At 67.7% G+C, this 57,671-nt stretch carries 43 protein-coding genes (1 of these 43 running past the window's edge); 27 read left to right on the top strand and 16 right to left on the bottom strand.

Annotation, left to right across the window (positions count from 1 at the left end; genetic code table 11):
- The 3 genes from serS to bfr form a co-directional block, all read left to right on the top strand.
- Positions 1–292 carry the final stretch of a serine--tRNA ligase gene (gene serS, locus ACFVJ3_RS24095; protein ID WP_378454435.1) on the top strand. Its footprint begins 965 nt before the window's first position, so only the last 292 of its 1,257 coding nucleotides appear in the window; the start codon falls outside the window, past its left edge; its stop codon occupies positions 290–292.
- Between the two features lie 90 nt (positions 293–382).
- The gene (locus tag ACFVJ3_RS24090; RefSeq protein ID WP_378454434.1) at positions 383–562 is read left to right on the top strand and encodes a bacterioferritin-associated ferredoxin; all 180 of its coding nucleotides are present in this window, start codon (positions 383–385) and stop codon (positions 560–562) included.
- Between the two features lie 91 nt (positions 563–653).
- A complete protein-coding gene (bfr, locus tag ACFVJ3_RS24085) occupies positions 654–1,139 on the top strand; it encodes a bacterioferritin (protein WP_072938629.1) in 486 nt (161 codons plus the stop codon).
- A gap of 79 nt (positions 1,140–1,218) precedes the next feature.
- On the opposite strand, the gene ACFVJ3_RS24080 is transcribed toward bfr, so the two are convergent.
- Positions 1,219–2,799, bottom strand: a complete 1,581-nt coding sequence (locus tag ACFVJ3_RS24080; RefSeq protein ID WP_378454433.1) for a Rieske 2Fe-2S domain-containing protein — start codon at positions 2,797–2,799, stop codon at positions 1,219–1,221.
- 99 nt (positions 2,800–2,898) lie between these two features.
- Positions 2,899–3,726: a hypothetical protein gene (locus ACFVJ3_RS24075; protein ID WP_378454432.1), complete on the bottom strand. Its 828-nt coding sequence runs from the start codon at positions 3,724–3,726 to the stop codon at positions 2,899–2,901.
- An 89-nt stretch (positions 3,727–3,815) separates the two neighbouring features.
- Between ACFVJ3_RS24075 and ACFVJ3_RS24070 the strand changes: the two genes are divergently transcribed.
- The 3 genes from ACFVJ3_RS24070 to ACFVJ3_RS24060 are packed head-to-tail and all read left to right on the top strand — an operon-like array spanning position 3,816 to position 6,180.
- Entirely contained in the window at positions 3,816–4,571 is a 756-nt protein-coding gene (locus tag ACFVJ3_RS24070) for a lysophospholipid acyltransferase family protein (protein ID WP_378454431.1), read from the top strand.
- 11 nt (positions 4,572–4,582) lie between these two features.
- Positions 4,583–5,314: a lysophospholipid acyltransferase family protein gene (locus ACFVJ3_RS24065; protein WP_378454521.1), complete on the top strand. Its 732-nt coding sequence runs from the start codon at positions 4,583–4,585 to the stop codon at positions 5,312–5,314.
- 44 nt (positions 5,315–5,358) lie between these two features.
- Positions 5,359–6,180 carry an HAD family hydrolase gene (locus tag ACFVJ3_RS24060; RefSeq protein ID WP_378454430.1) on the top strand — a complete coding sequence of 274 codons (822 nt, stop codon included), beginning with the start codon at positions 5,359–5,361 and terminating at the stop codon, positions 6,178–6,180.
- A gap of 31 nt (positions 6,181–6,211) precedes the next feature.
- Here ACFVJ3_RS24060 and ACFVJ3_RS24055 read toward each other — a convergent pair whose 3' ends face one another.
- On the bottom strand, positions 6,212–8,326 hold the full coding sequence (locus tag ACFVJ3_RS24055) for an N-acetylmuramoyl-L-alanine amidase (protein ID WP_378454429.1): 2,115 nt from the start codon (positions 8,324–8,326) through the stop codon (positions 6,212–6,214).
- A gap of 236 nt (positions 8,327–8,562) precedes the next feature.
- Here ACFVJ3_RS24055 and ACFVJ3_RS24050 point away from each other — a divergent pair, with 236 nt between their 5' ends.
- Positions 8,563–10,137, top strand: a complete 1,575-nt coding sequence (locus ACFVJ3_RS24050; protein ID WP_378454428.1) for a SpoIID/LytB domain-containing protein — start codon at positions 8,563–8,565, stop codon at positions 10,135–10,137.
- Here ACFVJ3_RS24050 and ACFVJ3_RS24045 read toward each other — a convergent pair.
- Positions 10,134–11,258 (bottom strand): glycosyltransferase, encoded by a 1,125-nt coding sequence (locus ACFVJ3_RS24045; RefSeq protein WP_378454427.1) that lies wholly within the window; start codon positions 11,256–11,258, stop codon positions 10,134–10,136. The genes ACFVJ3_RS24050 and ACFVJ3_RS24045 overlap by 4 nt on opposite strands.
- Positions 11,259–11,405: 147 nt before the next feature.
- Here ACFVJ3_RS24045 and glf point away from each other — a divergent pair, with 147 nt between their 5' ends.
- The 14 genes from glf (at position 11,406) to ACFVJ3_RS23975 (ending at position 34,191) form a co-directional block, all read left to right on the top strand.
- Positions 11,406–12,623 (top strand): UDP-galactopyranose mutase, encoded by a 1,218-nt coding sequence (glf, locus tag ACFVJ3_RS24040; RefSeq protein WP_378454426.1) that lies wholly within the window; start codon positions 11,406–11,408, stop codon positions 12,621–12,623.
- On the top strand, positions 12,620–14,536 hold the full coding sequence (locus ACFVJ3_RS24035) for a glycosyltransferase (RefSeq protein ID WP_378454425.1): 1,917 nt from the start codon (positions 12,620–12,622) through the stop codon (positions 14,534–14,536). Before glf ends, ACFVJ3_RS24035 begins: the two co-directional genes overlap by 4 nt.
- The gene (locus tag ACFVJ3_RS24030; protein WP_378454424.1) at positions 14,517–15,035 is read left to right on the top strand and encodes a phosphatase PAP2 family protein; all 519 of its coding nucleotides are present in this window, start codon (positions 14,517–14,519) and stop codon (positions 15,033–15,035) included. The genes ACFVJ3_RS24035 and ACFVJ3_RS24030 overlap by 20 nt, the downstream gene beginning before the upstream one ends.
- Positions 15,032–15,937, top strand: coding sequence for a decaprenyl-phosphate phosphoribosyltransferase (locus tag ACFVJ3_RS24025; protein WP_378454423.1), 906 nt, complete (start codon positions 15,032–15,034; stop codon positions 15,935–15,937). The genes ACFVJ3_RS24030 and ACFVJ3_RS24025 overlap by 4 nt, the downstream gene beginning before the upstream one ends.
- A 1-nt stretch (position 15,938) precedes the next feature.
- The gene (gene zomB / locus ACFVJ3_RS24020; protein ID WP_378454520.1) at positions 15,939–17,858 is read left to right on the top strand and encodes a flagellar motor control protein ZomB; all 1,920 of its coding nucleotides are present in this window, start codon (positions 15,939–15,941) and stop codon (positions 17,856–17,858) included.
- 339 nt (positions 17,859–18,197) lie between these two features.
- Entirely contained in the window at positions 18,198–19,208 is a 1,011-nt protein-coding gene (locus ACFVJ3_RS24015) for an alpha/beta hydrolase (RefSeq protein WP_378454422.1), read from the top strand.
- A gap of 286 nt (positions 19,209–19,494) precedes the next feature.
- On the top strand, positions 19,495–20,490 hold the full coding sequence (locus tag ACFVJ3_RS24010) for an alpha/beta hydrolase (protein WP_378454421.1): 996 nt from the start codon (positions 19,495–19,497) through the stop codon (positions 20,488–20,490).
- A gap of 131 nt (positions 20,491–20,621) precedes the next feature.
- A complete protein-coding gene (locus tag ACFVJ3_RS24005) occupies positions 20,622–22,526 on the top strand; it encodes an alpha/beta hydrolase-fold protein (protein ID WP_378454420.1) in 1,905 nt (634 codons plus the stop codon).
- Between the two features lie 126 nt (positions 22,527–22,652).
- A complete protein-coding gene (locus ACFVJ3_RS24000) occupies positions 22,653–23,228 on the top strand; it encodes a DUF732 domain-containing protein (protein WP_378454419.1) in 576 nt (191 codons plus the stop codon).
- A gap of 6 nt (positions 23,229–23,234) precedes the next feature.
- Positions 23,235–24,215, top strand: a complete 981-nt coding sequence (locus ACFVJ3_RS23995; protein ID WP_378454418.1) for a cutinase family protein — start codon at positions 23,235–23,237, stop codon at positions 24,213–24,215.
- Between the two features lie 193 nt (positions 24,216–24,408).
- Positions 24,409–25,398: an LLM class F420-dependent oxidoreductase gene (locus ACFVJ3_RS23990; RefSeq protein ID WP_378454417.1), complete on the top strand. Its 990-nt coding sequence runs from the start codon at positions 24,409–24,411 to the stop codon at positions 25,396–25,398.
- Between the two features lie 186 nt (positions 25,399–25,584).
- Positions 25,585–27,480: a long-chain-fatty-acid--AMP ligase FadD32 gene (gene fadD32 / locus ACFVJ3_RS23985; RefSeq protein ID WP_378454416.1), complete on the top strand. Its 1,896-nt coding sequence runs from the start codon at positions 25,585–25,587 to the stop codon at positions 27,478–27,480.
- A 103-nt stretch (positions 27,481–27,583) separates the two neighbouring features.
- Positions 27,584–32,650, top strand: a complete 5,067-nt coding sequence (gene pks13 / locus ACFVJ3_RS23980) for a polyketide synthase Pks13 (protein WP_378454519.1) — start codon at positions 27,584–27,586, stop codon at positions 32,648–32,650.
- Complete coding sequence (locus tag ACFVJ3_RS23975; RefSeq protein ID WP_005248832.1) at positions 32,647–34,191, top strand: acyl-CoA carboxylase subunit beta; 1,545 nt, start codon at positions 32,647–32,649, stop codon at positions 34,189–34,191. The genes pks13 and ACFVJ3_RS23975 overlap by 4 nt, the downstream gene beginning before the upstream one ends.
- 71 nt (positions 34,192–34,262) lie before the next feature.
- Here ACFVJ3_RS23975 and ACFVJ3_RS23970 read toward each other — a convergent pair whose 3' ends face one another.
- The 4 genes from ACFVJ3_RS23970 to ACFVJ3_RS23955 form a co-directional block, all read right to left on the bottom strand.
- Entirely contained in the window at positions 34,263–35,237 is a 975-nt protein-coding gene (locus tag ACFVJ3_RS23970; protein ID WP_378454415.1) for a hypothetical protein, read from the bottom strand.
- A gap of 117 nt (positions 35,238–35,354) precedes the next feature.
- Positions 35,355–38,678, bottom strand: coding sequence for an arabinosyltransferase domain-containing protein (locus ACFVJ3_RS23965; protein WP_378454414.1), 3,324 nt, complete (start codon positions 38,676–38,678; stop codon positions 35,355–35,357).
- A gap of 66 nt (positions 38,679–38,744) precedes the next feature.
- Positions 38,745–41,981: an arabinosyltransferase domain-containing protein gene (locus ACFVJ3_RS23960; RefSeq protein WP_378454413.1), complete on the bottom strand. Its 3,237-nt coding sequence runs from the start codon at positions 41,979–41,981 to the stop codon at positions 38,745–38,747.
- 59 nt (positions 41,982–42,040) lie between these two features.
- Positions 42,041–42,301: a helix-turn-helix domain-containing protein gene (locus ACFVJ3_RS23955; RefSeq protein ID WP_378454412.1), complete on the bottom strand. Its 261-nt coding sequence runs from the start codon at positions 42,299–42,301 to the stop codon at positions 42,041–42,043.
- A gap of 54 nt (positions 42,302–42,355) precedes the next feature.
- On the opposite strand from ACFVJ3_RS23955, the gene map reads away from it, so the two are divergent.
- Positions 42,356–43,120 carry a type I methionyl aminopeptidase gene (gene map / locus ACFVJ3_RS23950; protein WP_378454411.1) on the top strand — a complete coding sequence of 255 codons (765 nt, stop codon included), beginning with the start codon at positions 42,356–42,358 and terminating at the stop codon, positions 43,118–43,120.
- A 7-nt stretch (positions 43,121–43,127) separates the two neighbouring features.
- On the opposite strand, the gene ACFVJ3_RS23945 is transcribed toward map, so the two are convergent.
- Positions 43,128–44,918: a glycosyl transferase gene (locus ACFVJ3_RS23945; protein WP_378454410.1), complete on the bottom strand. Its 1,791-nt coding sequence runs from the start codon at positions 44,916–44,918 to the stop codon at positions 43,128–43,130.
- Between the two features lie 214 nt (positions 44,919–45,132).
- On the opposite strand from ACFVJ3_RS23945, the gene ACFVJ3_RS23940 reads away from it, so the two are divergent.
- The gene (locus tag ACFVJ3_RS23940) at positions 45,133–45,834 is read left to right on the top strand and encodes an MspA family porin (RefSeq protein WP_378454409.1); all 702 of its coding nucleotides are present in this window, start codon (positions 45,133–45,135) and stop codon (positions 45,832–45,834) included.
- Here ACFVJ3_RS23940 and ACFVJ3_RS23935 read toward each other — a convergent pair.
- From ACFVJ3_RS23935 to ACFVJ3_RS23920, 4 genes are all read right to left on the bottom strand, one after another.
- The gene (locus tag ACFVJ3_RS23935; RefSeq protein WP_378454408.1) at positions 45,831–46,106 is read right to left on the bottom strand and encodes a hypothetical protein; all 276 of its coding nucleotides are present in this window, start codon (positions 46,104–46,106) and stop codon (positions 45,831–45,833) included. The genes ACFVJ3_RS23940 and ACFVJ3_RS23935 overlap by 4 nt on opposite strands.
- Positions 46,107–46,217: 111 nt before the next feature.
- Positions 46,218–48,110 (bottom strand): galactan 5-O-arabinofuranosyltransferase, encoded by a 1,893-nt coding sequence (locus ACFVJ3_RS23930; RefSeq protein ID WP_378454407.1) that lies wholly within the window; start codon positions 48,108–48,110, stop codon positions 46,218–46,220.
- A gap of 11 nt (positions 48,111–48,121) precedes the next feature.
- Positions 48,122–48,883, bottom strand: a complete 762-nt coding sequence (locus ACFVJ3_RS23925) for a decaprenylphospho-beta-D-erythro-pentofuranosid-2-ulose 2-reductase (RefSeq protein ID WP_378454406.1) — start codon at positions 48,881–48,883, stop codon at positions 48,122–48,124.
- Positions 48,883–50,316 (bottom strand): FAD-binding oxidoreductase, encoded by a 1,434-nt coding sequence (locus tag ACFVJ3_RS23920; protein ID WP_005248821.1) that lies wholly within the window; start codon positions 50,314–50,316, stop codon positions 48,883–48,885. The genes ACFVJ3_RS23925 and ACFVJ3_RS23920 overlap by 1 nt, the downstream gene beginning before the upstream one ends.
- A 98-nt stretch (positions 50,317–50,414) precedes the next feature.
- Between ACFVJ3_RS23920 and ACFVJ3_RS23915 the strand changes: the two genes are divergently transcribed.
- The 3 genes from ACFVJ3_RS23915 (at position 50,415) to ACFVJ3_RS23905 (ending at position 53,126) form a co-directional block, all read left to right on the top strand.
- A complete protein-coding gene (locus ACFVJ3_RS23915) occupies positions 50,415–50,891 on the top strand; it encodes a GtrA family protein (protein ID WP_112301596.1) in 477 nt (158 codons plus the stop codon).
- A gap of 123 nt (positions 50,892–51,014) precedes the next feature.
- A complete protein-coding gene (locus tag ACFVJ3_RS23910) occupies positions 51,015–51,917 on the top strand; it encodes a PIN domain-containing protein (RefSeq protein WP_378454405.1) in 903 nt (300 codons plus the stop codon).
- Between the two features lie 171 nt (positions 51,918–52,088).
- A complete protein-coding gene (locus tag ACFVJ3_RS23905) occupies positions 52,089–53,126 on the top strand; it encodes an alpha/beta hydrolase (protein WP_378454404.1) in 1,038 nt (345 codons plus the stop codon).
- On the opposite strand, the gene ACFVJ3_RS23900 is transcribed toward ACFVJ3_RS23905, so the two are convergent.
- From ACFVJ3_RS23900 to ACFVJ3_RS23890, 3 genes are read right to left on the bottom strand one after another with little or no spacing between them, the layout of a single operon-like run.
- Positions 53,127–54,203, bottom strand: coding sequence for a S1C family serine protease (locus tag ACFVJ3_RS23900; RefSeq protein WP_378454403.1), 1,077 nt, complete (start codon positions 54,201–54,203; stop codon positions 53,127–53,129). It abuts the gene before it with no gap.
- Between the two features lie 28 nt (positions 54,204–54,231).
- A complete protein-coding gene (locus tag ACFVJ3_RS23895) occupies positions 54,232–54,639 on the bottom strand; it encodes a PPOX class F420-dependent oxidoreductase (RefSeq protein ID WP_378454402.1) in 408 nt (135 codons plus the stop codon).
- A gap of 60 nt (positions 54,640–54,699) precedes the next feature.
- A complete protein-coding gene (locus ACFVJ3_RS23890) occupies positions 54,700–55,719 on the bottom strand; it encodes a LacI family DNA-binding transcriptional regulator (protein WP_378454401.1) in 1,020 nt (339 codons plus the stop codon).
- Positions 55,720–56,071: 352 nt separating this feature from the next.
- Here ACFVJ3_RS23890 and ACFVJ3_RS23885 point away from each other — a divergent pair, with 352 nt between their 5' ends.
- A complete protein-coding gene (locus tag ACFVJ3_RS23885) occupies positions 56,072–57,583 on the top strand; it encodes a sugar ABC transporter ATP-binding protein (RefSeq protein WP_378454400.1) in 1,512 nt (503 codons plus the stop codon).
- The last annotated feature ends 88 nt before the right edge of the window (positions 57,584–57,671 follow it).

The raw sequence follows: 57,671 nt of genomic DNA, 5'->3' as shown, positions 1-57,671 counted from the left end.
CCTGGGGTCGTCGGCGGCCCGCAAGTTCGACTGTGAGGCCTGGGTGCCCACGCAGCAGGCGTACCGCGAGCTCACCTCGACGTCCAACTGCACGACGTTCCAGGCGCGTCGTCTCGGTGTCCGCTACCGCGACGAGAACGGGAAGCCGCAGACGGCCGCGACTCTCAACGGCACCCTCGCCACCACCCGGTGGATCGTCGCCATCCTGGAGAACCATCAGCAGTCCGACGGCACCGTGCGGGTGCCCGAGGCGCTCGTGCCGTTCGTAGGTACGGATGTTCTGAAACCGTAATGCGCCGCACCGAGATTTTGGGAAGGCTACCCTTGCGCGAACGCTGGAATGATGTAACCCTTACCTAATCGAGTTGGTAAGGAGCTCCACATGTTCGTGTGCATCTGCAAGGCAGTCACGGAAGACGAAGTGCATGAGCACTGCGCCGCCGGAGCTGACAGTGCGGATGCGATCGGTGAGCGTTGCGGCGCCGGGTGGGGATGTGGAACCTGCGTCGATCGGTTGAAGGAGATTCTGGAGCGATCAGCCGTCAGCAGCGCGGCCGCGTGACGAAACTGCAGCACAACTGAATCCCGCGATCCACTACATCGCAGATACTGCCAGTGGTACGTTCGCCTCAACCGGGGCGAACGGAGAAGTCATGCGTGGCGACGACGAGATCATTGCTCTTCTCAACGAACAGCTGACCAGTGAGCTGACCGCGATCAATCAGTACTTCCTGCACTCCAAGATGCAGGCGAATTGGGGCTTCACCAAACTGGCGGACAAGACGCGGGCGGAATCCATCGAAGAGATGACGCACGCCGAGATCCTGACCGACCGGATCCTGTTCCTCGAGGCGCTGCCGAACTATCAGAAGCTGCTGCCGCTGCGTATCGGTCAGGACCTGCGTGAGCAGTTCCATTCCGACCTCTCCATCGAGGTCGAGGTGGTCGAGCGCCTGCGTCCGGGAATCCAGATGTGCCGGGAAAAGGGCGATGCCACGTCGGCGAAGCTCCTCGAGGGGATCCTCAAGGAAGAAGAGGATCACATCGACTACCTGGAGACGCAGATCGAACTGATGGACAAGATGGGCGACCAGCTCTACATGGCCCAGCTCGTCGATCAGCCGCCGACCGTCGGCTAGGCCGAAAACCGGATCACTGCCGGGTGAACGTATCCTTCGACGCCGCAGATGCGCCGACGGGTACATTCGCCCGCCGCGGTCAGAGCTTCGTGGACCGCAGCTCGTGTCCCTTGGACGTCTTGCAGCGCCCCGATTCGAGGTCCCACTGCCAGCCGTGCAGGTTGCAGGTGAGGTTGGTGCCGTCGACGACGCCGAACTTCGACAGGTCGGCCTTCAGGTGCGGGCAGCGTCGCTGGATCTCGTACCCGCCGAGTTCGATCGACGCGGAGTCGTCGTGGGCCTCGGCGAACCAGCCGTCGGCGTACGCGATCCGCTCGTCGGTCAGGCACTTGAAGAACGTGTAGAGGAATTCGTTGTACCCGCCGACGCGCCACGCCTCGAAGCGGGTGGACAGGAAGATGGTGTTCACCCAGTCGGGCTCGTCGTCGCGCAGCACCGTGCGCACCAGCTCGGGGGCGATGCGGAAGCCGTAGCGGTACTTGCCGTCCTTCTCGCCGCGCGGACGAACGGTGCGCTGCGGGAAGTCGAGGACGACGGTCTCGTCGCCCATCACCAGCCCGACCGGGTAGCCGATACCGTCGCAGATCAGGTCGGACTGCTTCATGATCGGCTCGAACTTCGCCTTCAGCGCCTCCAGCAGCGGCTCACCCTCGGCGGGGGCCCACGTCGCCTTCTCGGCAGCGAGGACCGGCGCCATGCGCTTCGCCATGTCCTCGATGTACGCGGCCTTGCCGGAGAAGATCTTGTCGACCTCGGCGTCCGGGATCGGGTGCGTCAGCGTCAGCTCGCCACCCTTCAGGTCAGCGGTCGACCCCGGGATCATCAGGATGCCGCCGTCGTTGCCGTGGATCCGCATCTGCTCGAGGAACGTGATCTGGTCGGGGAAGATGTTGCCCTCGTCACCCCGATCGTCGTTCAGGTAGCGCAGCGCGTCGTCGAGGAACACCGGCGGTCCGGCGGACGGCACCACCCAGGTGGCCGCGACCTGCTCGATGTAGCTGCGGCAGCGGTCCATGCCGCGCTGACGCTTCTGCTTGCCGAAGTTGGCCTTCGTCTTGGTGGGGATGTCGTAGACCATCGGGTACCAGATGGCGCCCGAGTACTGCAGCAGGTGGATGTCGATCTTGCCGAACTCGTCGTGCAGGACGTCCATGTCGACGGGGCGTGCGTCGTTCATGTTGAAACACGTGGTCTCACCGTCGGACACCACGAGACCCGAGTCGCCGATCGGACCGTCGGCGGGGGCGCGCAGGGCGATGATCATGATGTCCAGGTCACCCGGCGCGAGCGGAGCCTGCGGAGCGACGTCGATTCCAGCGCCGTTGATCCTGTGCTTGACGGAATCCTCGGTCTCGAAGAACTTGTGGAAGCCCAGCGCCTCGAGCTCCCGCTTGAGGTCCGGCACCGGGTAGTCGGGGAGCAGCACCGTCGCGTCCTTGTTGACGTGCTTGCTCAGGTTCTCCGGGTCGAAGTGGTCCTTGTGCAGGTGCGACACGTACAGGTAGTCGCAGTTGCCCAGGGCGTCCCAGTCGAGCTGGGTGTTGTCCGGGAACGGGAACCAGGACCCGAAGTACGCGGGGTTCACCCAGGGGTCGCACAGGATCGAGCCTGCCTCGGTCTGGATGTGGAATCCGGCGTGTCCGACGCTGGTGACCTGCACTGGTATGCCTCCTGGGAGCTGAGCGACTGTTCCAGAGTAGGCGTTCCCCCCAGGTGAGTGACAATGCGCGCTCCAGCACACATCGCCACTCACGTGCTGTCAGGTCACTTCGCCCAGGCAGTAGCCGTCGGGGCCGATGGACAGCGTGACCTGCCTGGTGCTCGTCGCACCGGACACGTCGGTGACGGGAACGGCCACTTCCAGGTAGTCGCCGCGGACCGGTGTGGCGGTCATCGCGTCGGCGGCGAACGCCGTGGTCCCGGCCAGGACGTCGGGGTCGAGCTGGAGCGGCGGCCGGCCGCCGTTGCCGGTGCCGGACGGGTCCCACGGGCTGAAGCCGGGGCAGATCAGCGGGTAGGCGGTCTCGGTGTCCGCCCTGTTCACCGGCGCGCCCGATTCCCGCGACAGGAATCGGGTGACGGCGTACTCGGCGTCGGTGGGCGTGTAGAAGTCGACGGTCCCGGCGGGGTGGACGTGCGGGCAGGCGTAGCCGGACGCGATCTCGCTGCGTTTGGCGGACACCGTGGTGCCGCCGCCGGTCCACGACACGGCGAACTGTCCGTCGACGCCGGGTTGCGCGAGCGCCTCGAGGATCGCGGACGTGTCGGCGTACTGGTCGGCGGCCTGGGCGGGCGGCAGCGTCCAGCATTTCGCGGGGACGGTGTCGGGCCGGGTGACCAGGTCGGCGGCCCAGGCACGGACGGCGTCGACCGCTGCGGGGTTGCCGGGCACCTCACCGACGATCACCTGCGGCACCGGGGCAGGCGGTGCGGTGGTCGTGGGCTCTGCCGCGGTCGTGGGCGCGGAAACGGTGTCGGCCGGGGGCTCCTCCGTCGGGATGCCGGACTGCGAATCGCACGCCACCCCCGCGCCGAGGATCACCGCGACGACCGGCGCGATGAGCGCCCTCCTGCCCCTGCCACCCATCTCCAGCGCGCCCTTTCTCTCGACTCCCCACCGAATGTCCGTCCCCGACGGCGGGCCAGATCGCGGATACCCGGCTACGCTAGCCGATTGTGGAACCCGTCTACCGAACCGTCATCGGCATTGCCCGCACCGTATTCGCCCTCGAGGGGCTGAAGTTCACGGTCAAGGGCGATCAGCACATTCCGTCGACGGGTGGGGCGGTGATCGCGATCAATCACACCGGCTACATGGACTTCACCTACGCCGGACTTCCGGCCCGCAGGGTGAAGCGGTACGTCCGCTTCATGGCGAAGAAGGAAGTGTTCGACAACAAGATCTCAGGCCCGATCATGCGCGCGCTCAAGCACATTCCGGTCGACCGGGCCGCCGGTTCGGATTCGTACAAGGCGGCCGTCGACTTCCTGCGCCGCGGCGAACTGGTGGGCGTCTACCCGGAGGCCACCATCAGCCGGAGCTTCGAGATCAAGGAATTCAAGTCGGGTGCCGCGCGCATGGCGATCGAGGCGAATGTGCCGATCGTCCCGGTGGTCATCTGGGGTGCGCAGCGGGTGTGGACCAAGGGGTTCCCGAAGCGGCTGGGCCGCACGAACACTCCCATCTCGATCGCCGTCGGCGAGCCGATCCAGCCGTTCGAACCCGCATCCGAGCTGACCGAGAAGCTGCACGCCACGATGACGACGATGCTCGCCGACCTCCAGCAGGGCTACGACCACCCGGCCGGCGAGTACTGGGTGCCCGCGCGCCTCGGTGGCAGTGCGCCGACGCTCGACGAAGCGAACAAAATGGACGCTGCCGACGCCGAGGCGAAGGCGCAGTCCCGTCGGGCCCGGGAGACCGGTAGCTAGAGAAGGTGGCGGTGGAGCCTGTCTACACGGCTGTCGAGTCGACGGCCAAGGCGTTGTCCCTGTTCCAGGGGTTGAGGGTGACGCGAGTAGGCCTCGACAACATCCCCACCGAGGGTGGTGCGGTGCTCGCGGTCAATCACACCGGATACCTGGACTTCGTGCAGTTGGCACTGGCGGTCGGTGCGGTGGACCGCAAACTGCGGCTCATGGCCAAGGTTGAACTCGCGAACAACAGGGTGATGGCGTTCCTGATGCGCGGGTGCGGGGTCATCCCGGTCGACCGGACCGCCGGCGCCGGTGCCTACCTCGCCGCGGTGGAGCGGCTGCGCGAGGGCGAACTGGTGGGCGTCTACCCGGAGGCGACCATCAGCCGGAGCTTCGAGATCAAGGAACTGAAGTCGGGTGCGGCGCGCATGGCGATCGACGCCCGGGTGCCGATCGTGCCCGTCATCGTGTGGGGCGCTCAGCGAATCGCCACCAAGGGGCAGCCGAGACAACCTGGGCGGCATCGTTTCCCGGTGACCGTCGAGGTCGGCAGGCCGATCGAGCCGCGGGAACCGGCGGAGGCCCTCACCGACACCCTGCACACGGAGATGGACGCGATCCTGCGCCGGGTGCAGGACGGATTCGACCATCCGGCGGGCGCCTACTGGGTGCCCCGGCGACTCGGCGGCAGTGCGCCGACGATCGAGGAGGCCACCGAGATGGACCGCCGCGAAGCCGAGGAACGCCGGGCCCGGTAACGGCCGCCGGTCGGCGTCGCGGACCCGGCAGGCAGAATGGCTGGGTGAGCCCAGACCGACCGAGCCTTGTAGCGTCCGATGTCGACGGCACCCTGATCGGGGAGGACGAGCGCATCAGCGCCCGCACCCGCGACGCCGTCGCGTCGGTGGTCGCGTCGGGAACTCCCTTCGTGCTGGCCACCGGCCGGCCCCCGCGCTGGATCCATCCCGTGGTCGAGGGCCTCGGTTACGCGCCGCTCGCCGTCTGCGCGAACGGCGCCGTCATCTACGACAGCGACAGCGACCGCGTGCTCAGCGCCGCGACCCTCGACGTGGAGACTCTCACCTGGCTGTCGGAGATCGCGCTCCGCGTGCTGCCCGGCGCCGGGCTCGCGGCGGAGCGCGTCGGGGTCAGCGCGCACGACGCCGCGACACCGCAGTTCGTGAGCTCGCCCGGGTACCAGCACGCCTGGCTCAACCCCGACAACACCGAGATGTCCGAGAACGAGGTCGTCGCGGCCCCCGCGGTGAAGCTGCTGATCCGGGTGCCAGAAATGTCCAGTCAGGCGATGGTCGACGCGCTGGCGCCGCACATCGGTCGCCGGGCCGACGTCACGTTCTCCACCGACAACGGGCTGATCGAGCTGTCGGCGTCGGGAATCACGAAGGCGTCGGGTCTCGCGCTGGTAGCGGAACGACTCGGCGTGACGGCGTCGCGGATCGTGGCCTTCGGTGACATGCCCAACGACATTCCGATGCTGAACCTCGCGGGCCGGGGTGTCGCCGTCGAGAACGCGCACCCCGACGCCAAGGCCGCCGCCGACGAGGTAACGGCCACCAACTGGGACGACGGGGTCGCGAAAGTACTCGAGCGCTGGTGGTCCTGAGACCACCAGCGCCCGAGAGGGTGAAACCCGATCAGCCGGCCGGTACCGGTGCCGGCTCGACGGGAGCAGGAGCGGGCTCGGCTGGAGCCGGCGGAACCAACGCCGGGTCCGCGGGCGGTGCGACCGGAGCTGCGGCATCGACCGGGGCACCGTTCGCGTAGGCCTCCGCGTAGGTGTCGTTGTAGGTCTTCAACACCTTGGTGACGATGCCGGTGATCTCGTTGAAGATCAGCGAACCGTTCTCGAAGTCGGTGCGCAGACCGCCCGGGATCGCGTACTCGTCACTGGTCGGCAGGCCCAGTTCGCCGTTGTCGGCTCCGAGGTTCTGCCACGTCTTGAAGATCTGTCCGAGGACCGCCCACACACCGCCGTTGGGCGAGGTGAAGATGGCGCCGTTGGCGAACTGTGCGCCCGAGTTCCCGGCCTTCGCCTGCAGCAGTCCGCTGAGGGCCTGGCCGAGCCGGCCGGTGTCGCCGCCTTCCGCCACCCACTTCTGGGCGACCGGCGACGGGTCGGTGAGCCGCAGCAGTTCGTTGACCAGGGCGGGGAGTCCGGCGCCGAGGCTGGAGCTGGCGTCCGTGCCGGGTCCGCCGGAGGGCGCCGGAGCCTCACCCGAGGGTGCGTCCGAGGCCGGCGACGCGTTGCCGCCACCGAGGCTGGCCGCCGCGATCTGCCGGATCTCGTCCATGTGTGAGTACGCCGCGTCGCCCGGGCAGGACGTGTTGCCGACATCGCGGTGCGCGAAGATCACCGGAAGATCGACCGCCTCACCCTCCGCGTAGGGAGTGAATTCGGTGCCCTCGGAGTACATCGTCGTCTCACCGAGCGGGTCGAGTCCGGCCTTGCCGAGCTTCCAGCCCAGGAACTTGCCGACGGCGTCGAGGGTGGCCTGCGGCGGATCCTCGGACGAGAAGTCGCCCATCATCGCGACTCCGGTGGTGTTCTCGTTGAACCCGCCGGCGTGCGCGCCCTGGACCGGACGGTCGAGACCGCCCGCGCGACCCTCGAAGATCTGGCCGTACTTGTCGACCAGGGCGTTGTAACCGATGTCGCACCAGCCGAGCGTCTGCGCGTGATAGGCGTAGATCGCGCGGACGATCTCCGCCGATTCGGCCTTCGAGTAGTCGTTGGCTCCCGCGGTGTGATGCACGGTGGCACCGCCGATGAAGTCGTCGTAGTCGGGATCCTGGCACCGGATGGACTCGTCGGCGCCCCACTGCTGGCGGCTGATGACCTTGGGACCGCCGCTGTCGAGCGGGCTCGCGATGTCGCCGAGCGTCGCGTCGCCGGGGCCGCTGCCCGGTTCGATGAGTACGGCCGTGACGTCGTCGGCGCCCGCGCGTGCGGGCTGCTGCCGCAACGGCGTGTTGACGGCGGCGGGGGTGTAACCGAGCGGTGCGGCCCCGGCGGCGGCGGGAGCCGGCGCGGGAGCAGGGGCTTCGGGTGCCGGGGCGGGAGCGGGAACCGGGCCGGGCGCGGGTGCGCCTGCCGGTGCGGGCGTCGAGGTGGGGGTCAGGATCTGGATCGCCTTGGTCAGCCCGACGTAGACGGGTTCGGTGGCGACCCTGCCGTCCGACGCCGTCTTGTCGGTGCGGCGCGTGTCGATCATGTCGGGGGAGACCCATTGCCCCCACGTTCCGTCGGCCTGCAGCGCACGGACCTTCGACTCCGCGGACGCGAGGGTCTCGGAGGTGAGCGCCACCATGCTGAACGGGGTGTCGCGGGACAGTTCCTTGACGATCGCGCCGGGCTGCTGATCGGCCGGGGGCAGGATCGCGGGGTCGGAGACGTCACCCGGGGCGGGGATCTTCAGTGGGATCTGCAGGCTCGGTATCTGGATTCCGCCGGGGAGCTGCACGTTGCTGGGGATGTGGAGGTACGGCGGGATCTTCAGGTTCCGGAGGTCGCCGATGTTGACGTCGGGCAGGGGCAGCCCGGTCAGTTCCTTCAGCGGAATCACGATGTCGGGGATCTGCGACAGCACTACCTGGGCGATCTCGGTGGACACGGCGGAGTTGGAGGTTTCGTTCGTGGATTTGACGTCGGAGGGTGCGCTACTGATGCCGTAGACCGCAACGGGACTTGCGACAGCCAGAGCGGCGACAGCCCCGAGGACGATCGAGGGCTTCGGTCGACGGTGCGGCAAGGGGGACTCTCCTCAGTTGTAGTTTCCTGCGAGCGACCTCGCGTGTCTGCAACTCGTGATACTTGTGTGACTGAAGAGGCTGTTGTTGCTAACTCCAACCACTCTTGCCACACTAGTCCCACAGGTCCATAACGCTCAACCTTACATTGAGACTTTATCTCGAATTTCCCGGACCCGCTGAGACGAGGTGCACGCCCCGTCTCAGCGCTCGTTGTTCAGCGATGAGGAGTGCACTGATGGCGAAGACCGAATTCGGGGTTCGTGCAGGTAGACCTGCCTGGACCCGCAGGAGGCGGTACATCGCGGGCCCTCCCGCCCCGCGCGGATTCAAGGCAAGAGTCCTGCGCGCGTCGGCGCTCGGCATCGCACCCGTCCTCGTCGTCGGCGCCGTCACCGGCGTCGTCGTGCATCTGCGCTCCTCCGGCCAGGACATCCGGGCAACCGTCGCCTCCGACACGCCGTTCACGCTGTCCGGGCACGGCAACGGCCACGGCCGCGGAATGGGCCAGTGGGGCGCCTACGGATACGCGAAGGATCAGGGATGGGCGGCCGAACGCATCCTCGGCCACTACTACGGCGGCACCACACTCGGCACCCTCGCCGACGCACAGATCAGCGTCCGGCTGCAGGCGCGTGACGATCAGCCGCTCGACGTCTACTCCGACGCCGGCGCCGTCGTCGCGGGCAAGCCCATCGGACCGGGGGAGGCCGTCCACCTCACGCCGACCGCCGACGGCGGCGCCAACGTCGTGGTCACCCGCGGATGTGCAGGCGAGGTCCTGTGGCAGGACGCCACCGACCACCCGTGGGTGGACCCGATCGACCTGACCCCGGACCGTCCCGCGAACGAGCACCTCAAGCTCTGCGCCGGTGACACCCCCTACCGCGGAGCCCTCGGGGTCGCGCTCGACGGCGCCGCCGTGCGCACCGTCAACGTCCTCGACATGGACGACTACCTCCTGGGTGTCGTGCCCGCCGAGGCGAAAGCCGGCTGGGCCGACACCGGTGGGGCCGAGGCGCTTCGGGCGCAGGCCGTCGCGGCCCGCTCCTACGCCGCCGCCGAGAACCGGGAAGAGTACGCGAAGACCTGCGACACCCAGAGCTGCCAGGTGTACGGGGGTTCCGCGAAGGAAGACCCGCGGACCACCGACGCCGTCCGTTCCACCAAGGGCATGATCCTGACGAAGGACAACAAGCCCGTCGCCGCCGAATTCTCTTCGTCGACAGGTGGATACACCGCAGGCGGCGAGTTCCCGGCCGTCGAGGACCAGGGCGACACGGTATCGCCGAACCACGACTGGACCGTAACCCTCACCGCGGGCGACATCGCGTCCGCGTTCAACGTGGGGGAACTCGAATCGTTCGAGGTGGTCACCCGCAACAACTTCGGAGTCGGCGGCGGACGCGTCACGGGTGTGAAGGTGGTCGGATCGTCGGGCACCGCCGAGGCGACGGGCGCCGAGGCGAGGTCGAAGCTGAAGCTCAAGTCCGACTGGTTCACGGTCGGTGACGGACTCGGCGTCCCCGCGCCGCCGGCCGCTCCCGAGCCCGAGTCCACCCTCGCGTCCGCGGGTGAGGACGAGGACACCGTCGGCACCACCGAGGGTTCGCCGATCGCCGAGAAGTACAAGGAACTCGGCGGCGTCAACAGCACGCTGGGAGCGCCGATCGGTCCCGAGCTGATGCTGCCGTCGGAGGCTGGGAAGTTCCGGATGTACACCAACGGAACCATCATCTGGACGAAGAAGCTGGGCGCGCAGGTGATCGACGCCAGTGTGCTGCGCGAGTGGTTACCGACGGGCGGCAGCTAGCCGGAGCAGAGCGGACCGGTCCCCTCGAGCACGGCGAGCATCCCGTCGACGGACTCGCCCCAGCCGAAGTCCTCGGCCCGCCGCCGGGCCGACGCCCGGCGCGTGCGCGAGGGGATCGCGAGAATGCCGCTCACCGCTTCGGCGAACGCGGGACCCCGGTCCCGGGCCAGGGCGCCGCAGCCGGGTGTGATGATCTCGGCGAGCGCCGACGACTGTGACGCGACCACCGGGGTGCCCGCCGCCAGCGACTCGAGCGCCGACAGGCAGAACGTCTCGTGCGGTCCCGGCGCCAGCGACACGTCCGCCGACGCGAACAGCGACGCCAGGCGGCCCTTGTCGCTGATGAACCCGGTGAAGTGCACGGGGAGCCCACGCGCCCGGTACTGCAGCGCCTCGCGCCGCGGCCCGTCCCCGGCGATGACGAGCCGGGCGTCGTGACCCTGCCGCCGCAACAGCCGGACGGCGTCGATGCTCCGTTCCACCTGCTTCTCCATCGACAGCCGGCCGCAGTGCAGAAGGAAACGCTGCGCCGGGTCGGCGAACGAGTCGCGCATCACCTGGTCGTGTTTGCCGGGGTGGAACATCGTGAGATCCACACCGAGCGGAACCCGGTGCAGGTTTGGGGCCCCGATCCGGGTGAACTCCTCGCTCGCGAAGTCCGTCGTGCAGACGACGGCGTCGTAGTTGCGGGCCATCCGTCGGTTCGCGACATCGGCCCAGCCGCGGGCCACGCGGCGCGGAGCGAGCTGGCCGAGCAACCGGTCGAGGCGTTCGTGTGACACGACCACACTGCGCACCCCGCGATCCCGGGCCCAGCCCCCGAAACCGCGCAGTGTGAGCCGGTCGGACACCTCCAGGACGTCGGGCCGCAGACCGCTGACGACGTCGGCCACGCGCCGCGGATTGACCACGCGATAACCCCCGGTCGCGGGGATGACGGGAGCAGACCGGGTGATCCGCAGGACCCCGCTCGGCAACAGCTCCTCGCAGTCGCGCTGACCTGGGACGACGAGGATCACCTCGTGGCCGCGTTCGACGTACCCCTGACCCCAGTTGTGGAGGGCGGTGCGAAGCCCACCCGACCGCGGTCCGTAGAAGTTCGCCAGCTGGACGATGCGCACCCGCTCATCAAGCGCGATCGCCGCGTCGGCGGGAACAACGAGGCCTGCAGAACCAGTGAATACAGGGAGAACTCCTCGTGTGTGCCGAGGGGGTGCTTGCCCCCCTTGGCCGCGCACGGGCGGCGGAGTCGCTTACCCTGGTTCATCGTGACCGCTGCAACCCCAGAGACAACCGCCCCTGGCCGGTACGACCTCATCGTCGTCGGCTCCGGATTTTTCGGACTGACCGTCGCCGAGCGTGCAGCAACACAGCTGGGTAAGCGTGTGCTGGTGCTCGACCGTCGTCATCACCTGGGCGGAAACGCCTATTCGGAGGCCGAGCCCGAGACCGGCATCGAGATCCACAAGTACGGTGCGCACCTGTTCCACACCTCGAACAAGAGGGTGTGGGACTACGTCACCCAGTTCACCGAATTCACCAGCTACCAGCACCGCGTGTTCGCGCTGCACAAGGGGCAGGCGTACCAGTTCCCGATGGGGCTGGGGCTGGTGTCGCAGTTCTTCGGGCGCTACTTCACCCCGGACGAGGCGCGGAAGCTGATCGCCGAACAGTCCAGCGAGATCGACTCGGGGTCTGCGTCCAACTTGGAGGAGAAGGCGATCTCCCTGATCGGGCGGCCGCTGTACGAGGCGTTCGTGCGCGACTACACCGCCAAGCAGTGGCAGACGGACCCCAAGAACCTGCCCGCGGGCAACATCACACGACTGCCGGTGCGGTACACGTTCGACAACCGCTACTTCAACGACACGTACGAGGGCCTGCCCGTCGACGGCTACACCGCGTGGCTCGAGAACATGGCGAAGGACCCGAAGATCGAGGTCCGGCTCGAGACCGACTGGTTCGACGTCCGCGACGACCTGCGCGCCGAGAGCCCCGACGCCCCCGTCGTCTACACCGGCCCCCTCGACCGCTACTTCGACTACTCCGAGGGCGAGCTGGGCTGGCGCACCCTCGACTTCGAGACCGAGGTACTCGAGACCGGTGACTTCCAGGGAACCCCGGTCATGAACTACAACGACGCCGACGTGCCCTTCACCCGGATCCACGAGTTCCGCCACTTCCACCCGGAGCGGGACTACCCGAAGGACAAGACGGTCATCATGCGGGAGTTCTCGCGGTTCGCGGAGAGCAAGGACGAGCCGTACTACCCGATCAACACCCCCGACGACCGCGCGATGCTCGCCGCCTACCGCGACCGCGCGAAGGAGGAGATGGCGTCGAGCAAGGTCCTGTTCGGTGGCCGTCTCGGCACCTACCAGTACCTGGACATGCACATGGCGATCGCCAGCGCGCTGGCGATGTTCGACAACTCCCTGCGTCCGCACTTCGAATCCGGTGCGGCCCTCGTGGGGGATGCCGAATGAGCGCCCGACATCTGCTCGAATCCGAGAAGGTCACCGAAGACGCCCCGTTACTCGGCAAGTCGCTGCTGCAGCGGGTGATCCTGCCGCGCGCCGGCGAGCCGCTCGACGTCCGCACCCTCTACCTGGAGGAGGCGAAGACCAACAGCCGCCGCGCGCATTCGCTGTCGCGCACGTCGCTGTCGGTCGGCGCCGAGGCGGAGGCGTCGTTCTGCACCTACTTCAACGCGTTCCCGGCCAGCTACTGGCGCCGGTGGAGCACCCTGAACTCCGTGGTGCTGCGTCTCGAGCTGTCGGGGCACTGCCGCATCGACGTGTACCGCTCCAAGGCCGACTCGTCGCGCATCCACGTCGAGGGCCGCGAGTTCCAGGACGGCGACGCCGCGCTGGAGTTCGAGATCGAACTCGCCCCGTTCGAGGACGGCGGCTGGATCTGGTTCGACATCACCACCGACACCGAGGTCGTGCTGGAGAGCGCCGGCTGGTACGCGCCGGTCGACGCCCCCGGTGCGGCCACCGTCGCCGTCGGCATCCCCACGTTCAACCGGCCGACCGACTGCGTCAAGGCACTGACGGCGCTGGCGTCCGACGAGCTCGTCATGGACGTGGTCAAGGCCGTCATCATCCCGGACCAGGGCACCCGCAAGGTCAGGGACGAGCCCGGCTTTACGGAGGCCGCCGAAGCGCTCGGCGACCGGCTCGCCATCCACGACCAGGCGAACCTCGGCGGGTCCGGCGGCTACAGCCGGATCATGTACGAGGCGCTGAAGACCACCGACTGCCAGCACATCCTGTTCATGGACGACGACATCGAGATCGAGCCCGACTCGATCCTGCGCGCACTGGCGATGTCGCGGTTCGCGAAGTCGCCGATGCTCGTCGGCGGACAGATGCTGAACCTCCAGGAGCGCAGTCACCTGCACTCGATGGGCGAGGTCGTCGACCGCAGTATTTTCATGTGGACGGCCGCACCGAACGTCGAGTACGACCACGACTTCTCCCGCTACCCGCTGAGCGACCGCGAGAACTCCCGGCTGCTGCACCGCCGGATCGACGTCGACTACAACGGCTGGTGGATGTGCATGATCCCGCGGCAGGCCGCCGAGGAACTCGGTCAGCCGCTGCCGCTGTTCATCAAATGGGACGATGCCGAATACGGTCTGCGTGCCCGGAATGCCGGCTACCCGACCGTCACCATGCCCGGTGCCGCGATCTGGCACATGGCGTGGAGTGACAAGGACGACGCCATCGACTGGCAGGCGTACTTCCACCTGCGGAACCGGCTCGTCGTCGCGTCGCTGCACATGCCGGGCAACGGCCGTGGACTCGTGATCAACACCGTCAAGGCCACGATCAAGCACCTGCTGTGCCTCGAATACTCGACCGTCGCGATCCAGAACCAAGCCATCGCCGACTTCCTGCAGGGCCCCGAGCACATCTTCGAACTGCTCCCGACCGCGCTCGGCAACGTCCACGCGATGCGCAAGGAGTACCCGGACGCCGTCGTGCTGCCGTCGTCGACGAGCCTGCCGATGCCCTCCGGTGAGGAAGTCGGCGCGGTCGGCCTGCCGACGAACCCGCTCGCGAAGATCGTGCGCCTCGGCAAGGGCCTGGTCCACAACGTGAAGCCCGCGCACGAGCAGCACCACGAGCGTCCCCAGCTCAACGTGCCCACAATCGACGCGCGCTGGTTCCTGCTGTCGCAGGTGGACGGCGTCACCGTCACCACCGCGGACGGGCGAGGAGTGGTCTACCGCAAGCGCAACCCCAAGCTGGCGCTCGCGCTGCTGAAGGAAGCGATCCGGCTGCGCCGCGAACTGGCCCAGCGGTTCCCCGAACTCAAGCGCGAGTACCAGGACGCCGTTCCTGCGCTGACCAGTAAGGAGAGGTGGGAACGTGTCTTCGGCATCAAGTGAGATCCAGATCCTGCAGGCCGTCCAGTCGACGATCGCGAGCCGTCCCGGCGTCGTCTCGACCGCACGGGGTATGTCCCACTTCGGTGAGCACGCCCTCGGGTGGGTGGCCGTTGCCGGCATCGGCGCGGCGCTCGACAAGCCTCGCCGCCGGCAGTGGGCGGGAGTCGCGGTGGGTGCCGTCGGCGCCCACGCGGCGTCGATCGTGATCAAACGCATCGTCCGCCGCCCCCGGCCGAACGACCCGTCGATCCAGGTCAACGTGTCGACGCCCAGCAAATTGAGCTTCCCGTCGTCGCACGCGACGTCCACCACAGCGGCTGCCGTGCTGCTCGGCCGTCTCACCGGGCTACCCTTGCCTGCGTTGTTGGTACCGCCGATGCTGCTCTCCCGGCTCGTTCTGGGAGTGCACTACCCGACCGATGTGCTCGCCGGATCTGCCCTGGGGGCCGCCTCTGCGGTCGCGGTGCTGAAGGCCGAGCAGAAGTTTGGAGAGAAATGAGCGAGGAACCGGCCGTCGTCACCGGACCCCCGACATCCCTGGCGGCAGGCATCGTCAAGGCTGTCCGCCCGCGTCAGTGGGTCAAGAACGTCCTGGTACTCGCAGCTCCCATCGCAGCGGGCACTGCGACGGAATCCGACGTCCTGCTTCCCGTCGCACTCGCCTTCGTGGTGTTCTGCATGGCAGCGTCCGGCATCTATCTCGTCAACGACGCGATGGACGTCGAGGCCGACCGCGCGCACCCCACCAAGCGATTCCGCCCCATCGCGGCGGGTGTGCTCCCCGTCAACCTGGCGTTCGGGATGGCGGTCGTGCTGCTCGGCGGGTCGCTCGCCCTGTCGTTCCTCGCCAACTGGCAGCTGGCGGTCGTGATGGCCGTCTACATCGGCATCCAGCTGGCCTACTGCTTCGGTCTCAAACACCAGGCCGTCCTCGACATCTGCATCGTCTCGTCCGGGTTCCTGCTGCGTGCCATCGCCGGTGGTGTCGCCGCAGAGATCGCACTGTCGCAGTGGTTCCTGCTCGTTATGGCATTCGGTTCGCTGTTCATGGCGGCCGGTAAGCGGTACGCCGAACTGCAGCTCGCCGAGCGCACCGGTGCGAAGATCCGCAAGTCCCTCGAGAATTACACCACGACGTACCTGCGTTTCGTCTGGACGCTCAGCGCCACCGCGGTCGTGCTCTGCTACGGACTGTGGGCGTTCCAGCAGGACGACCTGAAGGCCACCAACTGGTACGCCATCTCCATGGTGCCGTTCACCATCGCGATCCTGCGTTATGCCGTGGACGTCGACGGCGGCGAGGCGGGGGAGCCCGAGGAGATCGCGCTGGGCGACCGCGTGCTCCAACTCCTCGCGATTGCCTGGATCGGAGTGGTGGGTGTCGCTGTCTACCTCGTCTGACTTGGTAGGAGGCGCCGAGGACTCGGACGCCGCCGCGGAGCGGACCACCGAACGCCACCGGAAGGCCATCCTCTCGAGGGTGGTCTTCCTCGGGGGTGTGGCCATCTCGGCCCTCCTGATGTTCTGGGGCGCCTGGGAACGGAGATGGATTGCCGACGACGGCCTGATCGTGCTGCGCACGGTCCGCAACCTCCTCGCAGGCAACGGTCCGGTCTTCAACTCGGGCGAGCGTGTCGAGGCCAACACCAGCACCGCGTGGACGTACATCGTCTACGCGTTCAGCTGGCTCTCCCAGGCCCGGCTCGAATACGTCGTCCTGACGATCGCGCTGATCCTGTCCACGGCGGCGATCGTGCTCGCCATGTTCGGCACCGCGCGCCTGTACCGCGGTGGGTCCTTCGCCGGCGGCGGCACGCTGTTCCTGATGCCCGCCGGTGTGCTCGTCTACATCGCGGTGCCCCCGGCCCGCGACTTCGCGACGTCGGGTCTCGAAAGCTGCCTCGTCATCTTCTGGATCGCGCTGCTCTGGCTGCTGCTGGTCCGATGGAGTCAGGCGGCCACGCCGTCCACCACCTCGGTGCTCGTGCTCTCGTTCATCGCGGGCATGGGGCCCCTCGTGCGCCCCGAGCTGGCGATCCTGGGTGTGCTGTCGCTGGCGATGATCTTCCTCGCGCCCGGTCTCACCTGGGTGGTGCGCGTGGCGATGGTGTTCGTCGCCGGCATCGTTCCGGTGGGCTACCAGATCTGGCGCATGGGCTACTACGCCCTCCCGTACCCCAACACCGCGGTGTCGAAGGACGCCGGCGGCGCCAAGTGGTCGCAGGGTTTCGCCTATCTCTGGAATCTGCTCGGCCCGTACCTGCTGTGGCTGCCGCTGGTTTTCCTTTTCGCCGGCGCCGTGATCGCCTGGCGCGGCCGGGACAAGTCCATCGAAGATGGTGTTCGTCACACCGAGGGGAATCGGCTGACGCGCCTGCGCGGATGGCTGCGGACGCAGAATGCCGTCGTCGTCTTCATTCTCGCGAGCGGGCTGATCCTCGGTCTGTACTCGTTGCGCGTCGGCGGCGACTTCATGCACGGCCGCGTTCTTCTCCCCGTTCTGTTCTGTTTCATCGTTCCCGTCGCCGTAATTCCTGTGCGAATTCCGGACCAGGTGGCGTGGGGGCGTAACAGGGAATCGTCGATTTTTCTCGCAATGGCTTTCCTGTGGGTCGGCACCGTCGTGTGGGCATTCTTCGCGTCGAACACGACGGGAATGCCGGAAGGTGTCGTTATCGGACGTTCCGGAATTGTCGACGAACGCGCCTTCTACGTTCTCAACACCGGTCATGCGCACCCGATTCGCGCGGACGATTATCTGGACTACCCGCGGATGCGCGCCATGGTCCAGACCATCTCGGACACCCCCGACGGCGGCCTGCTCATCCCGTCCGCCGACTACACGTACTGGTTCGTCGTTCCTCCGCCCCTTCCGATCCCGGACGGCGGCGCAGGCCACACCGTGTACTTCCTGAACCTCGGCATGACGAGCATGAACGTCGGCCTCGACGTGCGGGTGCTGGACCAGATGGGTCTCGCCTACCCGCTGGCGGCGCACACCGAGCGGTTGGACGACGGCCGTATCGGGCACGACAAGGCCCTCTACCCCGACTGGGTCGTGGTGGACACGGGAATGATCGACAAGCACCCGTGGATGCCCGGATTCCTCGACGAGGAATGGGTGACCGAGGCGCGGGTCGCGCTCACGTGCCCCGAGACTCAGGACCTGCTGACGTCGTACCGGTCGGAACTGACGTGGCCGCGATTCAAACAGAATTTCAAGGATGCGCTGCATTTCGCGAGTTATCGAATCGAGCGAGTGCCCGCATATGAAATTCAGCGATGCAATCTCGAGCCGCCCCTCCCGGAACCGGCCAAATAGGGCGAAACGGGCCGGGCGTGTGTCACTGCGGCGTCCCGGGCAGATCTCGATGTCGGAACATCAGATCTCGTTTGTGTAACGCGGGAGCTGTCGGCGACGATGTACGTCGATGATGAGTCATCGTTGACGGTGGTCTGGAAGTTCCCCGAAAAGCGCTCCGCGAGCGTTTGTCAGGGAACTTTGTGTGACATACAGTCCACCAAGCGCAGTGTGACTTGGAAGAGGTCCGCTGCCGACCCGGCTTCAATGCCCGGGCCGGCAGGTCGCCTGTTCCCCGACGGAATCCGCCGGAGCCGCCCAGTTGGCGGAGTCCGCAGACGAAGAGAGTGAGCAGTATTCATGCGTTTTGCCAGACCGAGGTTGTCTCAGCGCCTCAAGCAGCGTGCGATGGCCATCGGCGCCGTCGCACTGGTACTGCCTGTGGGCGCAGGAATCGCTGGTGGAGCCGTCGCCGCAGCAGCACCGACGCACGCGGGTCCCGCCAAGACCGCGCCGGCTGGTGGCTACGAGGAACTGTGGGTTCCCTCTTCCATGGGACCGATCAAGGTCCAGGTCCAGTGGGCAGCCCGCGGCGGTAGTTCCGCGCTGTACCTGCTCGACGGCCTGCGCGCCCGCAACGACCGCAACGCGTGGAGCTTCGAGACCAACGCGATCGACCAGTACCGCAACGACAACGTGACCCTGGTCATGCCCGTCGGTGGCGAGTCCAGCTTCTACTCGGACTGGTACTCGGCGAGCAACTTCAACGGCCAGCCCGTCACGTACAAGTGGGAGACGTTCCTGACGCAGGAACTGCCCGACTTCCTGGCGAACTACGGCGTCTCGCGCACCAACAACGCCGTCCTCGGCCTGTCGATGGGTGGCAGCGCCGCCCTGACCCTCGCCGCATACCACCGTGACCAGTTCAAGTTCGCCGGTTCGCTGTCCGGCTACCTGAACATTTCGGCTCCCGGCATGCGTGAGGCGATCCGCGTCGCGATGCTCGACGCCGGCCGCTTCAACGTCGACTCGATGTGGGGCCCGCCGTGGAACCCGGCGTGGCTGCGTAACGACCCGTTCGTGTTCGCGCCGCGTCTGAACGGCCTGTCGATGTTCATCTCGGCTGCCAGCGGTCTGCCCGGTGAGTTCGACCACCCGCGCGCTCCGATCGACTACTACAACACCGCCAACGGCATGGGCCTCGAGGCTCTCGCCCTGGCCAACACCCGCGCATTCCAGGTGCGTCTGGCCACCCTCGGTGTCCCGGCCACCTTCGACTTCCCCGCCAACGGCACGCACTCGTGGCCGTACTGGGGTTCGGAGCTGTTCAAGGCGCGCGGCCAGATTCTGGACACACTGGGCGCCTGGTGATCTGACACCACCTTCGTGGCGAAGGCCGCCCCGCCGATCCGGCGGGGCGGCACTCGTGCGCTCCGGAGTGCATGTGCCCGGACCGGGAACGTGAGGGGAAACCCTGGATTGCCTTCCCCCGGGAGTGCACAACGGAACGTTTTGTCAGTAAGGTGATCCCGTCGAGACGCCACCCGCGCAGCGAGCGCTGCGCGGGTGGCGTCTGTACGTGAGATTTTCACGAGAGTTATCGAGAGGTTGCCGCGGCCGCGGCGCGAGACGAAACAAGCGGAGGGAAGACGAGTTCATGCGAGTTGGGGGTTCGACGAGAACAAGCGGATGGGCCAGGCGTACCGCCGCCGCAATTGCTCTGGCGGTCGCACTGCCACTGGGCGTGACCATGGTGGGCGGAGGCGCAACCGCATCCGCAGCCTTCGACCCCGCGGCGCAGGACTTCTGGGTCGATTCCGCCATGGGACCGATCAAGAGCCGCATCTGGCGTGCCGCCGACGGCAACACCAACCGGGTCGTCTACCTGCTCGACGGTTTGCGCGCGCAGGACGATCTGAGCGGCTGGGAGGTCAACACCGACGCGGGCCCGTTCCTCGCCTCGCAGAACATCAACGTCGTCCAGCCGGTCGGCGGGCAGTCCAGCTTCTACTCCGACTGGTTGTCGAACTCGAACCTCAACGGCCAGAAGACCCCGTACAAGTGGGAGACGTTCCTCACTCAAGAACTTCGCGACGCACTGGCGAACCGCCTCGGGTTCCAGTCCACCCGTAACGGCGTCATCGGCCTGTCGATGGGTGGCAGCGCCGCCCTGACCCTCGCGGCCTACCACCCCGAGCAGTTCAACTACGCGGGCTCGCTGTCCGGTTACCTGAACATCTCGGCTCCCGGCATGCGTGAGGCCATCCGCATCGCGATGCTCGACGCAGGCCGTTACAACGTCGACGCGATGTGGGGCCCGCCGTGGAACCCGGCGTGGCTGCGCAACGACCCGTTCGTGTTCGCGAACAAGCTTCGTGACAACAACACCCGCCTGTGGGTGTCGGCCGCCAACGGCATTCCCGCTCCCGGCGGAGCCGCACCGACCGGATTCATGGACGTCTTCAACGCGAGCACCGGTGCGAGCCTCGAGGCACTGTCGCTGGCGAACACCCGTGCCTTCCAGGTCAAGATGGCCACCCTCGGCGCGAAGAACGTCACCTACAGCTTCCCGCCCCGCGGCATCCACACGTGGCGTTACTGGCAGCAGCAGATCCACGATCTGGCCGGCGACCTCGGCAACACGATCGGGTAGCTCGGAAGTAACAATTGCACCAGCTGTAACAGCGCGGCACTCCCACTCGTCTGTCGTTTGCGTGTAGAAAGAACCGGAACGCGAGGCCGTGCTCCGTGTTGGTCTCGACGCGCAGAGAGAGAGTGAACGTCATGCGAGTAGGCCTGTTCAGGGCAGAACGTCAGCGTTCGTCTGCCGGAAATGTTCGAAGGCGAACGCTGGCCTCGCTTGCCGCTGTGCTCGTGGTGCCGGTGGCGGTCGGGTTCACCCAGACCGCCACCGTCTCGGCTGCGCCGGTCGCCCATGCGGCGCCCGCCGCCGCGCAGGCTCCGGTGGCCACGCAGGCCCCGGGCGGCGCGACGATCCATCACGTCGACTGGCTCACCGACCGTCGCGTGGCGATCTGGATCAACTCTCCGTCGATGGGCGTGCCGATCCAGGTGCAGATGCTCCTTGCGCGCGACTGGAACTCGAAGCCCACCGAGAAGTTCCCGTCCGTCTACATGCTCGACGGTCTCCGCGCACAGGACAACGAGAACGGCTGGACCCTCGAGACCGACGCCGAGTCGTTCTTCGCCGACAAGAACATCAACGTCGTCCTCCCGGTCGGCGGCCAGTCCAGTTTCTACTCCGACTGGGTGGCCCAGGACAACGGTCAGAACTACCAGTGGGAGACGTTCCTCACGAAGGAACTGCCCCCGATCCTCGAAAGCGACTGGCGCACCACGCAGACGCGCGGCGTCATAGGACTCTCGATGGGCGGCACGTCCGCCATGTTCCTGGCGGCACGCAACCAGGGATTCTTCAAGTTCGCCGCGTCGCTGTCGGGCATGCTCACCACCACCGCGCTCGGTATGCCGCAGGCCGTCGCCTACGCGATGAGCGACGCGGGCGGGTTCGACGCGGACGCGATGTGGGGTCCCCCGACCAGCTCGGCGTGGGAGGAGCACGACCCCTACCTGCTGGCCGACAAGCTCAAGGGCGTCAGCCTCTACATCTCCAGCGGTAGCGGAACCACGGGCCCGTACGACCAGCCGTCCGGAATCCCGGGCGTCAGCACCAATTACGCGGGTATGGGGCTCGAAATCCTCTCGCGACTCACATCCCAGACCTTCGCGACCAAGCTCAACAAACTGGGCATCCCCGCCCAGGTCAACTACCGGCCGTCCGGCACACACTCGTGGCCGTACTGGCAGTTCGAGCTCCACCAGCTGTGGCCGCAGCTCGCCGGCGCCGTCGACGTCGAACCCGACAAGCCGGTGTGCACCACAGGCGGTTCCATCGCCGGGGTCGCCGGTGCGAACCCGTGGATCGGCGACTGCCTGACCCCCGAGTACAGCCTCGCGGGCGGAACGGTCCAGGACTTCCGCAACGGCCGGATCTTCGCCAAATCCGACACCGGCGCACAGCCGGTGGCCGGCGCCATCGGCGGCGTCTACCAGGCGACCGGTGGTCCGGGCGGGCCGCTCGGCTACCCGACGACACCCGAACTGGGCACCCCCGACGGTCGCGGTCGCTTCAACCACTTCGAGCACGGGTCCGTGTACTGGTCGCCGCAGACCGGGGCGCACGCCGTCCGCGGTGCGATCCGCGACGAGTGGGCACGTCAGGGCTGGGAGGGCGGACCGCTCGGATACCCGGTGGCCGAGGAAGTTCCCACGCCCGGCAAGGACGGCGCGGTGCAGGGCTTCGAGATCGGCGCCATGTACTTCAGTCCCGCGAACGGCACACACAGTGTGCAGGGAATGATCATGGGCAAGTACGCCGAACTCGGTTACGAGGGTGGGTGGCTCGGATTCGCGAAGACCAGCGAGATCGCGGTCAAGGACGGCGGCCGGTTCAACCAGTTCGAGGGCGGCAACATCTACTGGAGCCCGCTGTCGGGTGCGTGGGCCGTCGAGAACGGACCGATCTTCGACGCGTGGAAGAGCGCCGGGTACGAGGGCGGCCGGCTCGGGTTCCCGATCAGCGACAAGTTCGCCATCCCCGGCGGCGTCCAGCAGAACTTCAAGACCGGTTACGTCACAGTGGTCGACAACAAGGCCGAGATTCACTGATGGCCGGAAAGCACTAGAAATCTCACGCGCAGCGGGCGGGGCCGGGTCCGGCGGACCAGGCTTCCGCCCGATCTGCGTCTGTACCCTGTCGAGAGACAACGACTTGGAAAGCAAGGACGGAAATAGATGCCGCAGCACTCACGTATCAGCACCACCTTCCGACGGGCGATCGCGGTAGGCGCGCTCGCCGTCGCAGCAAGCGGATTGTTGGTCGGGTGCGGTAGCGACGACTCCACGGCCACGTCGAACCCGTCCACCAGCGCCACGACGTCCGCTGCGGCGTCCAGCTCCGCCGAGAGTTCAGCGTCCGCCGCGCCCAGCGCGAGCGCCTCGGCCTCCGCCTCCGCGCCGGTGACCAGCCCGGGTCAGGCGGCGACGGCGCCGCCGGAGCAGCCCGAGGAAGTTCCGGGCGATTTCCCCGGCCCCAGCGAGGTCCCGGTCAGTACCGAAGGCCAGAAGTTCCTCGACGCGCTGAAGAGCAAGGGCATCGAGCCGGCCGCCGACGGCACCATGGCCGTGAGCACCGCCGACTTCATCTGCCAGGCCAAGGCCGAAGGCAAGAGCGACGCCGAAGCGATGGTGTTCGTCACAGCGATGGTCGGCACCGAGGCGTCCGCTGCCGGTCAGGAACTGACCCAGGAGCAGGCGACGGCCAACGCCCAGACCTACATGGATGTCGCCCACGCGACCTACTGCAAGTAGACGCCGATGTCGTTGACCGGGCGCGGAACGCGGAAGAAGAAGAGCAGCCTCCTGCGCAAGCTGATGGTGCTGATCGTTGTCCTGCTGGTGATTCTCGTCGCAGTGATCGCGCTCTGGTATCTCCTCGCCGGGCGGCTGCCCAAACCGATCCCGACCCCGCCCGGTCCCGAACGCCCCAACGCCCAGCCGGCGAGCTGTCCCGACGTCCAGGTGGTGGTCGTCCCGGGCACGTGGGAGTCCAGCCCGACGGACGACCCGTACAACCCGTCGGCCAATCCGGCGTCGCTGATGCTCAACGTGTCGCGGCCGCTGCAGGAGCAGTTCGAGTCGTCGCGCGCCGACGTGTACACGGTTCCGTACGTCGCGCAGTTCTCCAACCCGGTCGCCTTCCCGCCGGACGGGCAGCAGTCGTACAACAACAGCCGCGGCGCGGGCACGGCCGCCACCAACGACATCCTGATCCGTCGTCACGCAGAGTGCCCCCTGACCAGCTTCCTGCTCACCGGATTCTCCCAGGGCGCGGTCATCGCCGGCGACGTCGCGTCGAGTATCGGTGCAGGTGACGGTCCTGTTCCGGCGGATCTCGTACTGGGTGTCGGGCTCATCGCCGACGGTCGCCGCGACCCGGCCACCGCGACGAATATCGGCCAGCCGGTCACCGGCGTCGGAGCCGAACTGTCGCTGGCCGGTCTGCAGATCCCGGGAATCACCATGACCGGTCCCCGCCCCGGCGGTTTCGGTGGTCTCACCGACCGGGCGGTCGAGATCTGCGCCCCGACGGACGGAATCTGCGACGCCCCGGCGCAGGCGTTGAAACCGAGCAACTGGATCGGAAGCGGTCTGCGTCTGCTCGAGTACAACAACAACCCCGTCCACGCGATGTACAACTCGTACGTCGTCGACGACTCCGGCACGACGGCCACACAGTGGATCGCCGGATGGGCTGCCGAGAAGATAGAGGCCGCCCCGACCCCGGCCCACAGTTGATTTTGTGGCGGATGGGTTCACCGTGGTCGGTGAGCCGTGAAACGTCCCAAACAGATAGGCGAGACGCGTACTGGCCGGTAGTGTGCGTTTCTCGGCACCGGTAGAGTGCTGCACGTTGCGGCATCACCGGTGCCCGACCCCACCGATGTTCACGTCCTGAAACGCGGGCGTTTCACCACAGGAGAAGCTATTCATGAGTTCCGACGCCAGCTCGTTGCGTAAGTTCCGATTCGCGGCAGGCGGAGAGGGCAACGCGGACGAGGGCGGCGCGCGTCGGTTCGTCAAGCTCGCGCAGAAGGCCGAGGAACTCGGGTTCGACAGCTTCATGATCCCCGACCACCTGGGTAACCAGGTGGGACCGATCGCCGCTCTCGGAGCACTCGCGATCGCCACGGACAAGATCCGGCTCGGCACCGCCGTCCTCGCCAACGGCTTCCGGCACCCGGCGATCCTCGCCAAGGACGCCGCCACCATCGACGTGCTGTCGGGTGGCCGCCTCGAACTCGGCATCGGCGCCGGCTGGATGAAGGAAGAGTTCGACAAGGGCGGCATCGCCTACGAGCGCCCGGGCGTCCGGATCGCCAAGCTCGAGGAGACCCTGCAGATCCTCGACGTCTTGCTGCGCGGCCAGGAGTGCAACTTCGACGGCAAGTACTACCAGATCAAGGGCCTGACGGGCAGTCCGCGGCCCCGTCAGGGCCCGCGTCCCCCGATCGCCGTCGGCGGCGGCGGCCCCAAGATGCTGGCGCTCGCGGCCAAGTACGCCGACATCATCTCCGTGGCGACGCCGACCAGTAAGGAAGGCAAGCTCCTGCTCTCGGGTGTCACGCTCGAGAAGACGATGGAGCGCGTCGACCGGATCCGGGAAGCTGCCGGTGACCGGTTCGACGACATCGAACTGAACTGGACGATCACCACCATCGTCATCACCGACGACCGTGAGCAGACCGCCGAGATGGCGCTCGCCGCACTCGATCAGGGCTTCCCGCCCAACATCGAGGTCGACACCAAGCTGTCTGTCGAAGACATCCTGAGCTCGCCGTATCTCGCGATCGGAAGCTTCGAGGAGATCGCCGATCAGATACGTATGGTGCGAGAAAAGACGACAATGTCTTACGTCGGTGTGTTCCCCACACAGATGGATGCGTTCGCGCCGATCATCTCGCAACTGAAGGGCGAGTAGACGCAGCGAACCGAGGGCGGCGATGCCAATCTGTAACATATCGATGGTTTGGAATCGATGAACTTATTCGGGTGAGTGGCGTGTTACGTCATTCCCCGCGAGTTGTACAAGATCCGATTCGGCGAAGGAAGTCTGGGGCGCAGTCATGCCGGTGCATGCCTGTGTGATCGCTTCGGAGGAGATGGAATGAACGCGAAGTTCGATGATTTTATCGACGAGAAGGGCCATATCAGGCTCGAATCGGGAAGCACGCTGGTCGACTACGTCCAACGGCACACCCGGGAGAACTCGGACGAGCTGGCATACCGCTACATCGACTATTCGCGGGACAGAGACGGCGAAGCGCAAGAGCTGACCTGGGAACAGTTCGGCCACCGGCTGCGCGCCGTCGCGGCTCGCCTCCAGCAGGTCACCAAGCCCGGCGACCGTGTCGCAGTCCTGGCGCCGCAGGGTCTCGACTACGTCATCTCCTTCTTCGCCGCCATCCACGCCGGAACGATTTCGGTGCCGCTGTTCGACCCCGACGAGCCCGGCCACACCGACCGTCTGCACGCCGTCCTCGGTGACTGCACGCCTGCCGCCATCCTCACGGCCACCTCCTCCGCCGCGGGTGTTCGACAGTTCTTCCGGTCCCTCCCCGCCGCCCAGCGCCCCCGCATCATCGCCGTCGACGCCATCCCCGACAGCGTCGGCGAGTCCTGGGTGCGCCCCGAGATCGGTCTCGACGACGTCGCGTACCTGCAGTACACGTCCGGCTCCACCCGTGTGCCCGCCGGTGTGGAGATCACGCACCGCGCCGTCGGCACCAACGCGCTGCAGATGGTCGACTCCATCGAGCTCAACGAGAACTCGCGCGGCGTCACGTGGCTGCCGCTGTTCCACGACATGGGTCTGCTGACCGTCATCCTGCCCGCCCTGGGCGGCAAGTACATCACCATCATGAGCCCGCGCGCGTTCGTGCAGCGGCCGTACCGGTGGATCAAGGAACTGGCGGCGGTGTCGGACGGTGCCGGCACGTTCGCGGCCGCACCCAACTTCGCGTTCGAGCACGCGGCCGCTCGCGGTCTGCCGAAGAGCGGTGAGAGCCTCGATCTGAGCAACGTGATCGGTCTCATCAACGGCAGCGAGCCGGTCACCACATCGTCGATGCGCAAGTTCAACGAGGCGTTCGCGCCGTACGGTCTGCCGAAGACGGCGATCAAGCCCTCGTACGGCATGGCCGAGGCCACCCTGTTCGTGTCCTCGACCCGGCACTCGGACGAGGCCCGCGTCATCTACGTCGATCGCGACGAGCTCAACGCCGGTCGCGTCGTGAAGGTGGACCAGGACGCCGAGAACGCCATCCCGCAGGTGTCCTGCGGTTACGTCGCGCGCAGCCAGTGGGCCGCCATCGTCGATCCGGAGTCGCGCATCGAGCAGCCCGACGACCGGGTCGGAGAGATCTGGCTGCACGGTGAGAACATCGGCATCGGCTATTGGGGCCGCACCGACGAGACCGCCGAGACGTTCCACAACAAGCTCACCAACCGGCTCGCCGAGGGCAGCCACGCGGAGGGCACGCCCGAGGACGCCAACTGGATGCGGACCGGCGACTACGGCGTCTACATCGACGGCGAGCTGTTCATCACGGGCCGCGTCAAGGACCTCGTGATCGTCGACGGCCGCAACCACTACCCGCAGGACCTCGAGTACTCGGCGCAGGAGGCGAGCACCGCGCTCCGCCCCGGCTTCGTCGCCGCGTTCGCGGTCCCGGCCAACCAGCTGCCCGCCGTGGTGTTCGAGAACACGCACTCGGGTCTGAACTACGACGCGGGCGACTCCTCCGAGCAGCTCGTGATCGTGGCCGAGCGCGCACCGGGTGCGGGCAAGGCCGACCCCCAGCCCATCGCCGACACGGTGCGGGCGGCGTTGTCGAGCAGGCACGGGGTCACCGTGCGCGACATCCTGCTGGTGCCCGCGGGCTCGATTCCTCGTACGTCGAGCGGCAAGATCGCCCGCCGCGCGTGCAAGGCGAGCTACATCGAAGGCACCCTGCGCGGCGGATACACGCAGACGGCCTTCCCCGATAGCGTTTCCGAATAGTCCACTTCCTGACGGGTAGCTTGGTGAGTTGATGGCTGAAAAAGATGATGACCGGGTCGGGGCGAGCGAAGCGACGGGGAATGCCACCGGCAACACCGGTGACATGACGGTCGCGCAGCTGCGCGAGTGGCTGCGCAACTGGATTGCCGACGCAACCGGGCAACCGGTCGGTCAGATCACCGACGACCGCCCGATGGAAGAGTTCGGTCTGTCGTCTCGCGACGCCGTCGCGCTGAGTGGCGAGATCGAGGAATTGGTCGGCGTCACGCTCACCGCGACGGTCGCCTACCAGCACCCCACCATCGCGTCGCTGGCCACCCGCATCATCGAGGGCGAACCCGAGCAGCTCGACGACTCGGCGGACGCCGCGTACTACGCGTCGGTGCCGACGTCGGACGCGCACGACATCGCGATCGTGGGCCTGGCCTCGCGCTTTCCCGGCGCGGGAAAGACTCCTGCCGAGATGTGGCAGATGCTCGCGGAGGGCCGCGACGGCATCTCCGACCTGCCCGAGGGCCGCTGGGAGGAGTTCACCTCCGACCCGCAGATCAAGGCCGCCGTCGAGAAGGCCAACACGCAGGCCGGCTACCTCGACGACGTGAAGACCTTCGACGCGGAGTTCTTCGCGATGTCCCCGCTGGAGGTCGCGAACGTCGACCCGCAGCAGCGCCTCGCGATGGAACTGACGTGGGAAGCCCTCGAGCATGCCCGCATCCCGGCCAGCGAACTCAAGGGTGAGCAGGTCGGTGTGTTCATCGGCAGCTCGGCCAACGACTACCAGCTGCTCGCGGTCAGCGACCCCGTCCACGCGCACCCGTATGCGCTGACCGGTACGTCGACGTCCATCGTCGCCAACCGGGTGTCCTACTTCTACGACTTCCGCGGACCGTCCATCGCCCTCGACACGGCCTGCTCGTCGTCGCTCGTAGCGGTGCACCAGGCGGTGCGCTCGTTGCGGTCCGGTGAGTCGGATCTAGCGCTCGCCGGCGGCGTCAACATGCTCGTCGCGCCGCCCGCCACGCTGGGCTTCGACCAGCTGGGTGTGATGGCCCCCAACGGCCGCATCAAGGCATTCTCCTCCGACGCCGACGGCATGATCCGCGCCGAGGGCGGCGGCCTCGTCGTCCTCAAGCGTCTCGAGGACGCCGAGCGTGACGGCGACGAGATCCTCGCGGTCATCGCCGGTAGCGCGGTCAACCAGGACGGCCGCTCCAACGGGCTTGCGGCCCCGAACCCCGACGCGCAGGCCGACGTCCTGCGCTACGCCTACCGCGACGCGGGCATCAACCCGGCCGGCGTCGACTACATCGAGGCGCACGGCACCGGCACCATCCTCGGCGATCCCATCGAGGCCGACGCACTCGGACGCGTCGTCGGTCGTGGACGCGCCGACGACAAGCCCGCGCTGCTCGGCTCGGCCAAGACCAACTTCGGTCACCTCGAGGCCGCCGCAGGCGCCGCTGGCCTGATCAAGGTCGTGCTGTCGATGCGGGAAGACACCCTGCCGCCGACGCTGAACTTCGCCGGACCCAATCCGTACATCGCGTTCGACAAGGCGCACCTGCAGGTCATTCCCGAGGGTGCGGCGTGGCCGCGCTACACGGGCACGGCCGTCGCCGGTGTGTCCGGGTTCGGTTTCGGTGGCACCAACGCGCACGTCGTCGTGCGGGAGTACACCGGACCTGCCGTGGACGAAGCGGCCGAGCCTGTCGACACCGTCGTTCCCGCCGAGGAAGCGGTGGTCGAGACCGTAGAGGCTGTCGAGCCGACGGTTGTGCTCCCGGTGTCGGGTGCGTTGCCGTCGCGTCGTCGTCGTGCCGCCGCGGATCTGGCCGACTGGCTGGAGACCGAAGAGGGCAGCACCACTCCGCTCGCCGATGTCGCGCGCTCTCTGGCCCGCCGCAACCACGGCCGCTCGCGTGCCGTCGTCCTGGCGAAGACTCGCTCCGAGGCCGTCACCGGACTGCGCGCCATCGCCGCCGGGAAGCCCGGGCAGGGTGTGTTCTCGGCGGATTCGCCGTCGTCGAAGGGCGCCGTCTGGGTTCTGTCGGGCTTCGGTTCGCAGCACCGCAAGATGGCCAAGCAGCTCTACCTGGAGAACCCGGTCTTCGCCGCGGCCATCGACGAGGTCGACGCGCTGATCGAGGACGAGGCCGGCTACTCCATGAAGGAGAAGTTCCTCGACGACGCGATCGACTACGACGTCGAGACCTCGCAGGTCGGCATCTTCACCATCCAGATCGGGCTGGCGGCCCTGCTGCGTCACCACGGCGCCGAGCCCGAGGCCGTGGTCGGACACTCGATGGGTGAGGCTGCCGCCGCATACATCTCGGGTGGTCTGCCGCTCGAGGACGCGGTGCGGGTGATCTGCGCCCGGTCCCGCCTCATGGGTGAGGCCGAGGCCACGCTCGAGGGCGACGACATCCGTCTGATGGCGCTCGTCGAGTACAGCGCGGCCGAGATCGAGACCGTTCTCACCGACTTCCCGCACCTCGAGGTCTGCGTGTACGCGGCCCCGACGCACACCGTGATCGGTGGCCCCGAGCCCGAGGTCAACGCCATCGTCGCGCGCGCCGAGGGCGAGGAGAAGATGGCCCGCGTCCTCAAGACGAAGGGCGCCAGCCACACCTCCCAGGTCGATCCGCTGCTGGGCGAGCTGGCCGCGGAATTGGCGGGCATCGAGCCGACCAAGCTGAAGCTGGGCGTGTACTCGTCGGTCGACCAGGACACGTACTACCGCGCCGGCCACGAGCCGATTCACCGCGAGGAGTACTGGACCAAGGGTCTGCGCCACAGCGTGTACTTCACCAACGCCGTCCGCCTCGCCGTGGGCAGCGGGCACACCACGTTCGTGGAGTTGGCGCCCAACCCGGTGGCACTGATGTCCGTGGCCGCCACCGCATTCGACGCCGGTCTGCACGACATGCAGCTCATCCAGACGCTCAAGCGCAAGGAGGACGAGCCGCTCGGTGTCCTCGCCGCGCTCGCGCAGCTGTACGTGCACGGGCACGCCGTCGACCTGTCGTCGCTGCTCCCCGAGGGCGACTTCGCGTCCGTTCCGCGCACCGCATGGATCCGCAAGCCGTACTGGGTGGAGACCCGGATCGATTCCAGCGGCAACACCCGTGTCCCGGGTGCGCACGTGTCGCTGCCCGACGGCCGCCACGTGTGGGAGGTCCAGGCCGGCGCGGTCACCGACCTGCCTGCACTGGTCACCGCCGCCGCGTCGCAGGTGCTGTCGGACGTGACGCTCGCCGCATCCGTTCTGCACGCCCACGCGCCGGCGGAGGGAACGCTCACCACGACGCTCAACCCGCATCCGGGTGGCGCGTCGCTGCAGGTACACGCGAAGAGCGGCCCGCGCTTCACGCTGCTGTTCGACGCCGCCGTCGCGTCCGGCGAGGCTCTGCCCGAGCCCGTCGTCGCGGCCCCGGTGCAGTCGACCTCCCCGGTGGAGGAGCTGCCCGAGGTCGTCGAGGACATCGGTGAGAGGTGGGACCCGAACGGTTCGCAGACGCTCGAAGACCGTCTCGCGCTGATCGTCGCCGAGTCCATGGGCTACGCCCCGGAAGACCTGCCCGCCGAGATCCCGCTCATCGAGCTGGGCCTCGATTCGCTGATGGCCGTCCGCATCAAGAACCGCGTCGAGTACGAGTTCGACATCCCGCAGCTGCAGCTGCAAGCCGTCAAGGATGCGAACCTCATGGAGGTCGCCAAGTACCTGCGTTACGCGGTCGAGAACCGCGAAGAGGTGCAGGCGCTGGCAGACAAGCAGAAGGCCGAGAAGGAAGCGGAGGAGGCCGCGGAGGCCGACCGTGACTCCGAGGCCGCGGAGGCCGACCGTGACTCCGAGGCCGCGGAGGCCGACCGTGACTCCGAGGCCGCGGAGGCCGACCGTGACTCCGAGGCGGCAGAGGCCGACCGTGACTCCGAGGGCGCCGTGTCCCCGCTCGACGCCGAGGACACGTCCGTGGAGGCCGAGGCCGAGGCGATCCTCGCGGCCACCCCGGTCCAGGAGACGGTCGCAGCCCCCGAGGCAGCCGCCGTGGACGGCAAGGAAGCGGTCGCCGACGCGACCGGTTCCGATGTTCCGCCGCGCGACGCCGCCGAGCGTCTGACGTTCGCCACGTGGGCCGTCGTCACCGGCGAGTCCGCCAAGGGCATCTTCAATACGCTGCCGATCCTGAACGACGAGACGGCCGAGAAGCTGGCGGTCCGGTTGTCGGAACGCGCGAACGGTGAGATCACGTTCGACGACGTCCTCGACTCCACCACCATCGAGGAACTCGCCAACGTGGTGCGCGGATTCCTCGAGGATTCCGGCAAGATCGACGGGCTGGTCCGCGCGCTGCGGCCCCGCCCGGAAGGATCCGACGCCGTCCCCGTGTTCGTGTTCCACCCGGCCGGTGGTTCGACCGTCGCGTACGAGCCGCTGCTGAAGCGTCTGCCCGCGGGCACGCCGATGTACGGGTTCGAGCGCACCGAGGGGCCGATCGAGGTCCGGGCGGCCGAGTACCTGCCGTTGATTCGCGAGATCCAGGGTGACGGACCGTACGTGCTGTACGGCTGGTCGCTGGGCGGTGTGCTGGCCTACGCGGTGGCGAAGCTGCTGCGCGAGTCGGGCGCGGACGTTCGGATCGTGGGCCTGATCGACACGGTCATGGCCGGTGAGAAGGTCGAGGACACCCCGGACGAGATTCGCAAGCGCTGGCAGCGGTACGCCGCGTTCGCGAAGAAGACGTACAACGTGGACTACCCGCTGCCGTACGACAAGCTCGCTGCGGCGGAGAGCGACGAAGAGCAGATCAAGATCCTCACGGAACTGCTCAAGCTGAGTGGCACCAAGATTCCGGGCGGAATCATCGAGCACCAGCGCACGTCGTGGCTCGACAACCGGGCCATCCAGACCGCCGAGATCGAGCAGTACGACGGCGACGTCGTCCTGTACATGGCCGACCGCTACCACGACGACGTGATGAACCTGGAGCCCGCGTTCAAGACCCGGAAGCCGGACGGCGGCTGGGGCGAGGCGGTGAAGAACCTGGAGATCATCCATGTGGGCGGCGATCACATCCAGATCGTCGACGAGCCGTACATCTCGAAGGTCGGTGCCGACCTCACCAAGAAGCTGGCGGCGATCCAGGCCGCCGGAACCGGAGCACATCAGTGACCACGACAACCGCAGAGAAGCTTGCCGAACTGCGCGAAAAGCTCGAAACGGCAAAGGAACCCGCGGGCGAACAGGCGATCGCCAAGCGCGCGAAGAAGGGCATTCCGAGCGCGCGCGAACGCATCGACATGCTGCTCGACCCGGGAAGTTTCATCGAGGTCGGCGGCCTGATGCGCCAGCCCGGTGATCCCAACGCCCTGTACAGCGACGGCGTCGTCACCGGCCACGGGACCGTCGAGGGACGCCCCGTCGCGGTGTTCTCCCACGATCAGACCGTGTTCGGTGGATCCGTCGGCGAGATGTTCGGCCGCAAGGTCGCCGCGATCATGGAGTTCGCCGCCAAGATCGGCTGCCCCTGCGTCGGCATCAACGACTCCGGTGGAGCCCGGGTGCAGGACGCCGTGACGTCGCTGGCCTGGTACGCGGAGCTCGGCCGTCGGCAGGAGCCGCTGTCGGGGATGTGCCCGCAGATCTCGATGATCCTCGGCAAGTGCGCGGGCGGTGCGGTGTACGCGCCGATCAACACCGACGTCCTGGTGGCTACCGAGGAGTCGTACATGTTCGTCACCGGACCCGACGTGGTCCGGAAGATCACCGGCGAGGACGTCAGCCTCGAGGAACTCGGTGGCGCCCGGAACCAGGCCCAGTACGGCAACCTGCATCACGTGGCGGCCGACGAGAAGGCCGCGTTCGAGTGGGTGCGCAAGTACCTCAGCTTCCTGCCGTCGAGTTGCATGGAGAAGCCGCCGGTGGTCAACCCGGGTCTCGAACCGGAGATCACGGACTCCGACCGCGACCTCGACACGTTCATCCCGGACGCCGACAACGCCGGTTACGACATGCACGACATCCTGCTGCGGATCTTCGACGACGGCGAGTTCCACGAGATCGGCGGGCAGGTTGCGCTGAACATCATCACCGGCTTCGCTCGCGTGGACGGGCGCACCGTCGGGGTGATCGCGAACCAGCCGCTGGTCGCGGCGGGTGCGCTGGACGCTCAGGCCTCGGACAAGGCCGCGCATTTCATCCGCATCTGCGACGCCTTCGACATCCCGCTGGTGTTCGCCGTCGACACGCCCGGGTTTCTTCCCGGTCTCGAGCAGGAACGGATCGGCGTCATCAAGCGCGGTGGCCGGTTCATCTTCGCGTTCGTGACGGCGACCGTCCCGAAGGTGACCGTCGTGATCCGCAAGGCGTACGGCGGCGCGTACGCCGTCATGGGCTCGAAGCAGTTGGGCGCCGACATCAACTTTGCATGGCCGACCGCCCGCATCGCGGTGATGGGCGCGGAGGGTGCTGTCGACCTCATCGGGCGTAGGCAGATCGAGGCCGCGGGCGAGAACGCTCCCGCCGTCCGCCGGCAGCTGATCAACTTCTACAACGAGAACATCGCGACGCCGTACATCGCGGCGGAGCGTGGCTACATCGACGCCGTCATCGAGCCCGCCACCACCCGGCTCGAGATCCGTAAGGCGCTGACGATGCTGCGTGACAAGAAGGTGCAGCGCAACCCGCGCAAGCATGACTTGATGCCTCTCTGATTCGCTGCCACCCGCTCGCCCGATGTCGCACAGTCTGATTGCACCACTGTGACATCGGGCGCGGCAGGGGCTCATGCCGACCGCAGCTTCGGTTCGGTGTGGACGAACACCGGCGGCCGGGGGCGTGACGCCGCCAGCGTCTGCGCCGCACGGAGATCCGCGAGCACCGTCGCCGGGTCGGCCTGTATCTGCTTCGGCAAGTGCGTCACGACGATGATTCCCTCGCGCTGCATCCGCGCCCGCCGCCTCATCGTCGCCTCGTGGAGTTCGGGCGAGAAGTGGTACTTCAGCGAGTCGATCTCCCAGGCGACGGCCACGTCGTCCAGCCAGCCGTCGGGACGGGCGATCCACAGCCCGGCGGCGGACAGCACGTCCACGTTGTGCCGCATCGGCGCAAGACCGCTCGTCGCATACACCTTCTGCGCGTGAACCTCGGCGACGGAATGCGCGTCTTCGCTCAGTTCGCGCAGGACCGCCCGGGGCAGGCGGCTCCCGCGGTCGCTGCCCTGCGCGAGTTCGCGCACCAGTTCGTCGACGGTCACGTCGCCGCGCTGGATGCCGCCGGCGAGGAGCGCCCGACAGCTGTCCGCCTGGGGCGTGCGACGTCCCGCGTCCAGGAGGCTGCGCGCCGGGGGAGCGAGCCGCAGGAGCCCCCGGTGGACGGGTGCGGGCATGCGCCACGTCCGCTCGACCTTCACGTACGACCAGTCCCGGCGATGCCGGGTGGACGGGATGAGCAGCAGCACGTCGTTACGGGACGCCGGCGAGGTGTAGCCGTATGCGGCGAGGGCGGCGTGACCCGACAGCAGCGCGTCCGGACCGCCGTATTCGAGCGCCGCCAGATTGCGCTGCAGCGTCGTCGGCGGCCCGTTGTGCAGCAGGACCACGCCGGGGAGGATCCGCTGCCAGGGACCGCCGTCGGTGCAGCGTGCGGAGATGGTGCCCTTCGCGACCCCCAGCCGCTCCAGGGTGGCCGCCCGGACCACACCGTCGCGGCTGACGGCGGCTATCGCAGAGAGATCTTCGGCCCAGGTTCCTCGTCGCATGGGTCCGAGCATGCCGTGGGCGAATCGGACCGGCGCCCGAAAGCCCACGTCGGAAATTGCCCTGTGGATGGACGGAAGGTTGTGGACAACTCCGCGGGCCGCGCAAGCAAGCTGGGCCTACGGGCTGCTGTACACCCGCAGGGTGCCCGGCTTCCACAGTCCGGACCGGGTGGCGGTCTCGGTGTCGACCGTGGCCGCGGTGGCGTCCGGGTAGTACCGGTTGAAGCGCTCGAGGGAGCCCCAGTCGCGACCCCAGTCGTCCCGCATGTAGGTGGGGATGGCGGTGGCGCTGGCGAGCAGTTCGGTGAAGCCGAGGGGGCCACCGTTCTCCGGGGACTGCCAGGTGTCGGTGGAGCTGACGGCCAGCGGGCGGTCAGGGAGGATGCGGTAGTTCGGCATCTCCGCGACACCGTACTGGTGGTCGAACGGGCGCTGGCACGGGAACTGCAGTCCGACGGCCCAGTCCAGCAGCACCGGCTGCGAGCTGCCGATCGTCGAGTTGAGGGTCTCGAGCTTCGGAACCCGCGGCGGGGTGAAGGCCAGCCACTGGTCGCCGGTGAGGTTGGGGTCGTTGGCGACGATCCGCACGGAGTCGGCGTCGGGGGACAGTTCGCTGATCGGGACGCGCAGGTTGCGCCAGGACGGTGCGGGCCCGATGTCCTTGGGCAGGTAGGTGCCCTGGGCCTGGACGGTGCCGTCGGGCTGACGCTTGCCGTATTCGAGGAGCAGCGACTGACCGTAGGTGAGGGCGCCGGTCGAGTCGACCGACCAGATGCGGCCCGCGGCGGACATGACGATCAGCGGGGTGTCGTCGCTGCGCTCGGGGAGTGCATACCAGCTGGACGACAGCGTCGCCGGTTCCTGCACGCCTTCCTGGTAGCTGCCCATGACGGGTGTGGTGCCGGGGTCGAGTCCGAACGGAAGCTTGGCGGTGCTTCCGTTGACGCCGACGTTTCCGGTGCCACCGCTGGTTCCGGCGCTCGATCCGGTCTCGAAGGTGGGCCCGACGCTCTGGTTGTCGGTGTTGCCCATGCCCTGCTTGACCTCGACGTAGTCGGCGGTCAGGTCGGACGGCACGCCGTTGGGGGAGAAGCCGACGGGATCGGCTCCGCCGAGCGGGTCGGCGGGGTTCGCCAGCGGCTGCGCGGGATCGTTGATGGGTGTGAGGTTTCCGCCGTTGGTGTCGCCTTCGACGAGGACGTCCTCGGCGAGTCCGCACGTCTGCCCGGTGAGGGAGTCGAAGTTCGACCGTGCCAGGGAGTACGCCGGGTACTGGGAGACGGCGCCCTTCAGGAGCGAGAGGACTTCGAACAGCACCATGATGCCGGCGACGACGGTGAGCGGGGCGGCCGCGAATTTCCTGATCCGCCTGCCCTTCTCGGTGTTGGCGCGGGCGGGTGGCGCGGCGAATCCCTCACGCAGGTACTGCCAGGCGGCCAGTGCGACGGCCAGCCCGAACAGGACGAGGAAGAACGTGTTGGACTGGCGGCCGCCGATGGAGACGGCCTTGTCGAACCACGGCACGCCGTAGCTCGAGACGTACCAGTAGCCGTTGATGCCCGCGAACGTCAGGGCCAGCATCAGCAGCAGGCCGGCGAGGAAGATCGTGCGGTTGCGGCGCGACCGCAGCGCGGACGCCGACACGGCGACGGCGGTGAGTGCGGCCAGGGAGCCGGCGATGCCCGCGTACGCCCCGAAGTGGTGGGTCCACTTGGTGGGGTTGAACATCATGAAGAAGATCGTGCCGAACACGACACCGAGCAGACGCCACGACGGGCCGGTGGCGGCACCGGGAATCCGCTTGCGGCGCAGCAGGATGAACAGCGTCGTCAGCAGGCACAGGATCATCGTCAGGAACGCGAAGCGGCGAGCCACCGAACCGTCGACGGTCGGGACGAAGAGGTAGTAGTAGCGCAGGAAGTCCTTGTACCACTCGAGGTTCGGGCCGATCAGGGTGCGGACCCGGGTGGCCTCCATCACCGCGGCGACCGTCTGGTCGGCGAACACGACCACCAGGACGATCGTGCCCGCGGCCACGATCGGAGCCAGCAGCGGCAGCGTCCCCACCTGGCGGTGGCGCTTGACGACGATCCGGACGAGCGGGCGGGCGCCGGCGAGCAGGGCGGCCACACACATCAGTCCCGTCGGGGCGGCCGCGAGAGTGAACGCGCCGATCAGGACGGCGACAGCCGCGGGGAGAAGACGTCCGGTCGCGATGGAACGCTCGATGGAGCACCACGTGAGCAGGGCGCCGAGCGCCACGATGGGCTCGGGCCGCAGGCCGTTGTTGTAGGGCAGCCAGAACGCGAGGAAGACTAGTCCGCCGGTCCACAGTGCGACCTTGTTGCGCCGGACGGACCGGCCGAGGCGGGGAGCGACCTCCCGGCTGATCACCATCCAGCACAGGATGCCGGCGATGAGGGCGGGCAGTCGCATGAACGGGCTGGCCGTCGAGATCTTGGCCATCGCGGCCAGCACGTCGTAGTACCAGCCGAACGGCGCCTCGGGGACACCGAACCAGCGGAAGTAGTTGGCCATGTAGCCGGCGTGGTCGGAGACCCGGGCCATGGTGAGCAGGTAGCCGTCGTCGGACGTATTGGCGCCGATGAAGTGCCACAGCACCAGCGTGCCCACGACGATCGTGTCGAGTCCGGTGAACTTCCACCAGTGCGACGGCAGGAAGTTGCGGTGCCCGCGCCCGTCCGTGCCGTCGAGGCGGCCGAGGGCGACCAGCGCGATGGCCGTGGCGAGGAGGGCCACGATCATGGCGACGAGCTTGATCAGCGTGGGGCTCGACGAGAACCGGGAGTCCACGTTCATCGTGAACGACAGGCCCGCCGGCGCCGCCCCGTCGCGGAGGTCGCTGAACACGCCCACCACCTGCGGGCGGAGGTCGCCGGTGAGGGAACCGGCGATCGGGTCACCGGTCGGAGTGGTCAGACCCACGAACTCGGCGGACGTCGCGTCGATGTTCGACGTGATGCGGATCTCGGTGCAGGCGCCCGACTGCACCTGTGCGCGCGGTGCCGTCGCGATGGTGACGTTGCGGTCGAGCACGTCGACGGACTTGTCCGACACCCGCACGAACATCGCATTCAGTGCCGCACCCTCGCCCTGCGCGGGGGCGGTGGCCAGCAGGATTCCGCCCTGCGGGGGGAGCCCGGCCACCGCGGAACACGGGATCGCCGCCGACAGGTCGACCGGGACCTGCGACATCAGCGGTGCCTCGAGGTCGCCGACGACGCCGTTCTCCGGCCAGTTCACCGCAGCGGTGGTCTGCTGCACCGGCATGAACGGAGTTGCCACTGCCAGCACGAACCCGATGAGGCCGGTGACGACGGCGATCAGGCGAGCGGTCCGGTACTCACTCCGCCGGTCCTGGCGAGCAGGCGGCGAAGTGGATTCGGGATCGGAGACGGAAGTTGTCAGAGCGTCGGGCACGGTTGTCGATGGTATGTCAGGAACCTGAGTAGGCATATTGCCGCCTACCAGAGGGTAGGGGCACTTCTAGTAGTAACGCACCGGTCCGGCCGACCAGGTACCCGACCTGGTCACCTGTTCGGATTCGACCTGCGCGGGCGTCGCCGACTCGTCGAGCGGTGTGTACCGCTCGAGCGAGCCCCAGTCGCGGTCCCAGTCGTTCGACAGGTAGGTGGCCAGGGTGCTCGCCGACAGCAGCTGGTCGGTCCAGCCCAGTGGGCCGCCGCCGAACTTGTCCTGCCAGGCATTCGTGGACTCGGCGCCGATGCGGTCGGGGAGCACACGCCACTGCGGGACCTCGGCGACGCCGTAGCGGTGGTCGAAGGGGCGCTGGCAGGGGAACGCGAGGCCGACGGCCCAGTCGAGGAGCACGGGGTCGCTGGAGCCGACGACGGTCTGCAGAGTCTGCATCGTCGGCACCCGGGGCGGCGTGACCGCCAGCCACTGGCCGGGGTCGGTGTCCGGGTCGTCCGCGACGAGCCGGACCGTATTCGCCTCGGCGGGCAACTGGTCGAGCGGCACGCGCAGGTTGCGCCACGACGGGGACGGCCCGATGTCGATCGGGTCGACGGTGCCGAGCGCGGTGACGGACCCGTCGGGGCCGGTGACCCCGTACTCGACCTTCAGGCTCTGGCCGGGGGTGACGACGCCGTCCGCGTCGACCGACCGGATGCGTCCGGCGGCCGAGATGGTGAGGATCGGTGCGTCGTCGCTGCGGTCGGGCAGCCCGTACCAGCCGGTGGTGAGGGAGGCGGGTTTCTGCTCCCCGCCCTGCTGGTAGCTGCCGAGAACCGGGGTTCGGGCGGGATCGAGGCCGAACGGCAGCGTCACGGTGCTGCCGTTGACTCCGGCGGTGGCCTCGGTGCCGCCGCCGGTGCCGGAGCTGGTGCCCGTCGTCGTCTCGTCGGTCTCGGTGTCGACGGTGTTGGCGCCGCCGGTGGCGATCTTCTCGGAGTCGGCGGTGAGGTCGTCGGCGATGCCGTTGGGGGTGAAGCCCTCCGCGGAGGTCGTGCCGAATGCGCCTGCGCCGTTCGGGTCGGTGACCGGGGTGAGCGGCTGCAGCAGGGCGGCGGTGGGGTCGGTCTCGACGAGGACCTCGTCGGCGAGCGCGCACGAGTTGCCGGTCACCGACTCGATGTTGGCCTTCGCGATGGAGTAGCCGGGGTACTGCGCGACGGCCCCCCTCAGCAGTGACAGCACCTCGAACAGGACGACGGCACCGGCCGCGACGGTCAGCGGCGACGGCGCGAGCATCCGGGCACGCTTGCCGTTGGGCTTCTTGCCGCTCTCGTACGGTTCGCGGACGTGGTACCAGGCGGCGAGGAGCAGCGTGAGCACCGTGAGGCCCAGGAACAGTGTGGAGAAGCCCTTGCCCGCGATCATCGGCGGCTTGTCCCACCACGGGACGCCGTAGCTGGACACGTACCACCAGCCGTTGGAGCTGGTGAACGCAACCGCGAGGATGAACAGGACACCCGCGGCGAACAGGGTGCGGTTCCGTTTGGAGCGGATGCTCGCGGCCCCCACCCCGACCGCGGCGAGCACCGCGACCGAGCCGGCGAGACCCGCGTACACACCGAAGTGGTGCGTCCACTTGGTGGGCGTGAACATCATCAGCAGCAGTGACGCGAACACGATGCCGAGGATGCGGCGGGACGGTCCGATCGCGGTTCCGGGCACCTTCCCCTTGCGCAGGATCAGCATCACGCAGACCACGACGCACAGCAGCATCACGAACACGCCGAATCGGCGGGCCAGCGAGCCGTCGGGCGAGATCCCCATGAGCGAATCCCAGCGCAGCCGCTCGTCGAACCACGCCACGTTGGGGCCGAGGGCGGTGCGGACGCGCGTCGACTCGAGCACCGTCGCCAGTGTCTGATCCGCGAAGACGGCGACCATCACGACTGTTCCCGCGGCGAGGATCGGCAGGATCTGGGACGCGAATCCCACCCGGTGGCCCCGTGTGATCACGATCTGCAGGATCGGCCGCGCACCCGCGATCAGGGCGGCGATACAGATCAGGCCGGACGGTCCGGCCGCGAGGGAGAACGCGGCGATGAGCACGGCGACGGCACCGGGGAGTAGTCGTCCGGTGGCGATGGCGCGCTCGATCGAACACCACGTGAGGAGGGCGCCGAGCGCGATCACCGGTTCGGGGCGCAGCCCGTTGTCGTACGGCAACCAGAACGCCAGGAAGACCAGTCCGCCGGTCCAGAGGGCAGTTCTGTTGCGGCGCACGGCCACCCCGAGGCGGGGAATGACCTCCCGGCTGATCACCATCCAGCAGAGCAGCGCGGCGAGGAGCGTCGGCAGCCGCATCCACATGCTCGCGGTGCTCACCTTCGCCAGCGCCGCGAGGAGTTCGTACGACCACCCGAACGGCGCCTCGGGGACGCCGAACCAGCGGAAGTAGTTGGCCATGTAGCCGGAATGCTCCGACACCCGCGCCATGCCGAGGAGGTAGCCGTCGTCGGACGTGTTGGCGCCGACCACGTGCCACAGCAGCAGCGTCCCGATCACGACGGCGTCGACACCGGTGAACTTCCACCAGTTCGCGGGCAGGAAGCGGCGGGCGCGGCGGCCGTCGATGCCGTCCACGCGGTGCAACGCGTACAGCGACGTCAGCGTCGCGAGGACGCACACGATCATCGCCAGCAGTTTGAGCAGGGTGGGGCTGGACGAGAATCGGGAGTCGGGGTGGACGTGCACGTTCAAACCTGCCGGCGCCGCCCCCTGCAGGTCGGTGAACAGGCCGACCATCTGCGGACGCTGATCGCCCTCGACGGAACCGGCGAGTGGTTCGGCGGTGCCCGTGATCTCGGCCGACGTCCGCCGGTGGTCGGACGTGACGGTGAGGGCGGTGCAGCCCTGGAGATCCGCGGCGTCTGCCGAGATCAGGGAGATGCCGCGAATCGTGACATCGACCGTGCCGCCGGCGCCTCCCTTCACGACGAGGCCGTTCTTCTCGAAGTCGGGCGCCCGATTCGGGAGCGTGGAGACGACGGTGCCGCCGTCGGGTCCGAGTTGCGTGAACACCGTGCAGGGCACGTTCACCTGCATGTCCAGCGGCGTGTACGAGACCAGCGGCGCCTCGACGCTGTTCAGGGTGCCGTCCTGCGGCCAGTCGATCGTCGCGGCGTCCTGCTTCACCGGCAGGAACGGGGTGGCCAGCGCGAGCACGAACCCGATCAGGCCGGTGACGATCGCGATGAGCCGGGAAGTGCGGATGGTCCGAAGGTCAGGCAGCGGGGGTTGGGACGGCACAGAACGATGTTAGGCGATTGTGGCTCCGCCACCCGTGAGTACTTGTTAACGCCCGGCGGTTAATAAGTACTCACGGGACCGAAGGTCACGACCGCGGCGACGTCGTCGAGGGAGAGGTCGAGAACCCGGGCGACCGCGGCGATCGTGAAGAACGCGGGTGTCGCTATGCGTCCGGTCTCGATCTTGCGCAGGGTTTCGACGGAGATGCCCGCGTCGAGTGCGACCGCGACCATGCTCATGTCTCCCCGCGCGGATCGCAGCAGCTCACCCAGCCTCTGCCCGCGTTCGAGTTCCTCTGCTGTCAACGGCACACGCACCATGTGTCATATAGTAATACCGGTATAGAAATTGGATCCAGGCGTGGAGGGTGAGTCGTGGTCGAGTTGAAGACGGCGGCCGAGGTGCAGGCGATGCGCGCGGCGGGCCGGGTGGTGGCCGACGCTCTGGCCGCCGTGCGTGAAGCGGCCACGATCGGGGTGATGCTCCAGGGCCTCGACGCGGTCGCCGCCGCAGTGATCCGCGACGCGGGGGCGGAGCCCCTGTTCCTGAACTATCACCCGAACTGGGCGCCCAGCCCGTTCCCCGGGGTCATCTGCGCGAGCGTGAACGACGCGGTGGTGCACGGAATTCCCGGCGAGTACCGACTTCGCGACGGTGACCTCGTCAGCATCGACTGCGGCGCCAGACTCGCCGGCTGGTGCGGGGACGCCGCCGTGAGTTTCGTCGTGGGAACGGCGGACCCGGCCGACGTGGCACTCGTCGAGGCCACCGAAGCCGCTCTCGCGCACGGCATTGCGGCCGCCCGGCCGGGAAACCGGTTGGGCGACATCGGTGCCGCAATCGGACTGTTCGCCCGCGGCGCGGGGTACGGGATGCTCGCCGACCACGGCGGGCACGGCATCGGCAGGCAGATGCACGAAGATCCGCACGTGCCCAACGAGGGGCGCGTCGGCAAGGGAATGCTGCTGCGTCCGGGGATGGTGATCGCGATCGAACCCATGCTCATCGCCGACGGCACCGACGACTACCGGCACGAGGCCGACGGCTGGACGCTCCGCACGGCGACGGGCGCCCGTGCCGCGCACAGCGAGCACACCGTCGCCATCGGTGAGGACGGGCCGGAAGTGTTGACGCGGTAGGGCTTTCCTATGTCAGCGCTCGCACGTCCCACACCCACACCCCGTCGACCGGCTTCGCGGGCGACCCGACGAGCTCCTGGACCGTCTCGCGCAGAACGCGATCGTTCTGGGTGTGCGGTAGAACCAGGACGTCGGCGTTCCAGAACTTCAGGTCCGTCAGTGCCTGGGCTTTCGTCGACTCGTCGATGGCAGGCACCTGGCCGGACGACTGTGCGGACGCGAGCAGCAGCGCGGTGGGGCGGTCGTCGGGCCCGTACTTACCCCGCTCCTCGCTGCCGGCCGGACCGACGAAATACCCACCGGCGATGGGGAATCCGAGATCCTGCTCGGTCTGCCAGCGCAGCATCCGCGCGTTCTCCGGGGAGGGGAGCGGCACCGTGACGACCGAGCCGTCGGTGACGTACTCCCGCCACGTGCCGTCGGCGAAGAAGCTCGGTGCGGTGTCGCGCTGCACGACGGCGAGCGGGGTGGGCGTCAGCGGAAGCAGTGCCACCGCGAGCCAGCCGACCCACAGCAGGGTGGTGGTCCGCTGACCCTCGCGGGCGGACGCCAGGGCGCGGTCGGTGCCCAGCGCGAGCAGCAGGGCAGCGGCGGGCAGGCAGCCCATCGCGAAGCGCGATTCGAGAACGGATTCGAGGAGCGGCAGGTGTGAGATCAGCGTCCACGGCAAGGGAATTCCGGTGTCCCAGCCGCCGATCGTCAGCGACGTCCCGAGCGACAGGACGCCCATCACGGCCACCGTCGCGGCCGCGGCGCGAGCCAGCGGCATGCGCCACAGCCACAGGGCCGACAGGCTGAGGAGGATCAGCAGGGGCCAGCCGAAATACGCGTTCTCCTCGGTGGCGTTCATGCTGAACTCGGCGGACCCTGGCTCGCCGGCCAGCGAAGACGTCGGAAAGCTGGTGAACGCTTCGGTGTCGTTGCCGACCGGGCCGTGTTCGATCGCCCGGTAGCTGTCGGGTCCGAAGAACTGCCACCACAGGGGCACGGCGGCGATGGCCAGCGCGATGCCGCCCGCGATCGCGAAACCCTTGATGCTGCGCTTGGCCGCAACGAATGCCGCTCGCGGACGCGACGCCGCGAAGGCGGCACCGAAGACCGCGAACGCCAGTGCGTAGATCAGCAGAGGTTCTTCGCCGAGGAATATCTGGTAGGCGATCAGCAGGCCCAGTACGATGCCGTCGCGCACCGAGCGTGCCCCGCTGCCCAGTCTGATCACGGCCAGCGCGATGAAGGGCAGCAGGAACAGGGCGACGAAGTTGGGGTGCCCGTTGGTGTGCGAGATCAGGGCGGGTGCGAAACCGCACAGGCCGCCGCCGACGGCGGCCGCGAGTCGCGACGACACGACATGCCGCGAAAACACCCAGTACCAGGCAATTGCCGTGCCCGACAGGCCAAGTGTGAGCGCGAGGGTGAAGGTGACGTTCGGTCCGAACAACAGCGTGACGGGCGCCAGCGGAATGCTGATGCCGAACATCGCCGTGTTGCCCATGAGGTTGACGCCCAGCGGGTAGTTCTGCAGGTCGCTGGAGAGCGGATTCTCCAGATGCACCATTGAGCGGGCCGCGACCGCGAAGAACCACTCCCACATCGTCTGGTCCTGGCCGCTGCGCACCAGATAGCCGGTCCCGAGGTGTTTCCACTGGCGGGCCAACACGAATGCCGCGAGGCCGACGTAGAAGACGACCACCGCGGCATCCGCCGGGTGCGGCCGGAGACGGGAGCGGAGAGGGCGAGCGGTGGTGCTGGTGCTCTCTGCCTGCCGAGTGGTCTCGACCTGGGTGAGTATCTCAGTCACGCAGCAGCGCCTCCGGTTCTCGGGTCGATGTCAATCGTCCGAGGGTACCGGAGGTCGCTGAGAGCTTCCTGGGTTGCATTCGCGTGATTGTTGCGTGTATCACATCAAGTTGATTTGTGAACTTCTGATCAATACAGGGATATTCTCCTGCCCCACTGGTTACGCTCAGCATGCTTTTTCGTATCGGTTGCAGTGCACTCTGAATGGGGTCGGCATGACGGACATCAGCACATCTCGATTTGGGTACAAACGGTTTACACGGACAGTCGCAGTCGCAGGTATTGCGGTGCTTGCCATGGTCATGGGCAACGGCACGGCCTCGGCCGGCGTGGACAATTCCAGCTCCGTGATCGACGCAAAGGGAAATCGCATCGAAGTCGTGCAGGGCGACACGGTGTATCAGGTCGTACCTCCGCTGGACGGCGTACCCACCAGCGTGGAGTTCTTCCACAACGGTTACGCCGGGGTCGCCATCACCGGACCGAACGCGGAGGAGTTCGAGGGAACTCAGCTCACCGTCGGCTATCAGATCGGTTACCCGGTCGCACTGGCGGGCGCGACGATCGTCCTGAACACGCCCGGACTCGGGTTCGCGATCGGGTCGAGCAACGGAATCAACCTGGGACTCGTCCCGGACTTCACGCTGGACCTGAACGCAGGGACCAACGCGGAACTTGCCGGTGACATCATTCCGTCGCAGGAACTCGACATCGACCTGGAGCCCGGTGGAATCACCACCGTTCCGATCCTCGAGGGTCAGGAGTTCGACGGATCGGCGGCTGTGGTCAGGATGCAGGGAGTTCATGGCTCCATCTCCGGTGCTCTCGGGCCGGTCACCATCCGTCCGTACGCTATGGCGGTCACTTCGAACGGTGACACCGTGATGACTTACGGTGTGCCGCAGAAGCTCAACTAGGCAGCCCGCCCGACAGGGTGCCTGACAGGGGTCGCCGGACTGATGTCCGGCGACCTTTGTCGACTGACATGGACGGCGATGTCGCCTGTGATCCACACGGCGGCACCGAGCAAGGCGATCACGAAAAGCACCCAGTGCCCGACGTAGACACCGACGATCGTTCCGATCGTCACGGCGAGTCCGGCATGCACGACCACATCACCGCCGGCGGTGCCGAGAAGATAGTCTTCGGCACCGCTTCCGGCACGTCGAGGCTCCTCTGCATCCGGCATGACCGCTCCTCGCGACGACCCGACAATTCCCCTCGGGGAACGGAAAATACCCGCTTCCCTGATTGGGTGCGGAATTCCCGCTGTAGGGCGAGATAAACTTGAACAGACCGATCAGTTTCTTGTGACGACCACGAACGGTCCGGTCTCCGACACCGTGAATCGCGGGTCGTCGAACAGTTCCTTCGGGAACGTGACGGTGTAGCGGCGCACGTTGGGATCGTTGGGATACACGTCCTCGGCGAGACGCAGCGTGTACCCGTCGGGGCCCTGGCGGAACACGAACGCGTCGGGGGCGCGCCACGGTGCCGCGTCGAGTGCGGCCACCAGCTGATCGGGCGTCTCGAGCTCGCTCCACTCCGCGATCACCCGTGCGCGTCCGGCGAAGTCCGCCAGGGGATTCGAGTAGTGCGACGTCAGTGCCTGGAACCCGAGGTAGGGGTAGAAACTGAGGAAGCTGGTGTCGGCGGTGAGGACCACGGTGTCGTCGCGGTCGCGGGGGACCTGCGCCTGGACCAGTTCGTCGACTGCGGCGTAATGGGCGGCGGCGCCCGGTGGGCGCTGGTCGGCGCGTTCGCCGTTGCCGTCGGTGTCGGTGTAGGCGACGGCGATGTCGGAGTCGAGGAACTTGGGGATGTTCTGGACGAACGACAGCGCGCCCAGCACGCCGATCACCAGGACCGCCCCCTTGACGCGCGGGTTGTCGCTGGTCGCGAGCACGAGCCATCCTGCGAATTCGACGAATCCGAAGACACCTGCCGCGCCGAGCAGGACGATCAGCACAGGCTCGAGCCGGAACGAGAGAAGGGTGCTGCCGAGCACCGTGAACGCCATCGACAGCAGCGACCACAGGTAGATGGCCACCACCCCGACGCCGAGTGCCTGCGCGCGCCGCGACGTCGACGCGCGGGCGACGAGCCAGATGGTGCCGAGCAGGCACAGTGCCCCGGTGAGGGAGAAGTGGATCATCGGCAGCGGTAGATGCGCGCCTGCCTCGGGCAGATAATGCAGCGCTGTTCCCGACGCCGCGGGCGAACCGCCCACGACCTTCAGCAGATACGGTAGCCAGACGGTCAGTGCGAGAAGCCCGGACACGGCGGCGATCACGATCAGCCGGACCAGCGGATCGATCGCCGCCCGCCACGACTTCTGGGCGCGTATCCGCAGGGTCGCGGCCAGCAGTGCGAGCAGGGTGATCGCGAAGGCGGCGAGTCCGAGATACAGGGTGTAGAACGTGGCTGCGAGGCCGAGGAACAGTCCGGTGCCGATCACGGCGCCCCAGCCGCCGCGTCCGTCGACACGATTGAGCCCGCCCCAGGCGAGGACGAGTGCGGGACCGATCAGCAGGGTGATGACGGCGCCGTACGGTTCGGGTGACCCGTAGGCCAGAACGAGTGCCGTGGTCGCGAGGGAGACGACGATGGCCAGGTCGTGGCGGATCAGGTTGCTCCACAACACCAGTGCCACGACGGCGGCGACGGCGAGTGATCCGATCGCGTACGGCTTGAACGCTTCCCAGCCGTCCATGCCGAGGAGGTTGGCGACGCGCCCGCCCATCCAGAACCAACCGGCCGGGTAGTACGGCGGCAGGTCGGCGTACGTCATGTCGCGCAGCGCCGCCGAGTCGGTCAGCCGCGTGAGGTACTCGGTGCGGAACTCCTGGTCGACGGAGACGCCGTGCAGGTAGAGCTTGGTGGCTGCGAGAGGCAGACCGAGGGTGACGGTCACGAACCCGGACAAGCTCGCCCACGACAGCAGCCGGGCGAACCGCGGAGCCCGGTGCAGTCGCACGAGCAGCACCGACACCGCGATTCCCACGATGGCTACGACCTGGCCGACCGTCGTGACGGCCTGGGTCACGTTGGACGAGTTGAACGCCGGCCACTGCACCCGCGCGAACGCGAGCAGTCCGACCGCCGCCACCACTGCGGCCACGACGGCCCCCAGCAGCATTTCGACAGCTGTCGACAGGGACCGTCGGGCCGGTGCTACGTCTGCTTCCGTCACAAGGGCGAAGCTTAGATGGGCAGCTTCTTGAAGATCGGTCGCGGGATGTGCCGCAGGATCATCATCACGTAGCGGAAGGCGCCGGGCGCCCACACGAGTTCCTTGCCCTTCTCCGCCGACGTGACGGCGAGCTTGGCCACGTCTTCCTTGTTCACGGTGAGCGGGGCTTCCTTCACGTCCGCGGACATGCGGGTGCGGACCTGGCCGGGACGGATGACGAGGACGCGCGGACCGAACTCACGCAGTGCCTCACCGAGTCCGAGGTAGAAACCGTCGAGTCCGGCCTTGGTGGATCCGTACACGAAGTTGGAGCGGCGCACGCGCTCGCCTGCGGCGGACGACATGGCGATGATCTGGCCGAAGCCCTGTGCCTTCATCTTCTCGCCCACGAGCACGCCCACCGACACCGCGGCCGTGTAGTTGACCTCGGCGATCTGGACGGCCTTGCGCTGGTTCTGCCACAGTTCCTCGGCGTCGCCGAGCAGGCCGAACGCGACGATGGCGACGTCGACGTCGCTCTTGGCCCACGCTTCGTCGATGACCTTCGGGTGGCTCTCGGTGTCGACGGCGTCGAAGTCGATGACGTCGACGGCGTTGGCGCCGGCCGCCTTCAGCTGGGCGACGGCGGCATCGCGACCGGGATCACCCGGCAGTGCGGCGAGGATCACCCGCATCGGCGCCTTCTTCAGGTACTCCGCGCAGATGGCGAGGCCGATCTCGGAGGTGCCACCGAGCAGCAGGAGAGTCTGGGGGTTCCCGACAGCGTTGATCACTAGAGTTCCAACCTTCTGGACATATCGGAGGCGAAGACATTGGTGGGGTCGTACTTGCGGCGGGTGGCGATCCACTCGTCGATCCGCGGGTACATGGCGTGGAAGGTCTCGGCGGTGGTGCGCGAGTCCTTGGCCGTGTAGAGGCGGCCGCCGAACTTCAGGACACGCTTGTCGAGTTCGGTGACGAACTCGTTCAGGCCGGGCTTGATGCGGAAGTCTACGCAAATGTTCCAGCCCGGGATCGGGAAGCTCAGCGGGGCCTGGTTGCCCTCGCCGAACAGCTTGAACACGTTGAGGAACGAGTAGTGCCCCGACTTCTGGATGTCGCGGATGATGGCCTTGAACTCCTCGACCGCGGTGGTGGGCACCACGAACTGGTACTGCAGGAATCCGTTCGACCCGTAGGCGCGGTTCCACTCACCGAACATGTCGAGCGGGTGGTAGAACTGCGTCAAGTTCTGAACCTTGTCGCGGTAGGTGCCGGACTTCCGGAACCACAGCTCGCCGATCATCGAGAAGTTGAACTTGTTGGCGAGGCCGTTCGGGAAGACGTCCGGGAACGTCAGCAGCTGCGGGGCGTCGAACGCGAGGGGGTTCTTCTGCAGCTTGGCCGGCAACTGGTCGAGTTTCGCGAGCGAACCGCGGGAGATCGCGGCGCGGCCCAGCTTCGGCGGCGCCGCGATGGCGTCGAACCAGGCGCTCGAGTACTCGTAGTTGGATTCGCTGCCGTCGCTGTGCAGCGCGATGGTCTCGTCGAGCGTCTGGGTGACGTCGCCGTCGGCGATGAAGTACGCGGTCTCGGTGGGTGTCATCTTGATGGTGGCCTTGAGGATGATGCCCGTCAGGCCCATGCCGCCGATCGTCGCCCAGAACAGTGCGCCCTTGGGGTCGTTGCGGCCGCCCTTCGGCGTCAGTGTGCGCACCTTGCCGTCGGCGGTGAGCAGGTCCAGCGACACCACGTGGTTGCCGAAGCTGCCGGCGCTGTGATGGTTCTTGCCGTGGATGTCGGAGCCGATGGCGCCGCCGATGGTGACCTGCCGGGTACCCGGCAGCACCGGAACCCACAGACCGAACGGCAGGGCCGCCTTCATCAGCTGGTCCAGGTTGACGCCGGCGTCGACCTCCACCAGGTGGGTGTCGCGGTCGATGCGGTGGATCTGGTTCAGCGCATTCATGTCGATGACCAGGCCACCGGCGTTCTGCGCCGGGTCGCCGTAGGAGCGGCCGAGGCCACGGGCGATCACCCCACGCTGCAGGTGAGCGGGCTTCGACTCGTTCTGCTCCGCGACCTGGGCGACCGCTCGCGCGATCACCTCCACGTCGGGAGTGGACAGCACCTGCGCGGTGGTGGGCGCGGTGCGTCCCCAGCCGGTGAGGGTGCGGGTCTGTGTGGGGAGCGCCTGGGTGGGCGTCTCTTCTGCTGTCGTGGACATCGAGGTAGAGGGTACCCGGACGCCGGCCCTGCGGGCCCCTGCGTGCATATCGACCGCGGGCGGTCGACAAGTACTCACGGGGCGCTAGCCTCGTCGTCGTGTCAGAAACCCAGCCGAGTCACGAGCACGAACCGCACGTTCCGCTCCCCGTCGAGATCCCCGTCACCGAGAACATCGCGGACGACGCACTGGACCTGAAGACGCAGATCATCCGTTTCGTCCTGACCGGTGGATTGTCGGCGATCGTCGACTTCGGCCTGTACTTCCTGCTGTTCGAGGTGGTCGGGCTCCCCGTGAACGTGGCGAAGTCGATCAGCTTCATCGCGGGCACCACCACCGCGTACCTGATCAACCGCCGGTGGACGTTCAAGGCCGAACCGAGCCGCGCCCGGTTCGTGGCGGTCGTCATCCTCTACGCGGTCACGTTCGCAGTCCAGGTGGGCCTCAACTGGGTGATGTACCACGCATTCCCCGACGAATGGTGGCGTCTGCCGCTCGCGTTCGTCATCGCCCAGGGCACGGCGACGGTCATCAATTTCGTCGTGCAGCGCGCGGTGATCTTCAAGATCCACTAGGACCGCTGCCGGCAACCACACGGCAATGCCCTGACGGGTGCTGCGATGACCCCGATCCGGGTGTTTCGGTAACGACTCAGCAACTTCTCTGGCGCTGCAGGCGTGTTCGGTGAGAATCGATCAATGCTGATTGTTCTCGACACCTCGGCCGTCACACGAGACGCGCGCTTCGAGACGTTCGTCCGCGACGCGCTCGACCAGGGCAGCCGGGTACTCGTTCCCCGCCTCGTCCTCGTCGAGGTCGCACCCCGGTACCAGCGGGAATCCGTCGCGATGATCGACGCCCTCACAGTCCAGGCGCGGATGTACGACCGGCTCGGGCTCCGGGAGGACCTGTCCGTCTTCGTGGACGCCGCCCGGGCGAAGGCCGACGGGTACGTCGACTCGCTCGCCCGGCAGCTGGAGGCGATGGGCTGCGACGTGATCGAGCCGGCGCACGCATCGCACCTCGAGATCGCCGGTCGCGAGTTGCAGCGTCGTCGCCCGTATGTGGACAAGAAGCGGCACGGCTACACCGCCACGGTGAACTGGCTGACGGTCCTGGACATCGCCGATCGCCGCCCGTCCGAGGACGTGGTGTGGGTCAGTGCTAACTCCCGGGCGTTCGGTAGCGGCGAATCCTCGACGTGGCACGACGAGATCTGGGCCGAACTGCAGGAACGTGGTCTCGGGCACCGGGTGCGGTGGGTGGTCGAGCTCGACGACGTGGAACTCCGCGAAACCGATCTGCCCCGCCGCGAGCGGGTCTTCGAGCCGGTTGTCGCGCCGCTGCCCGTGGCCGCGGTGCCGGCTCCGCTCCCGCCCCGGGCGCCCGTAGCAGCTCCCGACCCCGTGGAACCCCCGGCTCCCGCCCCGGCCGCGGCGCTTCCTCCGGTGCACGTGGCACGACCCCGGGTGGCGCCGCAGCGGATTCTGCCCTCGGGCAACGCGGACGCCGTCGGACGCCGCGGCATCGGCAGGATGATGGGTGGCCGCAAACGCAAGGTCACCGTGGTGGAGGAGCTCGACGACCTCGATTTCGGCTGAGCCGACCGCCGAAATGGCCCACTTGCCACGCCCGCGATAACGATTCGGGCAAAGGGGATAACGACTTGGGGCCGAAGGCACCATGAGTGACACACGACGGTGGCGGGTACTCCAAGGTTGAAGTTACGTATCCGTCAAAGGCGACGGGTATCGGCGACCAGGGGAGAAGGCATGAAATCTGTGCCGAACGACCGCAAGCCGTCCGCGCAGCAGCGGAGCGGGACACCGACCGTCCAATATCGTTCGGGGGCGAGGCTCGCGGGGCCGAGTATCGAATCCCAGGTTCTCTACCAGGCGTGCAGGTGGTTTCTCCGGCCTGTGGTGCGGATGGCACCGATCAACGAATCGGCGATTCGCAGGGCCGCGTTGCTGGACATGGCGGCGGGGATCCGTCCCGCTTCCGGTATTCGCCGCCAGAAGGTGCGACTGCCCGGATTCGACGCGGAGATCGTGCGCGCGCCGGGGGTGTCACCGGATCTGAGTGACGGCGTCGTCCTCTACCTGCACGGCGGCGGCTTCCTGTGCTGCGGGTTGAACACGCACCGGCCGGTGGTCGCGACGATCGCGAAGCTGACCCGGCTGCCGGTGATGCACGTCGGCTACCGGCAACTGCCCGACACGAACATCAGTGGTTCGGTCGACGACTGCCTGACGGCGTACAAGTGGTTGCTGGAGAACGGAGCCCGCGCGGGCGGGACGGTGTTCGCCGGTGATTCGGCGGGTGGGTTCCTCGTCTTCGCGACTGCGCTGAAGGCCCGCGAGGAGGGCGTCGATCTGCCCGCCGGCCTGGTCGGACTGTCGCCGCTGCTGGACCTGGACTGCGCCGACAAGCTGGTGCACGCCAACGCCGCCCGCGACGTGTTCGCGCCAGTGGAGGCGCTCGTCACCATCGGCAAGCTCGGCGGCGAGGTGGACGGCGTGCTCGACCCCGCGCTGTCGCCCGTGAACGGGGCTCTCGAGGGTCTGCCGCCTGCGCTGCTGGTCGCCGCAGAAGGCGAGGTGCTGCGGTCGGATTCGGAACTGATGGCGTATCGGCTGAGCGCTGCGGGTGTTCCGACGACGCTGCAGATCTGGGACGGCCAGGTGCACGCGTTCCCGGCGTTGTGGCCTGGTCTGCCGGAAAGCCGTGCGGTGCTTCGGCGTATCGCGCGATTCGTCGCGATGCGTGTGCGGCCGGAGGACGGTGTCGCCCGGGACAAGACGGCCTGACTACCGCGGCGGGCCTTTCTCGAGCACGATCGTCGTCGATCGCTGGTGTCCGCTCTCGTCGAACCAGCGCACCGCGACCTCGTCGCCGGGGTGCCGTCCGATCATGTGCTCGCTGAGATCGTCCGAGGACCGGACGGGTGTTCCGTCGAATTCGGTGATGACGTCTCCGATCTCGATACCCGCGTCGTCGGCGGGGGTGCCGATGCTGACCCAGAGCACTTCGGCGCCCCGATCGTCGTCGGTGACGCTGATCCCGAGGAGAGGGGTATCGCCGATGTGCACGGTGGCGGACGTGGTTCCGGCGCGGACCTGATCGACGATCGTCATCGCGGTGTCGATGGGCACCGCATACGATCTCGGCTGGGTGGGAGCGGGTTTCGCGGGGTCGGAGTCGGCGTTGCCCGCAGTGTTGACACCGATGACAGCGGCGGTGGTGTCGACGAGGGGGCCGCCGGAGTCGCCGGGACGTACCGCCGCGTCGATCTGGATCAGCCCGTTCAGTCGGTTCCGGGAACCGTCGGTGGAACTGCGGGCGGTGATCGACTGCTCGACGTCGGTCACGAACCCCCGGGCCGCCACCGGAACTCCGCCTCCTTCCGCGTTACCCACCGCGGTCACCGGGTCACCGATGCCGACGGTGGTGTCCTTCGCGAGGATCGCGGCCGGGAGGTCGCTCGCGCCCTGGAGTCGGAGTACCGCGATGTCGCGCGAACTGTCGTACCCGAGGACGTCCGCGACGTACTCCGCACCGTTGCCCAGGCTCACCGCGCTGATGTCGAGGGCGCCGTCGATCACGTGATGGTTGGTGAGGACGACGCCGTCGGGGGTGAGCACGATCCCCGTTCCCGCGGTTTCGACGAGGCCCGAATCCGCGACGAGGGTGACGATCGCCGGGATCACCCTGGCCTCGACCTCCTCCGGGGCCAGGACCACGGGCGGGGGCGGGGGAGGCGCGGCGGGCTGGGCGACCGTCGCCGCGGGCGGTCCCGGTTCGCGGACCGGTGGTGCGCTCAGCAGCAGGCTGCCGATCACCGCCGTGGCCAGGGCGAGGACCGCTGCGGCGCGGGGCGTCGTCATGCCCGGTTGTCGTCGTCGCGGAGTCGATTCAGGACTGTTTCAGCGACCCCCAGCCGTGCCAGGTGTCGATCTCGATCCAGGCGCTGACCCGTTTGCGGTCGCGGACGGGGTACGGCTTGCCGGTGTAATGCGTGGCGAGGCGGTCGATGTCGGCGAGTTCGCCGTCGTCGACGAATTCGGTCACCCGGCCCTGGACGCTGACGTGGGTGATCCAGTCGTCGGGGTCCATCGCGGTGAGGCTGACGCGGGGGTCGCCGCGCAGGTAGTCCAGGCGTCGACGCTCGGCGTCCATGTTGACCATTACCTTGCCGTCCTCGAACAGGTACCAGGTGGCCACGGACACGGGCTGGCCGTCGGGTCGGATGCAGGCGATGGTGGCGTAATTGGGCCGAGCGAACATCTCGGCGGCTTTCGGTGTCAGAGGTGGCTTCGACATGTCCGAAAGATACCCCGGGGGCCTTCGGCTCGGTGCGTGGTTGACGAGTCCGAGCCCTCGTCAACCCCGCACCGGGCAGGCGGCCGTGGACTCGCGGACGACGAGGGTCGGGGTGAACGAGAGCTGCTGGTGGCGGTGGGTGTCGGGGTTGTTGACCTGATCGAGCAGGAGCTCGGCCGCCGCTCGACCCAGTTCGTTCCGCGGCTGGGCGACGGATGTCAGCGGCACGGCCGCGCCGGCGGCGTAGTCGATGTCGTCGTACCCGACGATCGCGAGGTCTTCGGGCACGCGCTTGCCGTGCTGGATGAACTCCTGGAGCACACCGAGTGCGAGCAGATCGTTGGCGCAGAATGCCGCCGTGGGCCGCTCCTCCGCCGGCATCGCGAGAATTTCACGGGCCGCGTGGGTGCCGGCCTCGATGCTGAGGGATCGGGTGGCGACGGTGCGCATGCGTGTGCTCGCCGATTCCGCGACGGCGCTGAGCGCCCCGTCCCGTCGGTCGCGGACCTGCCTGATGCTGTCGGGCCCGCCGACGAACACGATGTTCCGATGCCCCTGCTCCATGAGGTGGCGAGCGGCGATCCGGCCGCCGTGGACGTCGTCGACGGCGACGGAGGATCGGCCGGGTGTGCGGGACCCGCGGTCGAGCAGGACCACCGGTGTGCCCTGGCGGTCGAGGTTGGCGAGCATCGGGGTGCTCTCACCGGTGGGGCAGAGCAGGATCCCGTGGACGCGTTGTTCCATGAGCTGGCCGAGCTGCCGGTTCTCGCGTTCTTCCGATTCGCCGGTGCTGATCATGACCATCAGCAGCTCGTTCGCCTCGGCGACCTCCTCGGCTCCGGACGCAACGTCGACGAAGAAGGGGTTGCGCGCGTCGAGGACGACGACGGCGAGCATCCGCGACTGGCCGGCGCGGAGTTGGCGGGCGGCGTCGTTGCGGACGAAGCCGAGCTGGGTGATGGCCGCATGCACTCGTTGACGGGTCGCCTCGGACACCAGTTCGGGGTGATTGAGCACGTTGCTGATCGTCCCCATCGAGACGCCCGCGAGCGCGGCGACCTCGCGCATGGACGCTGCCATTCGATTCCCCCTTCAGCCGGCTCGTTCGACCGCGCACATTCTCGTTCGACCGCGCACATTCTCGTTCGACCGCGCACATTCTCGTTCGACCGCGCACATTGTCGCGTCGGTCGTTGCCCGAGAACGATCCGGCGCTCTTGAATCGCTTCAGACTCAGTATCGCCGTCCGCGGTGGCGGAATCAAGACCGGCTCCCAGGCGAGACGATGAGAGACGGGTAGTAATGGACCTGGCGTGCTTTTATAACGATAAGGTCACGGTGGTGACCGGCTTTGCCAAACCTCTTGACTTGTGGCGTCAATCACTTCTAGCTTCATAAACGAGAAATGAACCGTTTCAATCGGAGGTGCTGAATGAGCGTCCCCCCTGCGGTGCCGTTGCTGGAAGTTCGGGACGTCACCAAGTCCTTCGGCAACGTCGCTGCTGTTCAGGGTGTGTCGTTTCCGCTCTACGGCGGCGAGGCACACGCCCTCGTCGGAGAGAACGGTGCAGGCAAGTCGACCATCGTGAAGATGCTCGCCGGCGTGCACGGCCCCGACACCGGATCGCTCCTCGTCGGCGGCGAGGAAGTGTCGCTCGGGTCGCCCTCGGATGCCAAGGCCCGGGGCATCGCGGTCATCTACCAGGAGCCGACCCTGTTCCCCGACCTCACCATCGCGGAAAACATCTTCATCGGCACCCAGCCGCGGGCCCGGTTCGGGATGATCGACCGCGGCGCGATGAACACCGCCGCCCGCGCACTGTTCGACCGTCTCGGTGTCCCGATGGACCCGGACCGGCTGGCCAGCGGACTGTCGATCGCCGATCAGCAGCTCGTCGAGATCGCGAAGGCGCTCTCCACCGACGCCAACGTCATCGTCATGGACGAGCCGACCGCGGCGCTGTCCGGCAACGAGGTCGAGCGGCTGTTCAAGGTCGCCCGGTCCCTCTGCGCGTCCGGTGCGGCGGTCATGTTCATCTCACACCGCTTCGAGGAGATCTTCGCGCTGTGCCAGCGGGTCACCGTGATGCGCGACGGACGGCACATCTCCACCGCCGAGCTGGCGGGACTGACGGTCGACGACCTCGTCCGCAGCATGGTCGGCCGCGACCTCGGCGCGCTGTTCCCGAAGATCGACGTGGAACCGGGCGCCGTCGTCCTCGAGATCGAGAACCTGTCGCGAGCCGGGGTGTTCTCCGACATCAGTTTCCAGGTCCGGGCCGGTGAGATCGTGGCGTTGTCCGGGCTGGTCGGTGCCGGCCGGTCCGAGGTCATGCAGTCGGCGTTCGGTGTGGACCCCCGCGACAGCGGAGACGTCCGGGTACGCGGCAAGAGCCTGCGCAAGGGCAACCCGAAGGCCGCGATGCGCGCCGGAATGGCGCTCGTCCCGGAGGACCGTCGCCAGCAGGGCCTGATCCTGGACATGTCGATCGAGCGCAACGCCACATTGACGCGGTCGTCCGCTCTCGCGCGGTTCGGCTTCCTCGTCGGGGGACGTGAGCGTCGGTCGGCATACGAGTGGACGAAGAAACTGCAGACCAAGTACGCGCGCATCACCGACCCCGTCGGCGTGCTGTCGGGTGGCAATCAGCAGAAGGTCGTGCTCGCCAAGTGGATGGCCACCGCGCCGAGCGTCCTGATCGTGGACGAGCCCACCCGCGGAATCGACGTCGGTACCAAAGCCGAAGTGCACCGGATCATCTCGATGCTCGCCAGTGAAGGCGTCGCCGTCGTGATGATCTCCTCCGAACTGCCGGAGGTGCTCGGAATGGCCGATCGCGTCCTTGTGATGAGGGAAGGACGAATCGTGTCGGAACTGAGCAGGTCCGAGGCCGACGAGGAGAAGATCATGTTCGCTGCAACGGGTTCGGAGGCCGCCGCATGAGTTGCCCTGTGTCAAGCCGCCGGTTGTTGGTGGGCGATCAGTCGTTGGAGGGCGCCGTGTTTGTCCGGGTCGTAGGCGAGGTTGTCCT

This window comes from Rhodococcus sp. NPDC127593 (genome assembly GCF_042671975.1).
GTDB lineage: Bacteria > Actinomycetota > Actinomycetes > Mycobacteriales > Mycobacteriaceae > Rhodococcus_F.
Note: the sequence above shows the minus strand (reverse complement) of the source record. Positions and strands in the feature narration are given on the sequence as shown.

Excerpts from the sequence above, each read along its gene's own strand:
- pks13 (WP_378454519.1), top strand. The coding sequence starts at position 27,584 with ATGACGGTCGCGCAGCTGCGCGAGTGGCTGCGCAACTGGATTGCCGAC.
- ACFVJ3_RS24025 (WP_378454423.1), top strand. The coding sequence starts at position 15,032 with ATGAGCGAGGAACCGGCCGTCGTCACCGGACCCCCGACATCCCTGGCG.
- fadD32 (WP_378454416.1), top strand. The coding sequence starts at position 25,585 with ATGAACGCGAAGTTCGATGATTTTATCGACGAGAAGGGCCATATCAGG.
- ACFVJ3_RS23955 (WP_378454412.1), bottom strand. The coding sequence starts at position 42,301 with ATGGTGCGTGTGCCGTTGACAGCAGAGGAACTCGAACGCGGGCAGAGG.
- ACFVJ3_RS23920 (WP_005248821.1), bottom strand. The coding sequence starts at position 50,316 with ATGTCCACGACAGCAGAAGAGACGCCCACCCAGGCGCTCCCCACACAG.
- ACFVJ3_RS24005 (WP_378454420.1), top strand. The coding sequence starts at position 20,622 with ATGCGAGTAGGCCTGTTCAGGGCAGAACGTCAGCGTTCGTCTGCCGGA.
- bfr (WP_072938629.1), top strand. The coding sequence starts at position 654 with ATGCGTGGCGACGACGAGATCATTGCTCTTCTCAACGAACAGCTGACC.
- ACFVJ3_RS24015 (WP_378454422.1), top strand. The coding sequence starts at position 18,198 with ATGCGTTTTGCCAGACCGAGGTTGTCTCAGCGCCTCAAGCAGCGTGCG.
- ACFVJ3_RS23905 (WP_378454404.1), top strand. The coding sequence starts at position 52,089 with ATGAAATCTGTGCCGAACGACCGCAAGCCGTCCGCGCAGCAGCGGAGC.
- ACFVJ3_RS23990 (WP_378454417.1), top strand. The coding sequence starts at position 24,409 with ATGAGTTCCGACGCCAGCTCGTTGCGTAAGTTCCGATTCGCGGCAGGC.
- ACFVJ3_RS24000 (WP_378454419.1), top strand. The coding sequence starts at position 22,653 with ATGCCGCAGCACTCACGTATCAGCACCACCTTCCGACGGGCGATCGCG.
- ACFVJ3_RS23970 (WP_378454415.1), bottom strand. The coding sequence starts at position 35,237 with ATGCGACGAGGAACCTGGGCCGAAGATCTCTCTGCGATAGCCGCCGTC.
- ACFVJ3_RS23935 (WP_378454408.1), bottom strand. The coding sequence starts at position 46,106 with ATGCCGGATGCAGAGGAGCCTCGACGTGCCGGAAGCGGTGCCGAAGAC.
- ACFVJ3_RS24090 (WP_378454434.1), top strand. The coding sequence starts at position 383 with ATGTTCGTGTGCATCTGCAAGGCAGTCACGGAAGACGAAGTGCATGAG.
- ACFVJ3_RS23885 (WP_378454400.1), top strand. The coding sequence starts at position 56,072 with ATGAGCGTCCCCCCTGCGGTGCCGTTGCTGGAAGTTCGGGACGTCACC.
- ACFVJ3_RS23910 (WP_378454405.1), top strand. The coding sequence starts at position 51,015 with ATGCTGATTGTTCTCGACACCTCGGCCGTCACACGAGACGCGCGCTTC.
- ACFVJ3_RS23890 (WP_378454401.1), bottom strand. The coding sequence starts at position 55,719 with ATGGCAGCGTCCATGCGCGAGGTCGCCGCGCTCGCGGGCGTCTCGATG.
- ACFVJ3_RS24035 (WP_378454425.1), top strand. The coding sequence starts at position 12,620 with ATGAGCGCCCGACATCTGCTCGAATCCGAGAAGGTCACCGAAGACGCC.
- ACFVJ3_RS24010 (WP_378454421.1), top strand. The coding sequence starts at position 19,495 with ATGCGAGTTGGGGGTTCGACGAGAACAAGCGGATGGGCCAGGCGTACC.
- ACFVJ3_RS23940 (WP_378454409.1), top strand. The coding sequence starts at position 45,133 with ATGACGGACATCAGCACATCTCGATTTGGGTACAAACGGTTTACACGG.
- ACFVJ3_RS24050 (WP_378454428.1), top strand. The coding sequence starts at position 8,563 with ATGGCGAAGACCGAATTCGGGGTTCGTGCAGGTAGACCTGCCTGGACC.
- ACFVJ3_RS23895 (WP_378454402.1), bottom strand. The coding sequence starts at position 54,639 with ATGTCGAAGCCACCTCTGACACCGAAAGCCGCCGAGATGTTCGCTCGG.
- ACFVJ3_RS24075 (WP_378454432.1), bottom strand. The coding sequence starts at position 3,726 with ATGGGTGGCAGGGGCAGGAGGGCGCTCATCGCGCCGGTCGTCGCGGTG.
- ACFVJ3_RS23900 (WP_378454403.1), bottom strand. The coding sequence starts at position 54,203 with ATGACGACGCCCCGCGCCGCAGCGGTCCTCGCCCTGGCCACGGCGGTG.
- ACFVJ3_RS23995 (WP_378454418.1), top strand. The coding sequence starts at position 23,235 with ATGTCGTTGACCGGGCGCGGAACGCGGAAGAAGAAGAGCAGCCTCCTG.